Origin of the sequence: Pseudomonas azerbaijanoccidentalis (assembly GCF_019145495.1) — a bacterium.
GTDB classification, from domain to species: domain Bacteria; phylum Pseudomonadota; class Gammaproteobacteria; order Pseudomonadales; family Pseudomonadaceae; genus Aquipseudomonas; species Aquipseudomonas azerbaijanoccidentalis.
On the sequence record NZ_JAHSTU010000006.1, the window covers coordinates 113,347 to 171,017 of the forward strand.

The 57,671-nt window shown below is 59.7% G+C and carries 52 protein-coding genes (2 of these 52 only partly in view); 22 read left to right on the forward strand and 30 right to left on the reverse strand.

Going from position 1 to position 57,671, the window contains the following annotated elements; all coding sequences use genetic code 11:
• The 5 genes from ureA to ureC form a co-directional block, all read left to right on the forward strand.
• Positions 1-141, forward strand: the end of a protein-coding gene (gene ureA, locus KVG88_RS20085; protein WP_034149685.1) for an urease subunit gamma. Its footprint begins 162 nt before the window's first position; only the last 141 of its 303 coding nucleotides appear in the window; the start codon falls outside the window, past its left edge; the stop codon is at positions 139-141.
• Positions 142-150: 9 nt separating this feature from the next.
• Positions 151-684 (forward strand): GNAT family N-acetyltransferase, encoded by a 534-nt coding sequence (locus tag KVG88_RS20090; protein WP_150704136.1) that lies wholly within the window; start codon positions 151-153, stop codon positions 682-684.
• Positions 685-689: 5 nt separating this feature from the next.
• Positions 690-1,223, forward strand: coding sequence for a GNAT family N-acetyltransferase (locus KVG88_RS20095; protein ID WP_150704137.1), 534 nt, complete (start codon positions 690-692; stop codon positions 1,221-1,223).
• The gene (locus tag KVG88_RS20100; protein WP_150704138.1) at positions 1,223-1,531 is read left to right on the forward strand and encodes an urease subunit beta; all 309 of its coding nucleotides are present in this window, start codon (positions 1,223-1,225) and stop codon (positions 1,529-1,531) included. The genes KVG88_RS20095 and KVG88_RS20100 overlap by 1 nt, the downstream gene beginning before the upstream one ends.
• 169 nt (positions 1,532-1,700) lie before the next feature.
• Entirely contained in the window at positions 1,701-3,401 is a 1,701-nt protein-coding gene (gene ureC / locus KVG88_RS20105; RefSeq protein WP_217872559.1) for an urease subunit alpha, read from the forward strand.
• Between the two features lie 112 nt (positions 3,402-3,513).
• Here the strand turns inward: ureC and KVG88_RS20110 are convergent, their stop codons facing one another.
• On the reverse strand, positions 3,514-8,739 hold the full coding sequence (locus KVG88_RS20110) for a dermonecrotic toxin domain-containing protein (protein ID WP_225934083.1): 5,226 nt from the start codon (positions 8,737-8,739) through the stop codon (positions 3,514-3,516).
• 284 nt (positions 8,740-9,023) lie between these two features.
• Between KVG88_RS20110 and KVG88_RS20115 the strand changes: the two genes are divergently transcribed.
• Positions 9,024-10,151, forward strand: a complete 1,128-nt coding sequence (locus KVG88_RS20115; RefSeq protein WP_150704141.1) for a sensor histidine kinase — start codon at positions 9,024-9,026, stop codon at positions 10,149-10,151.
• Positions 10,152-10,351: 200 nt separating this feature from the next.
• Positions 10,352-11,221 carry an RHS repeat-associated core domain-containing protein gene (locus KVG88_RS20120; RefSeq protein ID WP_217872561.1) on the forward strand — a complete coding sequence of 290 codons (870 nt, stop codon included), beginning with the start codon at positions 10,352-10,354 and terminating at the stop codon, positions 11,219-11,221.
• Between the two features lie 45 nt (positions 11,222-11,266).
• Here the strand turns inward: KVG88_RS20120 and KVG88_RS20125 are convergent, their stop codons facing one another.
• Positions 11,267-11,572: a chaperone modulator CbpM gene (locus KVG88_RS20125; RefSeq protein WP_150704142.1), complete on the reverse strand. Its 306-nt coding sequence runs from the start codon at positions 11,570-11,572 to the stop codon at positions 11,267-11,269.
• 23 nt (positions 11,573-11,595) lie between these two features.
• Positions 11,596-12,540, reverse strand: coding sequence for a DnaJ C-terminal domain-containing protein (locus KVG88_RS20130; protein ID WP_150704143.1), 945 nt, complete (start codon positions 12,538-12,540; stop codon positions 11,596-11,598).
• Between the two features lie 295 nt (positions 12,541-12,835).
• Here KVG88_RS20130 and KVG88_RS20135 point away from each other — a divergent pair, with 295 nt between their 5' ends.
• Entirely contained in the window at positions 12,836-14,110 is a 1,275-nt protein-coding gene (locus KVG88_RS20135; RefSeq protein WP_150704144.1) for an Hsp70 family protein, read from the forward strand.
• Between the two features lie 125 nt (positions 14,111-14,235).
• Here the strand turns inward: KVG88_RS20135 and KVG88_RS20140 are convergent, their stop codons facing one another.
• The 3 genes from KVG88_RS20140 to KVG88_RS20150 form a co-directional block, all read right to left on the reverse strand.
• Positions 14,236-15,249: an AI-2E family transporter gene (locus KVG88_RS20140; RefSeq protein WP_150704145.1), complete on the reverse strand. Its 1,014-nt coding sequence runs from the start codon at positions 15,247-15,249 to the stop codon at positions 14,236-14,238.
• Between the two features lie 234 nt (positions 15,250-15,483).
• Positions 15,484-15,792, reverse strand: coding sequence for a PsiF family protein (locus KVG88_RS20145; protein WP_150704146.1), 309 nt, complete (start codon positions 15,790-15,792; stop codon positions 15,484-15,486).
• A gap of 64 nt (positions 15,793-15,856) precedes the next feature.
• The gene (locus KVG88_RS20150; protein ID WP_150704147.1) at positions 15,857-16,651 is read right to left on the reverse strand and encodes an AraC family transcriptional regulator; all 795 of its coding nucleotides are present in this window, start codon (positions 16,649-16,651) and stop codon (positions 15,857-15,859) included.
• Positions 16,652-16,747: 96 nt separating this feature from the next.
• Between KVG88_RS20150 and KVG88_RS20155 the strand changes: the two genes are divergently transcribed.
• On the forward strand, positions 16,748-17,635 hold the full coding sequence (locus KVG88_RS20155; protein ID WP_217872562.1) for a DMT family transporter: 888 nt from the start codon (positions 16,748-16,750) through the stop codon (positions 17,633-17,635).
• Between the two features lie 90 nt (positions 17,636-17,725).
• Here KVG88_RS20155 and KVG88_RS20160 read toward each other — a convergent pair whose 3' ends face one another.
• The 3 genes from KVG88_RS20160 to KVG88_RS20170 all read right to left on the reverse strand — a co-directional run bounded on the left by KVG88_RS20160 (position 17,726) and on the right by KVG88_RS20170 (position 19,668).
• Positions 17,726-18,616 carry an esterase/lipase family protein gene (locus KVG88_RS20160; protein ID WP_217872563.1) on the reverse strand — a complete coding sequence of 297 codons (891 nt, stop codon included), beginning with the start codon at positions 18,614-18,616 and terminating at the stop codon, positions 17,726-17,728.
• A gap of 107 nt (positions 18,617-18,723) precedes the next feature.
• A complete protein-coding gene (locus KVG88_RS20165; RefSeq protein WP_217872564.1) occupies positions 18,724-19,029 on the reverse strand; it encodes a DMT family transporter in 306 nt (101 codons plus the stop codon).
• Positions 19,030-19,668, reverse strand: a complete 639-nt coding sequence (locus KVG88_RS20170) for an FMN-dependent NADH-azoreductase (protein WP_150705408.1) — start codon at positions 19,666-19,668, stop codon at positions 19,030-19,032.
• Positions 19,669-19,778: 110 nt separating this feature from the next.
• Between KVG88_RS20170 and KVG88_RS20175 the strand changes: the two genes are divergently transcribed.
• Positions 19,779-20,735 carry a LysR substrate-binding domain-containing protein gene (locus KVG88_RS20175; protein WP_224792419.1) on the forward strand — a complete coding sequence of 319 codons (957 nt, stop codon included), beginning with the start codon at positions 19,779-19,781 and terminating at the stop codon, positions 20,733-20,735.
• A gap of 27 nt (positions 20,736-20,762) precedes the next feature.
• Here KVG88_RS20175 and KVG88_RS20180 read toward each other — a convergent pair whose 3' ends face one another.
• Positions 20,763-22,838, reverse strand: a complete 2,076-nt coding sequence (locus KVG88_RS20180) for an AsmA family protein (RefSeq protein WP_217872565.1) — start codon at positions 22,836-22,838, stop codon at positions 20,763-20,765.
• A 387-nt stretch (positions 22,839-23,225) separates the two neighbouring features.
• Between KVG88_RS20180 and KVG88_RS20185 the strand changes: the two genes are divergently transcribed.
• The 7 genes from KVG88_RS20185 (at position 23,226) to KVG88_RS20215 (ending at position 28,431) form a co-directional block, all read left to right on the forward strand.
• Positions 23,226-23,681: a hypothetical protein gene (locus KVG88_RS20185; RefSeq protein WP_150705405.1), complete on the forward strand. Its 456-nt coding sequence runs from the start codon at positions 23,226-23,228 to the stop codon at positions 23,679-23,681.
• A gap of 173 nt (positions 23,682-23,854) precedes the next feature.
• A complete protein-coding gene (locus KVG88_RS20190) occupies positions 23,855-24,487 on the forward strand; it encodes a TetR family transcriptional regulator (RefSeq protein ID WP_150705404.1) in 633 nt (210 codons plus the stop codon).
• A 232-nt stretch (positions 24,488-24,719) separates the two neighbouring features.
• On the forward strand, positions 24,720-25,220 hold the full coding sequence (gene ureE / locus KVG88_RS20195; protein ID WP_150735757.1) for an urease accessory protein UreE: 501 nt from the start codon (positions 24,720-24,722) through the stop codon (positions 25,218-25,220).
• A complete protein-coding gene (locus KVG88_RS20200) occupies positions 25,217-25,891 on the forward strand; it encodes an urease accessory protein UreF (RefSeq protein WP_217872566.1) in 675 nt (224 codons plus the stop codon). The genes ureE and KVG88_RS20200 overlap by 4 nt, the downstream gene beginning before the upstream one ends.
• A gap of 23 nt (positions 25,892-25,914) precedes the next feature.
• On the forward strand, positions 25,915-26,529 hold the full coding sequence (gene ureG, locus KVG88_RS20205) for an urease accessory protein UreG (RefSeq protein WP_150705401.1): 615 nt from the start codon (positions 25,915-25,917) through the stop codon (positions 26,527-26,529).
• Between the two features lie 29 nt (positions 26,530-26,558).
• Positions 26,559-27,131, forward strand: a complete 573-nt coding sequence (locus KVG88_RS20210; RefSeq protein ID WP_217872567.1) for a HupE/UreJ family protein — start codon at positions 26,559-26,561, stop codon at positions 27,129-27,131.
• Between the two features lie 166 nt (positions 27,132-27,297).
• Positions 27,298-28,431 (forward strand): AGE family epimerase/isomerase, encoded by a 1,134-nt coding sequence (locus KVG88_RS20215; protein ID WP_217872568.1) that lies wholly within the window; start codon positions 27,298-27,300, stop codon positions 28,429-28,431.
• A gap of 12 nt (positions 28,432-28,443) precedes the next feature.
• Here the strand turns inward: KVG88_RS20215 and KVG88_RS20220 are convergent, their stop codons facing one another.
• The 10 genes from KVG88_RS20220 to amaB form a co-directional block, all read right to left on the reverse strand.
• Positions 28,444-29,349 carry a cation diffusion facilitator family transporter gene (locus KVG88_RS20220; protein WP_150705398.1) on the reverse strand — a complete coding sequence of 302 codons (906 nt, stop codon included), beginning with the start codon at positions 29,347-29,349 and terminating at the stop codon, positions 28,444-28,446.
• A gap of 171 nt (positions 29,350-29,520) precedes the next feature.
• On the reverse strand, positions 29,521-30,282 hold the full coding sequence (locus KVG88_RS20225; protein ID WP_150705397.1) for an SDR family oxidoreductase: 762 nt from the start codon (positions 30,280-30,282) through the stop codon (positions 29,521-29,523).
• Positions 30,283-30,579: 297 nt separating this feature from the next.
• Positions 30,580-30,828 carry a hypothetical protein gene (locus KVG88_RS20230; RefSeq protein ID WP_217872569.1) on the reverse strand — a complete coding sequence of 83 codons (249 nt, stop codon included), beginning with the start codon at positions 30,826-30,828 and terminating at the stop codon, positions 30,580-30,582.
• A 300-nt stretch (positions 30,829-31,128) separates the two neighbouring features.
• Complete coding sequence (locus tag KVG88_RS20235; RefSeq protein WP_150705395.1) at positions 31,129-31,845, reverse strand: ABC transporter ATP-binding protein; 717 nt, start codon at positions 31,843-31,845, stop codon at positions 31,129-31,131.
• Entirely contained in the window at positions 31,842-32,714 is an 873-nt protein-coding gene (locus KVG88_RS20240) for an ABC transporter ATP-binding protein (protein ID WP_150705394.1), read from the reverse strand. The genes KVG88_RS20235 and KVG88_RS20240 overlap by 4 nt, the downstream gene beginning before the upstream one ends.
• Entirely contained in the window at positions 32,711-33,994 is a 1,284-nt protein-coding gene (livM, locus tag KVG88_RS20245; protein WP_150705393.1) for a high-affinity branched-chain amino acid ABC transporter permease LivM, read from the reverse strand. The genes KVG88_RS20240 and livM overlap by 4 nt, the downstream gene beginning before the upstream one ends.
• A gap of 3 nt (positions 33,995-33,997) precedes the next feature.
• Positions 33,998-34,912 (reverse strand): ABC transporter permease subunit, encoded by a 915-nt coding sequence (locus KVG88_RS20250; RefSeq protein ID WP_046819754.1) that lies wholly within the window; start codon positions 34,910-34,912, stop codon positions 33,998-34,000.
• A gap of 241 nt (positions 34,913-35,153) precedes the next feature.
• A complete protein-coding gene (locus tag KVG88_RS20255; RefSeq protein ID WP_150705327.1) occupies positions 35,154-36,287 on the reverse strand; it encodes an ABC transporter substrate-binding protein in 1,134 nt (377 codons plus the stop codon).
• Positions 36,288-36,650: 363 nt separating this feature from the next.
• Complete coding sequence (gene amaA, locus KVG88_RS20260; RefSeq protein WP_217872570.1) at positions 36,651-37,934, reverse strand: L-pipecolate oxidase; 1,284 nt, start codon at positions 37,932-37,934, stop codon at positions 36,651-36,653.
• A gap of 144 nt (positions 37,935-38,078) precedes the next feature.
• Positions 38,079-39,569, reverse strand: coding sequence for an L-piperidine-6-carboxylate dehydrogenase (gene amaB / locus KVG88_RS20265; RefSeq protein WP_150705325.1), 1,491 nt, complete (start codon positions 39,567-39,569; stop codon positions 38,079-38,081).
• Between the two features lie 176 nt (positions 39,570-39,745).
• On the opposite strand from amaB, the gene KVG88_RS20270 reads away from it, so the two are divergent.
• The 3 genes from KVG88_RS20270 (at position 39,746) to nadE (ending at position 42,800) form a co-directional block, all read left to right on the forward strand.
• On the forward strand, positions 39,746-40,654 hold the full coding sequence (locus KVG88_RS20270) for a LysR family transcriptional regulator (RefSeq protein ID WP_150705324.1): 909 nt from the start codon (positions 39,746-39,748) through the stop codon (positions 40,652-40,654).
• A gap of 90 nt (positions 40,655-40,744) precedes the next feature.
• Positions 40,745-41,968, forward strand: a complete 1,224-nt coding sequence (pncB, locus tag KVG88_RS20275; protein ID WP_150705323.1) for a nicotinate phosphoribosyltransferase — start codon at positions 40,745-40,747, stop codon at positions 41,966-41,968.
• A gap of 4 nt (positions 41,969-41,972) precedes the next feature.
• Positions 41,973-42,800 (forward strand): NAD(+) synthase, encoded by an 828-nt coding sequence (gene nadE / locus KVG88_RS20280; protein WP_150705322.1) that lies wholly within the window; start codon positions 41,973-41,975, stop codon positions 42,798-42,800.
• A 154-nt stretch (positions 42,801-42,954) separates the two neighbouring features.
• Here the strand turns inward: nadE and azu are convergent, their stop codons facing one another.
• Positions 42,955-43,401: an azurin gene (gene azu, locus KVG88_RS20285; RefSeq protein ID WP_150705321.1), complete on the reverse strand. Its 447-nt coding sequence runs from the start codon at positions 43,399-43,401 to the stop codon at positions 42,955-42,957.
• 344 nt (positions 43,402-43,745) lie between these two features.
• Here azu and KVG88_RS20290 point away from each other — a divergent pair, with 344 nt between their 5' ends.
• A complete protein-coding gene (locus KVG88_RS20290; RefSeq protein WP_217872571.1) occupies positions 43,746-44,333 on the forward strand; it encodes a cytokinin riboside 5'-monophosphate phosphoribohydrolase in 588 nt (195 codons plus the stop codon).
• Between the two features lie 68 nt (positions 44,334-44,401).
• Complete coding sequence (locus KVG88_RS20295; RefSeq protein WP_053153734.1) at positions 44,402-44,581, forward strand: hypothetical protein; 180 nt, start codon at positions 44,402-44,404, stop codon at positions 44,579-44,581.
• A gap of 180 nt (positions 44,582-44,761) precedes the next feature.
• On the opposite strand, the gene KVG88_RS20300 is transcribed toward KVG88_RS20295, so the two are convergent.
• From KVG88_RS20300 to rpsF, 9 genes are all read right to left on the reverse strand, one after another.
• The gene (locus KVG88_RS20300) at positions 44,762-45,652 is read right to left on the reverse strand and encodes a transglutaminase family protein (protein WP_217872572.1); all 891 of its coding nucleotides are present in this window, start codon (positions 45,650-45,652) and stop codon (positions 44,762-44,764) included.
• The gene (locus KVG88_RS20305; protein ID WP_150705318.1) at positions 45,652-48,138 is read right to left on the reverse strand and encodes a circularly permuted type 2 ATP-grasp protein; all 2,487 of its coding nucleotides are present in this window, start codon (positions 48,136-48,138) and stop codon (positions 45,652-45,654) included. The genes KVG88_RS20300 and KVG88_RS20305 overlap by 1 nt, the downstream gene beginning before the upstream one ends.
• Before the next feature lie 88 nt (positions 48,139-48,226).
• The gene (locus tag KVG88_RS20310) at positions 48,227-51,502 is read right to left on the reverse strand and encodes a transglutaminase family protein (protein ID WP_217872573.1); all 3,276 of its coding nucleotides are present in this window, start codon (positions 51,500-51,502) and stop codon (positions 48,227-48,229) included.
• A 300-nt stretch (positions 51,503-51,802) separates the two neighbouring features.
• Entirely contained in the window at positions 51,803-54,106 is a 2,304-nt protein-coding gene (locus KVG88_RS20315) for a YgiQ family radical SAM protein (protein ID WP_150705316.1), read from the reverse strand.
• Positions 54,107-54,292: 186 nt separating this feature from the next.
• On the reverse strand, positions 54,293-55,690 hold the full coding sequence (dnaB, locus tag KVG88_RS20320) for a replicative DNA helicase (protein ID WP_150705315.1): 1,398 nt from the start codon (positions 55,688-55,690) through the stop codon (positions 54,293-54,295).
• 120 nt (positions 55,691-55,810) lie between these two features.
• Positions 55,811-56,257: a 50S ribosomal protein L9 gene (gene rplI, locus KVG88_RS20325; RefSeq protein WP_034149636.1), complete on the reverse strand. Its 447-nt coding sequence runs from the start codon at positions 56,255-56,257 to the stop codon at positions 55,811-55,813.
• Positions 56,258-56,276: 19 nt separating this feature from the next.
• Positions 56,277-57,170, reverse strand: coding sequence for a YybS family protein (locus tag KVG88_RS20330; RefSeq protein ID WP_217872574.1), 894 nt, complete (start codon positions 57,168-57,170; stop codon positions 56,277-56,279).
• Between the two features lie 36 nt (positions 57,171-57,206).
• Positions 57,207-57,437: a 30S ribosomal protein S18 gene (gene rpsR, locus KVG88_RS20335; protein ID WP_002551829.1), complete on the reverse strand. Its 231-nt coding sequence runs from the start codon at positions 57,435-57,437 to the stop codon at positions 57,207-57,209.
• Between the two features lie 28 nt (positions 57,438-57,465).
• Positions 57,466-57,671: the end of a 30S ribosomal protein S6 gene (gene rpsF / locus KVG88_RS20340; RefSeq protein ID WP_003217491.1), read on the reverse strand. Its footprint extends 217 nt past the window's final position; the window shows 206 of its 423 coding nt (coding positions 218-423); its start codon lies off the right edge, out of view — the gene reads right to left on this strand; its stop codon occupies positions 57,466-57,468.

The window sequence follows — 57,671 nt, forward strand, 5'->3', positions numbered from 1 at the left end:
GAACTGATGCACTTCGGCACCACCCTGCTCAGCCGCGAACAAGTGATGGACGGCATCCCGGAAATGATCCCGGAGATCCAGGTCGAAGCGACGTTCCCCGACGGCACCAAACTGGTCACCGTCCACCAACCGATCGCCTGAGGCCGCGCCATGACTTACCACATCCGCGATGCGGTGCATGCCGACCTGCCGGCGATCCGCGACATCTACAACGACGCCGTGCTCAACACCACGGCGATCTGGAACGAGCAGGCCGTGGACCTCGGCAATCGCCAGGCCTGGTTCAGCGCCCGGCAATCCCAGGCTTATCCGATTCTGGTGATCGTCGACGAAGACAACACCGTGCTGGGTTATGCCTCGTTTGGCGACTGGCGTCCGTTCGACGGTTTCCGTCACACCGTCGAGCATTCGGTCTACGTGCGCAGCGATCAACGCGGCAATGGCCTGGGGCCAAAACTGATGGACGTGTTGATCGAACGCGCCAAAGGCTGCGGGAAACACGTCATGGTAGCCGCCATCGAAAGCGGTAACACCGCTTCCATCCGCCTGCATGAGCGCATCGGTTTCGTGACCACCGGGCAGATGCCACAGGTGGGCACCAAGTTCGGTCGCTGGCTGGACCTGACCTTCATGCAACTGACCCTCAATCCTGGCGCACAACCACCGGCCGCCAATAAGGAGTGACCGCGATGAACCCCGCCCAACTGCGACGCGTCAATGCTGAAAGTTTTGCGCACTATCGTCAGGGTCTGGTTGACCTGCTGCTCGACGCCGTCGGGTATGGTGCCAGTGTCGGCTTCATGGCCGACCTCGATGCCACGCAGGCGCACGCCTATTTCGATGAGGTTCAGGACAATCTGAACAAGGGCAATGTGCTGCTGTGGGTGGTGGTCAAGGACGAACAGGTGCAAGCCAGTGTGCAACTGGGCCTGTGCCGCAAGGCCAACGGATTGAACCGCGCCGAAGTGCAGAAACTGCTGGTGCGCGAACACGCACGCCGTCGCGGTCTGGGCCAACAGTTGATGACAGCACTCGAACAGGCCGCGCTGCAACACAAGCGCGGCATGCTCTTCCTCGACACGGAGGCCGGTTCGCCCGCCGAAGATTTCTACAAAGCCCTGGGCTACACCCGCGCCGGTGAAATCCCCGACTACGCCTGCGACCCGAGCGGCCGCTACAAGCCGACCGCCCTTTATTACAAAGTTCTGCAAGGAGCCCATTGATGATTCCCGGCGAATACCAGATCCAGCCCGGCGACATCGAACTCAACGTCGGCCGCCGCACGATCAGCCTGACGGTGGCCAACAGCGGTGACCGGCCGATCCAGGTGGGCTCGCATTACCACTTTTTCGAAACCAATGACGCCCTGAACTTCGACCGCGCCGCCAGCCGCGGCATGCGGCTGAACATCCCCGCCGGCACCGCCGTACGCTTCGAGCCGGGGCAGAGCCGCGAGGTGGAGTTGGTGGACTTGGCCGGCCATCGCCGGGTGTTCGGATTTGCCGGGCGGATCATGGGTGATCTCGACTGACAACTGCAGCGTTCCCAAAAGATCGCAGCCTCGCTTCGCTCGACAGCTCCTACAGGGACCGGGCGCGCGAATGCTGTGTGAACACCCGTAGGAGCTGCCGAGCGCAGCGAGGCTGCGATAGCGAGTAATGCGAGCGGTCTCCAAATCAATTGAATCTCAAGGCATGCGCATGAAAATCTCAAGACAAGCCTACGCCGACATGTTCGGCCCCACCGTCGGCGACAAGGTGCGCCTGGCCGACACCGAGCTGTGGATCGAAGTGGAAAAGGACTTCACCACCTACGGCGAAGAAGTGAAGTTCGGCGGGGGTAAAGTCATCCGTGACGGCCAGGGCCAGAGCCAGTTACTTGCCGCCGAAGTGGTCGACACGCTGATCACCAACGCGCTGATCATCGACCACTGGGGCATCGTCAAGGCCGACGTTGGACTCAAGGACGGGCGCATCGCCGCCATCGGCAAGGCCGGTAACCCGGACATCCAGCCCAACGTCAACATCGCCATTGGCGCCAGCACCGAAGTCATTGCCGGTGAAGGCATGATCCTCACCGCTGGCGGCATCGATACGCACATCCACTTCATTTGCCCGCAGCAAATCGAAGAGGCGTTGATGAGCGGCGTCACCACCATGATCGGCGGCGGCACCGGACCGGCCACCGGCACCAACGCCACCACCTGCACCTCCGGGCCGTGGCACCTGGCGCGCATGCTCCAGGCCGCCGACGCGTTCCCGATGAACATTGGCCTCACCGGCAAGGGCAACGCCAGCCTGCCAGAGCCATTGATCGAACAGGTCAAGGCCGGCGCCATCGGCCTCAAGCTTCACGAAGACTGGGGCACCACTCCGGCGAGCATCGACAATTGCCTGACCGTCGCCGATCAATACGACGTGCAGGTGGCGATACATACCGACACGCTCAACGAGTCCGGTTTCGTCGAAACCACCCTGGCCGCCTTCAAGGGCCGCACCATCCATACCTATCACACTGAAGGCGCCGGTGGTGGTCACGCGCCAGACATCATCAAGGCCTGCGGCTTTGCCAACGTGCTGCCGAGTTCGACCAACCCGACCCGGCCGTTCACCCGCAACACCATTGATGAACACCTCGACATGCTGATGGTCTGCCATCACCTGGACCCAAGCATTGCAGAAGACGTGGCCTTCGCCGAAAGCCGCATTCGCCGCGAGACGATTGCCGCTGAAGACATCCTCCACGACCTCGGCGCGTTTTCGATGATCAGCTCCGACAGCCAGGCCATGGGCCGCGTCGGCGAGGTGATCACGCGCACTTGGCAGACTGCCGACAAAATGAAAAAACAGCGCGGTCCGTTGCCACTGGACGGTGAAGGCAACGACAACTTCCGCGCCAAACGCTACATCGCCAAGTACACCATCAACCCGGCGATCACCCATGGCATCAGCCATGAAGTGGGCTCGATCGAAGTGGGTAAATGGGCCGATCTGGTGCTGTGGCGTCCGGCATTTTTCGGCGTGAAACCGACGCTGATCCTCAAGGGTGGCGCCATCGCCGCCAGCCTGATGGGCGACGCCAACGCTTCGATTCCAACCCCGCAACCGGTGCACTACCGCCCGATGTTTGCAAGCTTTGGTGGTTCGTTGCACGCCACCAGCATGACCTTTATCAGTCAGGCGGCGCAGGAGGCCGGATTGCCCGAAACCCTGGGTTTGAAGAAGAAAATCGCGGTGGTCAAAGGCTGCCGCGACGTGCAGAAAACCGACCTGATCCACAACGATTACCTGCCGAACATCGACGTCGACCCGCAGACCTATCAGGTCAAGGCCGACGGCGTTTTACTCTGGTGTGAACCGGCGGAAACCCTGCCGATGGCCCAGCGTTATTTCCTGTTCTGAGGTGATTGTTGCGCCACCCACAAAGGCCTCGCACACAGCGTGTGCAGGCCTTTGTGGGTGGTTGATCGGGCGTCAGGGTGATAGGTGTAAAACCCATCCAGGACTAGACAGGTTAGTGACTGGATGAAACCCGCAGTCGATCCAGATTTGCCCGCTTCATCGCTTCCCGGGTCAGGGTTTTCAGTTGCTGTGTGATCTGCCGATCAATTTCAGTCAAGGCTTGAACATACGCCTCGTCCGACATGAGCTTGCCCTCGGCGAAGTCGCTTTCGCTCCTGCCCAGTTCACCACAAAGCGACGCTATTTCTGAGTCCACTTCAGCCTTTTCCTCTGCCGTGAAAGTCGTCCCGTCAGCCCTGCGCTGTAGTGCATCCTGCAATTCAGTGGTGGCGTCGATCCGGCGTTTCAAGCCGCTCAACTGCTCTTGACTCGCGGTTTCCAGCCAGGTTCTCCAGAGTGGCTGGTCAAGAATGCGGTCGGTCAGCAACTCACCTTCCTCTAGCGCCACAATTCGCTCGAACGCAGCATCGATCATCTCTTTACTCACCCCGGCGATCTTGCGGAACTGCATGCCCCGCGCCTGCCATGGCAAATCCAGACGCCGCGCCAGATCAGTCATGTAGGCCAGATGGACTTCCACCTCGTCAATTGAACCGACGACATGACCCTGATCGTCCACTCGGCGGAACTGCTCCCCCTTCGCCAAACGCGCGGCTACGCGCTGACGAGCAATAGCGCCGAGTTCATCAAGCCGGGATTTTCCCAGCGCAAGCTTGAGTAATTGCGCCTCGATCAAGCTTGCATCTGTCAACGCGTAAGCCTCGTGAATCATCACCTGCACGCCCATGGCGTTGAACAGCTGCGTGCCGCCGTCCACGCATTCGGTGGGGGTTGCGGCCTCAGTGAACAGCTTGATCCGCAATTCGCTGTCAATGGCCATGGCCTCGATCATGCGCCACACCTTGGCGGTCAGTTCCGTTTGATAAGTGCCGCCCGCCCTGAAATCGGCAGATTCGGAGAGTTTGCGGATTTCGTCGAAAAAAGGAACCGATTCGAATTCATCCTCTACCTGGTTCCAGGCGATCTGTTTGTCAGCCCATTGCTGCTGCGACAACCCCATTGACCAGTCGGCGCTGTCCAGGGTGCCGCGTGGTGGATAAGGGCGGTCAGGGTCCATACCGACCGACTCAATGTAGAATTTGAGTCTTTCGAGATTGGCAGGCGAGATCCAGCGTGGCTCTCGACTGATTACCGTGCGGGCCAGCAACTCGGCGCGAAACGAACCTGGCGCGACCACCGGAATGCGACTGATCGGGTTGCTGCTCAAATCCAGATAGATATGCCGCGGCCGCGACTGGGAAAACAGCCCGACAGGCCAGGTGTCCAGGCCCGTTTCGTTCAGCAGTAGCACCTGCAAATCCGGCATGCGACTGATATCAGGAATAAGCTTCAATGGGTTGTCACGCAACCCCAGAGAACAGAGACGGGTCAGATTTTTCAGACGGTTGACTGCCAGTAAATCCAGTTCAATGCGGTTTTCGTTGAGGAACAGATCCGTGAGATGACGCATGTTGCCAATGGCTTGAGGAAGGGCCACAAGCGCGTTGCCTTGCAGATTGAGACTGCGCAACTGACGAAACGAGCCAAGCATGGACAGATGCTCCATACGCAACTGGTTATCTCGCAGGCTCATGCCGGTGACATGGTCGAAATTGGCCTCCAGCTTTGGCAGTGTCTCTAGCAGTCGACGCAACTGGGGAATATTGTCCAGAGACAAAAACTGAGGTCGTGTCACACCTGCAGCCGCGACCCCTTCCGGCCCGGAGCGCTGCCAACACTGCCTGAAAGCTTTGCAGAGCATATTGCGTGATTGCCATTCCTCCATACCCGACGCCAAGAAACGCCAGGACGTCGTAGGAGAGTCCCGCCAGTGGTTCAGACTTTTGATCAACTGATTGAATTCGGTCTCCAACGCCGTGAGGCGTGCATCCACTGAGCCATTGTTGAGAGTGAACGCTACCAGCAGACTTTCGACCTCTTGCGCTGTAAAGGCCGGATACAGCGCTCGAGCACGGTGTCTCAGGCCCATTCCCCGTGGTACTTGCTGCGCGTAACCCGGCATGCCGCCGCGCAAGCGCATGGTGGTCGGGTCGTAGGCCGGTTTGGTGTTCGGGTTATCCCGTAAAATCGGTTCAAGCAGGTGGCGGTCCAACGGCTGCGCTTTTACCGCCTGCTCTAGCCGGGATGCCTCGTTGATGCCAAAGCCAAATGTCACTCGTTGCGCGTCTGGCAAGGCGTGCAGCACAGCGGCGTACAAGCTGTCGGCGCCGTGCAGATGTTGATCACGCCCATCCCGGGCCTCGTACTTCCCATCCTCGCCCCAGATCAGCACTTTGCGGACCGGTGCATCTACCGGCCCGACACTGTCGTTCAAGGTGCCTTCGAAAGAGTACTCACGGATTTCCAGGCGCAGATCCGCCGGCCAGCCCGGCAGGTGGGCCAACGTATGCAACTCCAGGCGCGCAGTGTCAGCATTGTGCAGGCCATCGAGAAAAAAACCTTCATAGGCCCGTGCCAGCCGCAATTGTTCTGCGGCCTCCCGAGCTTGCTCTGCCAGTCTCAAAGGCACGCGATTTTTTTCGCTCAAGTGCTGCGTGTCGGAACGATGTGCATCACGCAGCAGGGCTTGCGCCTGACTGGTAGAGATCTCTGCACCGTCGCCTTTTAGCAGGTTCACCGTTGGATCGCTCGAACGCGTACGGCGCGTGTATAACTCATCGAACAGACGTCTTTTTTGCTGACGCGCCCGACCCGCCAGTTTATCGCGCAATACTTCGATGCGCTTTTGCCGGTCACCGGAAAACCATTGCCCGAGCATCTGCCGAATCGAAGGCTCATCAAGAAACCCGAGCACACGCTCGGGCAGCGCACCCGTCAGCAGTTGCTGACGGGTGATCTGCAAAGTGTCCACCGGTAACGCATCGGCATAGCCGTCCTTGATGGATGCCCCTTTCAACTCCGCGCCCTCGAAAACTTCGATGGCTTTGGCGCCGGGCCAACCGGGAAGCTCCGTCATGAACCGCGGAACAAAAGCCGCCCATTCCTCATCGATCCGATTGGCGAGAATATCTGCAGCACAAGCCTCAGCGTCGGCATGGGCCTGGAAGCGCTTGATGGTGTCGGTCAGAAGCGATGACGGGGTGTCGTGCTCGACATGCAGCCTGCGCAACAGGTTTTCGTGCTCACCACTTACGGTCAAAATCTGCTTGAGTGTTTCATCGGAAAATCCATCCACTGACGAGCCCAGTCGCCTGAGCACTGTGCGTTGATCCCATTCAAGTGGACGATCCAGTTCGGTTTTCCAGCTGCCGGCGCCATTGTGTTCCAGCATCGGCTGGTAGGCGTCGGGTCGGGTTGGATGCTGCACGCGATGCACCCCGGTATCCGGGTCCTGCTTGACGCCGTAGCATTTATCATCGAAACGCAGCAGGTCCTGATTCTGATGACGATAAAGTCCCGAATCATCCGCTGCAGCCTCCCCGGGCAAGGTGAGCGGTTGTTCATAGGGCCGCAGATCCGGATTCCACAACCGCTTCTTGCCACCCACCTCCACAGGCTTGAGCCCATCGACGAAGGGCGAGACTTTGATCGGTGCCAGGGTGGTGCCGGGTAACACATGTCCGGCGCCCATGAGGGTCAACTGTGCGAAGTTGATCAGCACGCCCGTGAAGTACGCAGAGGCTTGCTCTTTGTCACCGCGGCTCCAGTCTTCAACCCCTTCGGCCACCTCGGCGAGCATTTGCGCGACCATGATGCCGAGCATGGCCTCGCCCAGCCCCGGCACCAGCATCGCGGCAAAATTGAACACGTTCCAGCCGATCTCCAGATAACTCGTCAGGCGCTTGAAGCGGGCCGTCGCATCTTCATCACCGGTGGGCACGGCGATGAGCCTGGCATCGGCGACTGCCTTGTCGCGGCGCTCACGAAACAAAGTTGTCCACAGGTCGCCTTCGATCAGATTGGTGATGGGCTGCGCGTCAGGATTCTCGACTGCCGTCTCACGCCACCACGGCCCCATGTCGAGCGGTTCGCGCTGATGCCAGGTAAACGTCGTGAGGCGTTCGTTGACCCGGGCGGAAAAAAGACCTTTGTCTTTCTGCGCGACAAAGCGGCTGAAAAACGTCTGGTATTGGGTGTTTCGCAACTGACTGATCAGCGTTTTCATGAACGCCGTCAGCGACGGGTATTCCTTCAACGGATGGTCCGGATCATCCGGCACATAGGCAATCACTGGGCCGGACAAGCGGCTTTGCTGAAAGATGTCTTCCCGGCGCAAAACTTCATCGGTAAAACCCTGCGGACCATTGGCGAAGAACGCCTGCAAGAGTTTAAAGCGATCATATTCCTGTCCCGGCAGTACAGGGATGCGGCGTGACCAATCGATCCAGAACCTCAGCAGGGCCGGCGTCAAACCGTCGATTTCCTGCTTGACCTGAGAAGGCTCTGTGACCGCACTGAACAATACGATGCCCGTCAGCCGAAACCCCATCAGTGACAGGCGATGGCAACGCATTGGCTGGTCGTACAGCGTGACGTTCGCCAAGCCTTCGCGCATTTTTCCGAGCGCGCCGTAGGCATGGTCGCTGATATCACCCTTCAGCCGGGCTATCAGCGCGGCTACCTGAAAGGCGGCCTTCTCGCTCGCCACCGAGTCTTTCAACAAGGTCTGCTGCTTGTCAGGCGCCGTGGGCTGCAAAACGGATGTGATGTGCCGCTGATACTGGTCGCCGAGGTCCAGACGCCGGCATAACGATGCAAACGCCGGCAGAGTGATGCCCGGCTCGCGAGTGAGTCTGCCGCGAGCGTCCTTGCGGTAGACGCCGGAGCTGTTGCGAAACGCACCGTCTTCGGTCTCGGATTCTACGAAGTTATGCAGGGCCGCCTCCAATAACGTGGAATGCCGCACGCGACTGGCCCCGGTATCGATGCCGAAGATGATCTTGCTCGGCACTTCGAGTTGCACGGTAAGTTCGTTCATGTCCTGGACCGTGCCGAACGTTGTCTGCATTGCCGCTCTGAGCAGCGGCTCGGCAAACGCATTGATGTCGTGCTGCAAGTCGCCCAGCGTCTTGTCCAGCACCCCTTGCAAGCGCCATCGCTCGTCAATCAGGCCTTTGAGGTACTGGCGGTCTATCGCCCGGACGCTGCCATACCATTCGGGCAGTTTTGGCCTGAGCACCGCCAGGCTTTGCAGCCTGGCGGGTGAGGCATTTTTCAGCGCCTCCGGTATGCCATTGAGTACGCGTTGATAGTGCACGCCGTTATTTTCAGCGGACATCGCTTGTGAATTGCTTCCATGCAAATCAGCCACTTTTGAATCACCTTGAAGAGAGGAAAAGAACCACCAGCTTATTCACCCGCCTCGGAAACAAAAGAGCAAAAAACTGTTGGACCCAGCCCCGGAAAAGGCCCCGACCGGCCAACAATCCGCAAGTCGAAAATACATAAGTACCGCCATAGACGCCTCGGCTCGTACATCGGTATGAGCGGTCGTGTTTTTTCCGGCAAAGGGGCTACTATTCGATTCGCTGCCCCCCCCTGTTTCATGCTCAGGTAATTGCCATGCGCCTTTCCGAATTCATCGTCAAAAACGTTGGTCGCATCGTTGATGAGTGGGAGCAGTTCGCCAAAACCATTACCCCGGCAGCTGATTCCATGGACAGCCCGGCGTTGCGCGACCATGCGCGGTCGATCCTGTTGGCGGCGGCGCGGGACATGTGCAAGCCCCAGAGCCCCGGAGAACAAGCGGCCAAGGCGCGTGGCGAAGGCCCGGAGAAAACCCCGAGCCTGGACGAAGCCGGCGCCAGCCACGGCGAATTGCGCCACACCGTAGGGTTTGATCTGGTGCAGATGACCAGTGAATTCCGCCATTTGCGCGCATGCGTGATCCGGCTGTGGGTCGACAGCCTCGAATCCCCAGACATGGCTTATTTTCAGGACATGATCCGTTTCAACGAAGCCATCGACGAAGCCCTCGCCGAGTCCACGGCGAGCTATGCCGAACGGGTCAATCACTCGCGCGATATTTTCCTGGCGATCCTCGGCCACGACCTGCGCACACCGCTTCAAGCGGTGGGCATGTCCACGGAAATGCTCTTGCGCAAGGCCACCCTCGACGGTGATGCGTTGAAGTGCGCCATCAACATAAAGCGCGGTACCGGGCATATGGCGATGATGGTCAACGATCTGCTGGAACTGGTGCGCAGTCGCCTGGGAAAGAGCCTGCCGATCGACCCCGTACCCATGGATCTGGCCGAAGCCGCGCAGGAAGCCATTAGCCGGGCCTGTGCCGCCCAACCCGAATGTGATCCAACCCTGGACATTTTGGGCGACACCAAGGGTGAATGGGACCCGCGACGGCTGGATCAGCTGCTGCAAAACCTGATTGGCAACGCGCTGCAACATGGCTCGGACAAGCGTGAAGTCACCTTGACGCTCAGGGGCCAGGCCGACAGCGTTCAACTGACCGTGCACAACGACGGTATCCCGATTCCCGCCGACGCAATTCCAACCATATTCGACCCTTTGGTGCGCAGCGCCAGCGAAGAACTCGGCGAGCCCACCACCAGCCTCGGGTTGGGGTTGTTTATCGTCAAGGAAGTGGTCGATGCGCATCAGGGGACGATTGAGGTCTGCTCGAATGAGACTGACGGCACGGTGTTTACCGTGGTGTTGCCGAGGAAGGTGTGAGGCTGGGACAGCGTTATCGTTCATCGCCAGCAGGGCTGGCTCCCACAAGGGAACACGGTCAACTGCAGGAGTGAGCGTGCTCGCGATAGCGCCAGAACAGGCTGCGTAGATGTCCCTCACTATCAGTTCTGATAGTTCCCAACCCTTGGCCGCCCGAGTAAAACTGGGAGTACGAATTCAGCCATGAAGGCAGGCCTCGCATGACCGACTCCATAAGAAAGGATCGCCCTTTGCGCCAGTCAAAGACTCTACTGCTGGCCACCGACAGCAAGAACTCGGTGCTCGCCGAGGTAACGGACGGCAAGGTCGATTCAATTGCGTATTCAGCCTACGGCGAACAGTCCGGGCGGCAGGCGATTGGCGGGTGTTTGGGGTTTAACGGCCAGCTACGCGAGGCGAGACTCGGTTGGTATCTGTTGGGTAATGGCTACAGGGCTTACAACACTGTGTTGATGCGCTTTCATAGCCCGGACAGTTGGAGCCCGTTTGGGGAGGGTGGGTTGAATGCGTATATGTATTGTGTGGGGGATCCGGTGAATGCTTCGGATCCGACGGGGCATGTGTTCAACCCTGTCGCTGCAACCCTGAGCAGGATCTTTCCATCTTCCTCTGCACGTAACCGGACAATGGCAACACCCGATGCGAATGTCCATCTCTCAGTGCCCCCTGCTGCTCAACAACCATTAAGGCTCCGCACGACGCCCCGCTATGAAGAACCAGCGCCTCGCTATACAAGGTCGTCACTACCTACATATGAGGAAGCAGCTGATCTAAGAGCGCTTGAGCAGCCTGAACCAACTTCGCTGACTCAGCCTGCACAACCCTTGTCGGCGTCTTCGCATGATTCTGGTTCGATCGGAGGAAACAGAATTAGGCCTGCAGAACCAGAAATGCAAAGAATGGAATCATCAAACTCTGACATGCCACCTCTTCCTCCAACGAGAAGGATATCTGACAATGTGGTGCGTCAATACAGCATGAGTCGAAATCCGGATGGCAGTTGGTTCCACAGCAGCGTCGAAATGTTTACTGTAAGAAGCGTTCGCAGAGGGGGGGCTGAGCGCCATTAACTCGTATTGTCATCTGCGTTCACTGGTGGTGAATTGCATTGATAATTATTCCACCACCAACCGCCCCAACCGCTGCTTCAACATCCGGTTCTCCGCCCGCAGTTGTTGCACCTCTTCGAGCAGGTCCAGCGCCAGGGCGACGCCTTCCCATTCCAGCTCCAGGTCGCGCCGCAGCTTGGCGGCGCGTTTGGCCAGGGTCAGTTCGTAATCGGTAAAACGCCAGTCCTTGGGCACGGCGCCCTGAGGTTCGAGGATGCCGTGTTCGACGATTTCTATCACGTAGACGTCCGACAATTCGGTCGCCTCACAGAATTCGGCCAGGTCCAGTTGAACGATCAGGGGGTTGCTCATGACGGGCTACTCCGTGTCTTGGATCAGAAATTTTCTCTCGGGTCGAACGCGGCTTTTTTCGCCAGTTCCTGCCACAAGGCCTTGATGTCATCGTCCGATTTTTTCGGCATGACCGCCTTCAGTTGCACGAACAGGTAACCGCGCTCACCCGCCTTGTTCAGCAAACCGTGGCCCTTGGCGCGCATGCGCTGGCCGTTCTGGCTGCCGGCCGGAACCTTGAGGTTGATCTTGCCGGTCAGGGTCGGTACCGCGACTTCCGTGCCCAGCGCCAGCTCCCACGGTGCCAGTGGCAGCGTGATGATCAGGTTCTCGCCTTCAACATCGAATTTGGGGTGCGGCGCAAAACGGATCGTCAGGTACAGATCACCGTTGGCCCCGCCACCGATACCCGGTGCGCCCTGGCCTTTGAGGCGGATACGCTCGCCATCGGTCACGCCGGCCGGGATTTTCACGTTCAGGCTTTTCGGGGTATTGCTGACATGCTGTCCGGCCGCGTTGTATTGCGGCACCTGAAAGGTGACTTTCTTCGATTCGTTCGAGAGGGTTTCTTCGAGAAAGATCCCAAGTTCCATTTCCACATCTTGCCCTCGACGCCCGGTGCTGCGGCGCGACTCTCCACCCCCAAAACCAGGGCCACGGTTACCGAAGATCGAACTGAAGAAGTCCGAAAAATCGCCGGTGTCCTGACCACTACTGCCGAAACCGCCACGGCTCTGCCAGCCCGGTGGTCCCTGGAACGGTTGTCCATGCTGGCCATAACGGCGCAGGTCGTCGTACTCAGCGCGTTTGTCAGCGCTTTTGAGTGCTTCATAGGCTTCAGAGGCATCCTTGAACTTCGCCTCGGCGTCCTTTTCCTTGCTGACGTCCGGGTGGTATTTGCGCGCCAGCTTGCGATAGGCGGCCTTGATCGCCTTGTCGTCCGCCGTCGGCTCCACACCGAGAATCTTGTAATAGTCTTTGAAGTCCATCGCTCGAATCACCATCCGTTATCGAAATCGCGCCACCTGCCACAGCATGCGCCTGTTTGCAGCGCAGGGCTTGACCGATCTCATGGTTGTGACCGGGCAGCGCATCAGAAGTTTATCGGCAGCAGGCGGGGCGACTTGCGGTCGCGGCGCGGCTGTCCGGTTGATGCAGGGTAGTTTGGGGGTGATGGCACGTCTTTCAAGGCGCAGTGGCAAGATTTAGCGGATAGTCGGCCTTCGATTCTGTGCCGCACTGGCATACACTGCGCGGCCGTTTTTTAACCGGAACTTGAAAGACATGAACAACGCATCTCCAGCCCGTGCCGTTGGTATCGATTTTGGCACGTCCAACTCCACTGTCGGCTGGCTGCGCCCCGGGGTGGAAACGCTGATTGCGCTGGAGGATGACAAGATCACCCTGCCCTCGGTGGTCTTCTTCAACCTCGAAGAACGCCGCCCGGTGTACGGCCGTCTGGCGCTGCACGAGTACCTGGAAGGCTACGAAGGCCGCCTGATGCGCTCGCTCAAAAGCCTGCTGGGTTCCAAGCTGATCAAGCACGACACCAGCGTTCTCGGTACGGCCATGCCGTTCAAGGACCTGCTCGGTTTGTTCATCGGCCAGCTCAAGAGCCGCGCCGAGGCTGCCGCCGGTCGGGAATTCGAGGAAGTGGTGTTGGGCCGTCCAGTGTTTTTTGTCGACGATGATCCGATGGCCGACAAAGAAGCCGAAGACACCCTGGTGGATGTGGCGCGCAAGATCGGCTTCAAGGAAGTCTCGTTCCAGTTCGAACCGATTGCTGCAGCGTTCGACTACGAGTCGACCATCGAGAAAGAAGAGCTGGTGCTGATCGTCGACATCGGCGGCGGTACGTCTGACTTCTCGCTGGTGCGCCTGTCGCCTGAACGGCGCAACCACGACAACCGTCACGAAGACATCCTGGCCACCGGTGGCGTGCACATCGGCGGGACCGACTTCGACAAACAGCTGAGCTTGCAAGGCCTGATGCCGTTGTTCGGCTACGGCAGCCGCATGAAGAGTGGTGCTTACATGCCGACCAGCCACCACATGAACCTGGCGACCTGGCACACCATCAACTCGGTGTACTCGCAAAAGTCGCAACTGGCGCTGGGCAGCATGCGCTACGACATCGAAGACACCGGCGGCATCGATCGCCTGTTCAAGCTGATCGAGCAACGCGCCGGGCACTGGCTGGCCATGGAAGTGGAAGAAACCAAGATCCAGCTGACCCATGCCGACCAGCGCCATGTGCCACTGGACCGCATCGAAGCCGGTTTGAGCGTGGAGCTGAGCCGGGCACTGTTCGAGTCGGCCATCGACAACCTGCTGGAGCGCGTGCGCAACAGCGTCACCCAGTTGCTGGCGGATGCCGATGTGCGGGTTGATCAGGTGGATACGGTGTTCTTCACCGGTGGTTCGAGCGGCATTCCGGCGCTGCGCAACAGCGTCTCGGCGATGTTGCCGAATGCGCGGCATGTGGAAGGGAATATCTTCGGCAGCATCGGTAGCGGTTTGGCGATTGAAGCGGCGAAGCGTTACGGTTCGATGGGCTGATCCGGAACCGAGTCGCCGCCATCGCTAGCAGGCTAGCTCCCACATTGGATCTGTGGTGATCACAAAACCAGTGTGGGAGCTAGACTGCTAGCGATGACGTCAGATCAGGCAACACGTCTGCCTGATCAAACCATCCCCACCTGCTTCAACTCGCTCTTCAGGTACGCGTAGTAAATCGGCCCCGCCACCACCCCTGGCAGGCCGAATGCGGCCTCGAACACCAGCATCGCCAACAGCAACTCCCAAGACTTGGCACTGATCTGCCCGCCGACGATGCGCGCGTTGAGAAAGTATTCGAGCTTGTGGATAACAATCAGGTAACCCAGCGCCGCAATCGCCACCCAGATCGACAACGACAGGCCGACGATGGTGATCAGGGTGTTCGACATCAGGTTGCCGATCACCGGCAACAAGCCGAGCAGGAAGGTCAGCACGATCAGGGTCTTGGTCAGGGGCAGCTTGATGCCGAACATCGGCAACACCACCGCCAGGAAGATCCCGGTAAAGAAGGTGTTGAGCAGGGAAATCTTGATCTGCGCGAACACAATGTTGCGAAACGCCTGGACCAGCAGGTGCAACCGATCGAACAGCGCGGCGGCCAGAGGCTTGCGCTTGGTCAGGTCCGGAATGCGCTGCAAGGCGATGATCGCCCCCAGCACCATGCCGATCAGCAACGTCACGAACATGTGCGCCGCGTCCTTGCCTACCAGTTGCAAGTCGCTGAGGTGTTTGCTCACCCACTCGCCAATCGCCACGCGGAATTCGGCGGCGCTGGCCGGCAAGTAGACGTCGATGAACGGGGGCAACTGCCCGCGCGCACGGTCAACCACGCCCATGAACTTATCGAGGGAAGCGCCAGGGTTCTCGGCTTCGTGCAGCAGGAAGCTGATGGCGCCGGCGAAGATCAGCGTCAGCACACTGACAATCAACGTCCCCAGCAAGGCCACCGCCAGCCAACGCGCACGCCGGCCTTCGATCAGCCGCTGCAATTGCGGGGTGAGCATGTTGACCAGTTCGAACACCAGCAACCCGGCCAGCAGGCTGGGCAGCAAACGTAGCGGAATGACTAGCAGCAGTCCGCCAAAAATAATGACCCAGCTGATGACCAGCAAAACTTGACGCTGAGAAAACGTTGGCATACAGCCTCAAAACGAACGGCGTAAAAGGATTGGCAGTCTGCCAGCGATCCGGTGTCAGCACTAGGGATTGTGTGGGGCGACCTTGGTCGGGGGTTGAGGCTTTTTTGCAGTGCCTCAACCGGCCCCATCGCTAGCAGGCTAGCTCCCACAGTGGATCAGCGTACACCGGACAAATGTGGGAGCTAGCCTGCTAGCGATGAGGCCCTCACAGCCCCCACAATTTCGGCTGAATATTTATTTCTTCTTCAGGCAATCACTCATGAACGCCTTGCGCTCGTCGCCCTTCAGGGCTTTGGTCGCCGCATCGGCGTTGCAGGTTTTCATTTTCTGCTGCTGCGGGGTCAAGGCAGTGCCGGCATCGTTGGCTGCCGGAGTGGCCTTGAGGCAATTGCTCATGAAGGCTTTGCGCTCGTCACCCTTGAGGGTTTTTGCCGTCGCCTCGGCGTTGCAGCTGGTCATCTTGTTCTGTTGGTCCGTGGCGGCGAAGCTTTGGGCACACAGCAGCAAACCGATCATCAACAAAGGGGCACGCAACATCTTCATGGAGTTTTCTCCTTGTTGCCGCACCAAGGGGAACGGCCTTGCTCTGGAGTGTAGACAACACCTGTTACACCTTCCTGCTCTCCAAATGGCTGCGTCGGTATTGCTCCGGCGTGCAGCCGGCCTGGCGCTGGAACATCGCGATAAACGCCGAGCCGGTGCTGTAGCCCATGTCGAAGGCGACTTCCTGAACGCTGCGATCGCTGTCCAGCGCTTCGATGGCCGCCAAAAACCGCAGGCGCTGGCGCCACTCGCCGAAGCTCATCCCCAGCTCGCGCACAAATTGCCGTGCCAGGGTGCGTTCGCTGACATGGATCTGCGCGGCCCAATCCGCCAGCGGCCGATTATCCCCAGGCTCGTTCTGCAGGGCTTCGAGAATGCCCAGCAACCCGGTGCTGCTGGCGTAGGGCAAATAGCACTCGTGCACGGGCGCCTGTTGCAGCTGATCGACCAGCACCTGCGCCAGGCGCTGGTCCGCGTCCCGCTCGGGAATCTTCACGTCGCGGGCGGCAAAGTCCTTGAGGATGGCCTTGAGAATGTCGCTAATGGCGAGGGTGCAGGCTTGCGGCGGCAAATCGGCGCACAGTACCGGCGCCAGGCACACTGCGCGGTAATTGATTGGCTGGTTGCTATAGAAGCTGTGCTCGGTCTCGGGCGGCACCCACACCGCGTATTGCGGCGGTGACATGAAGCGGCTGCCGCCAATCTCCATGTGCAATACGCCGTGGGCCGAATATTCCAGCGTGCCCCACGGATGTCGATGGGCCGAAGCAAAGCGGTGTGCATCGAAATCGGCGTAGCGGAAGTACACCGGGGCAGGCAGTTCGCTGAAATCCAGTAGATCAATGTGCTGGCTGGTCATGCTGTCCGGATTCAAGGGTAGGTTGTCTGGTTTGAAGTATAGGCTTGTATCCAGACAGAGGATAATTGGCCCTCATTAACGTTCTGGTTTTTCCCGATGCAATACGCTTATCCCCTGCTGGCCATTTTTATCTGGGCCGGCAACACCGTGATCACCAAAATGTCGGCCGGGGCGATCTTCCCCGCCGAGATCGGTTTTTACCGCTGGCTGCTGGCCGGCTTGTTGTTCACACCTTTCATGCTTAAACCGGTGCTCGTCCACTGGCCGCTGATTCGTCCGAATCTGGGCAAGATTTTCATCCTTGGTGTGCTCGGCATGGCGGTCTATCAGAGCCTGGCGTATTTCGCCGCGGCCCTGACCTCGGCCACCAACATGGGCATCATCCTGTCGTTGATGCCATTGATGTCGCTGGCCATGGCAATCATCAGCCTCGGCCAGCGCCTGACCGCCGGTGCATTGGCCGGTGCGGTGCTGTCGCTGGCCGGGGTGTTGGTGGTCGTGTCCTCCGGCAGCCTTGGCTTGCTAATGGAACACGGGGTAAACCTGGGCGATGCGATGATGCTGATCGCCACACTGGCCTACGCGGTCTACAGCACCCTGCTGAAGAAATGGCAGCTGAAGTTGCCGCCGCTGGTGTTGCTGTATTTGCAGGTGCTGGTGGCCGTGGTGGTGCTGTTTCCGCTGTTCCTCGCTTCGCCGAAAGTTGGCCCGACGTTGCAGAATATTCCGCTGGTGCTGTACGCCTGCCTGTTGGCCTCGATGGTGGCGCCATTGGCGTGGATGCAGGCCGTGGTGCGTCTGGGGCCGAGCCGGACGGTGATGTTTTTCAATTTGCTGCCGGTGATTACTGCGCTGATTGCGGCGGTGGTGCTGCATGAGCAGCTGGCGTTGTATCACTTGGTGGGTGGGGTGTTGACGCTGGGTGGGGTGATTGTGTCGGAGCGTTGGACGACGGTGTTGGGCAAAAAAACCAGCGTTGCTTAAGTAAAAAGATCGCAGCCTTCGGCAGCTCCTACAGGTGAATGCATTCCAAGTGTAGGAGCTGCCGAAGGTTGCGATCTTTTGCTCCGGCTCTTACAAACCGGCCGCATTCAGCCGCGCCGCATGCTCGACAAACAACCTGATCGGCTCGGCGCCCTTGCCTACCAGCCCCAGCGACTGGTTGACGATGTCGAAATGATCCAGCGGATACTCATCGCCAATCACCGTCCCCAGGTGCGAGCTGTAGCGTCCGACCATGCCGTCACAGTGCCCGGCCTCACGGACGAAGGTTTTGGCGAACAGCCGGCAACTGCGATTGGTGCCGTCAAGCAGGTTGCGCCCGCGATCGGTCTTGCCCGGTTGCAGGGTCCCGGACCAGGAGTAGTAACGCACCCCGTTCACTTCTTCCGGCCCATGCCCGCCCCACGTTTCGGGAAGGCCCTGTGGATAACGTTGGTTGAACAGCGCAACGCCTTCAGTGGTCAGGGAATGGTGCGAGCCATGGATATCCACCGGCAGCTTCGGCCCGCGATAACCGGTGTCGAGCAAACACATCAAGGCGTTGACGATGCGCAGCAAAAAGCTCAGCAAACGCCCCTTGGCGCTGTCATGGGGATAATGCCGGTGCAGGTAGTCCGCCAGCTCCGAGCCATGGTTCGGCCCCGCCACGGAAGTGACCGAGGCGACCAGGTCCGGGCGCTTAGCCGCTGCATAACGGGCCGTCAGCGAGCCCTGGCTGTGGCCAATCAAGTTGACCTTCTCTGCCCCGGTCTCGCGCAGGATCTCTTCGATCCGCGTCAGTAACTGCTCACCGCGCACCTCACTGGAGTTGAGCGGCGAGACCTGCACAGCGAACACAATGGCACCGCCACGACGCAACGCCTCGACAATGCCGTACCAGTACGGATAGAGCACCAAACGGATAAACCCGAGCATTCCCGGGACCAGCACCAACGGATAGCGCGGGGCAGAACCTTGCGACATGGGCGGACATCCTTGTGATCGAGAGGTGACGCAAGGCGGGATGCAAGACCTCCGCCAAGCTAAACCTGCGAAGATGACATCTCGACGACCAGTCTATGACAACCGCCTTACTTCAACCCTACCACCCCCGCCACGATCAGCCCCACCGATATCAACTTGACCGCCGTCAGGCTTTCCCCCAGCAGCGCGAACCCCAGGAACACCGTGCCCAGCGAACCGATGGCGGTCCAGATCGGGTAGGCGATACTCACCGGCAGTTCACGCAGGGCCAGGGTCAGAAAGTAAATCCCGCCAACGGCCGCCATCACTGTGATGAGTGATGGCCAGAGCCGGGTGAAGCCTTCGGCGTACTTCATGCCCATGGCGAAGGTGACTTCGAACCCGGCGGCGACCAGCAAAAACAGCCAAGCCATCTAGAACTCCCTGGCCAGCGCGAGCAAGCGCTGTTCGGCCTCGGCGGCGGAGACGGCGAACGTGCGCGCCTCGGACTCCTCGCCCTCGGCCGCGACCACCGTCACGTCGGTGATGCCCATGAAACCCAGCGCGGTACGCAATAATGGATCGGCATGATTCATCGCCTCCAGTTCACCGCCGGGGCCAAAACCGAAGCCGCCGCGACTGGTGACGATCAATGCCTTTTTACCGTGCACCAGCGGTTCGTACTGGGCCACACCGTTGTCCAGTGTGTGATTGAAGGTCAGGCCGAGCCGCACGATCTGATCGATCCAGGCCTTCAAGCCGCTCGGCACGCTGAAGTTGTGCATCGGTGTGGAGATCACCAGCACATCGTGCCCAAGCAATTCGCCCACCAGTTCATCACTGAAGGCCAGATCCGCCTGCATCGACAATGGCCGGGCCTGTGGTTCGGGATAAAAAGCAGCCGCTACAAATGCTTCGTTGACCGGTGGAATCAACGCCCGCCCCACTTCGCGACGGGTCAACTGCGCGTGCGGATTGCCCGCCTGCAACGCCGAAAGAAATACTTCGGCCAAACGCCGGGAATGGGAACGCTCGCCCCGTGGACTGGCATGAACAGCAAGAATTTTACTCATCTGAATCTCCTCAAGGGCTACACTCAAACTGCTTGTGGCTTGCAGCTTGAAGCTCGTAGCTGCTCCACTTCAAATGAGCAAAAATCAGTCTGGATGAATCTATTTCATCCGTGGAGTTTTCAATGTTTGCCTCGTTGCCGCTAACTGCCTTGCGCGCCTTTGAATCAGCCTCGCGCCTTCTGAGCTTCAAGGCTGCGGCCGAAGAACTGTCGGTGACACCGACTGCGGTGTCTCATCAGATTCGCTCACTGGAAACCTGGCTCGGGGTGCCGCTGTTCGAGCGCTTGCCGCGACGGGTGCGCCTGACGGAATGCGGCGAACGCTTGTTCCACAGCCTGCACGGGGCTTTTCTCGATGTGGCGCAAAGCGTCGACACCCTCAGGCCGCAACGCAGCGGAACCCATCTGACCCTCTCCACCACCGCCGCCTTCGCCGCCCTCTGGCTGGTGCCACGGCTGGGACGCTTCTACGCCCGGCATCCGACCATCAATGTTCGCCTGGACACCCACTGCGAAGTCATCGACCTGCACCAGGACGCCAGCGTCGACCTGGTGGTGCGCTACAGCCTGGATGACTATCCGAACCTATACGGGTTGTGCCTGTTCGATGAGTCCTTTGGCGTCTACGGCTCGCCGGAACAAGTGGCGCAGGCGACCCGGCGCACGCCAACATTGATCAGCGTGCACTGGCACAACTCCAAGCTCTATGCCCACGGCTGGGAAACCTGGTGTGCGCAGTCCGGCGAGACCTGGCTGAGCGGCCAACCCGCCGTGCGCGAATACGACGAAGAGCATTACGCCCTGCAAGCGGCGATTGCCGGGCAAGGCCTGGTGTTGGCGAGCAACATTCTGGTATCGGAAAGTGTGGCCAGCGGGTTGTTGGTGCCCTATCGGGGCGACGTGCAGGTGGATGGCGCCGGTTACAGCGCGCTGTGTGTGCCGGGACGTGAGCGGCATCCGCCGGTGCGGGCGTTTTTTGCATGGCTCAGAGAGGAGGCGTTGGGGTCCGGACTGACGCCAAGATCGCAGCCTGCGGCAGTTCCTACAGAAAACCCCCTTCCCCTGTAGGAACTGCGAAGGCTGCGATCTTTTGATCTACCGGGTTGGCTTGACGGTCACCGGCGCCTTGCCCGACTTCATCTGCTCCAGCAACGGCGCACACTGGTTCGGCTCGCCACCGCTCGGCGCTACCAGCGCCAGCAAACCCGCCGCCGGTGCAGCAATCACGCCCAGCGCAACCATCCCGGCGCCGCGCAACATCAATGGCACTGCCTTCACGCCTGCATCGGGCTTGATGAATTTGCCCCGCACGTACAGTGGCGAACGCAGCGAAATCAAGCGCCAGCCCTTGGATTCCGGGGTGATGGTCAGGTCAAGCTGCTCGGTGGCCATGTTCGCCGTGCCGTCGATATAGATGATCGCGTTCTCGGTATCGAAAACGAACAACCGCGTGGTTGCCAGACCGCTCTTGATGTCGAAGTCGGACGCCGCGCAATTGATCTTCACTTCCTTGTCGCCAAAGATTTTGCCAACCACATAGTTGCCCACGTTCAATCCGGCCAACTCCATCAGCTCTCGACTGATGGCACCGTCGTTGATCAGCATTTTCAGATTGCCGTTGGCGCTGCCCAGCAGTTTGGCCACGGAATTGCCGCGCCCACTAATGTCGGCATCGCCATTGAGCTCACCGAAACTGGTTTTCATCGGTTCGAAGGTCGGGAACAACTGCTTGAGCTTGAAGCCGCGAGCGGTCAGTTTCGCCCGCCCTTCCAGAGGTTCGGTGCGACCGTTGAGGCGAATCTGCGCATCCAGCTTGCCGCCCGCCACGCCGAAGCGCAGAGGCTCGAGACTGAGCACGCCATCGGTCAGCACCAGGTGCGTATAGAGATCGTTGAACGGCAATTTCTCGCTGTGGACGATGCGTTTGCCGGTGAACTCGACGTCAGCGTCCATATCGCGCCAGCGTTCGGTCTTGAATTCTTCGACCGGCAGCACTTTGTCCGGCGGTTGCTTGCTTTCGCCGCCCCGGGCTTTTTGCTTGGCATTGGAGTCGGCGCCGATCAACGGCGCCAGGTCGGCAAACAGCAGTTGATTGGACAGCAGTGAACCGCTGAGTTTGGGGCGTGGCTGACCCGCGACGTAGGTCAAGTTGCCATGGATGTCACTTTCGCCAATCTTGCCGTTGAATTCTTCATAGCGGAACACCGCGCCCCCTGGCTCATGCAGCTTGGCGATCAGGTGCCCGTCGGTGGCATACGGTGGCGTGTCCGGCAGGGTTACGCCGGTCAACGGGTAGAGATTACCCAGGCTGGTGCCGGCCAGTTTAAGCCGCAGGTCCAGCGCACCGAGGTTCATCGGGTCGGTCAGGGTGCCCGCCAGCTCGACACGGGTGTCGCCGATCTTCGCCTGCGCCTGCAGCGGGAAGGGCCGAGTCGCGTCCTGCAACGCCAGCAAGCCGCCGATTTTGCCGTCGCCCGCCAGTTTCTCGCCGTGGTATTGGCCTTTGACCTTCAGGCCAAACGCATAGTCCATGGGGGCGGCGCCTTTCTCAGAGGCGTTTTTCGCAGCTTTGTCACCGACGATGTCACTGAAGGGAATCGGTTTGCCCAGCGGGTCGATCAGCAGGTCGAGTTGTGTCTTCAGGTTTTGATCGTCGAGGGTGACATGGCCCTTGTCGAAGCCGATTGCACCAATGTCCACGACCCATGGCGAAGGCTCGGCGTCGGGGTCTTTGGGGTCGAACTTGAACACCCAGTTGGCACGGCCGTCAGCCAGACGCTGCAGTTGCGCATTGGGTTCCGTGAGGTCAATGCGCGGGATGACGACCCGCTGCGTCAGCAAGGCCAACGGCGAAATGCGCAGTTCAACCCGCTTGAGGCTGGCCATCTGCGGCGTCTTCGACCAGTCGGGGTTGCCGAGGGTCAGGTCTTCGGCCACGACATGCGGCCACGGCACCCAGGCACGCCAGCCGCCCTCGTCGAGCTCGCGCCGCCAGATCACCGCCAGGTTGCCGTTGATGGAGAACGGCCGATGCAGTTCTTCGGAGACTTTGGCGTTGAGCGGTGGCTTGATCCGGTTCCAGTCGAAAAACACGATGATCAGCACCAGCACGGCCAGCAATACAACGAGGCTGACCATGGTCCAGGCGAGAATTCTACGGGTGCGCGTCATTGCACAAAGCTCCTGATACGACTGAGCGCCCGGACTGCGACGCACATGAGAAACGCTGAGCCAAAACCGGCCCGCTATGGAATCTACGACTGAAAAACGGCCGGCAGGTTTAATCGAATCACCGATTTTGCCCCATTCGCCCCCTCCCTTGCCGCTCTCTTTCCCTCCATGGCGTTACCGGCCCCGCACTTTTGCGTGGCGCGAGTGAGTCGAAAATACCCACCTCGGTGCAAAAGCAACGGCCGTAAAGGCCCGGTTTACAAGGCCTGCAGAGAACAATCAATTCCGTTGATTATTAACATTGCGTTTATGAACTTTTATATCGACTTATCGAGAGTAGCATTGCCCTCGTACCCAATTTATCGCCCTCCTACGGAGCACCCCATCATGAAACGCCAATTACTGCTTAGCCTTACCCTCTCAATGCTGGCCAGCACGGCTTTTGCCCTGCCAGCCGCCGAACAAGCCACGCCACAAGCTAAAGACCATCACTCGGTGTTCAGCCAAACCGTCGCTGCCGATGGTTCCGATCGCACCCCGGGCCAAACCCTGGCTGAAGGTGGTAACGATCGCCTGAAAGAAAAAGGTCTGCTCACTGAAGACGGCTACGACAAAACCCCACAAGGTCAAGCTGTTGCCGCTGATGGTTCCGACCGTACTCCGGGCCAAACCCTTGCCGCTGACGGTTCCGATCGCACCCCTGGCCAAACCCTCGCCGCTGATGGTTCGGACCGCACTCCAGGCCAAACCCTTGCCGCTGACGGTTCCGATCGCACCCCTGGCCAAACCTTGGCTGAAGGCGGTGGTGACCGTGTCATCGAACGCAACAGTGCTGTGAGCTAAGCCCATGGCGGCCCTGAAAAAAAGCCCAATCACCGGATTGGGCTTTTGACTTTCTGGATGTTCCGTTTGTAGAAGTCGCGTACCTCCCCGCTCGATCTCCCTATCCTCGTTCGACGCCAGCAAAGCCGATTTGCTAGAGTGCGCCGCTGTCCTCCTTTAGAAAACACCCTGCGATGCTGCCCCGCGCCGAACAGAAACAACAAACCCGCAACGCCCTGATGGACGCTGCCCGTCATTTGATGGAAGGCGGCCGAGGATTCGGCAGCCTGAGCCTGCGCGAAGTGGCGAAAACCGCCGGGATCGTGCCCACCGGTTTCTATCGGCATTTCGCCGATATGGATGAACTGGGCCTGGTGCTGGTCAGCGAAGTGGGCCAGACCTTCCGCGAAACGATTCGCCTGGTGCGGCACAACGAGTTCGTCATGGGCGGAATTATTGATGCGTCGGTGCGGATCTTCCTCGATGTGGTCAGCGCCAACCGTTCGCAATTCCTGTTTCTGGCCCGCGAACAGTACGGTGGCTCGCTGCCGGTGCGCCAGGCGATTGGCCGCCTGCGCGAAAACATCAGCTCGGACCTCGCGGCGGACCTGTCGCTGATGCCGAAACTGCAACACCTGGATATTGCCGGCCTGAGCGTGATGGCCGACCTGATCGTCAAAAGCGTGTTCGCCACGCTGCCCGACATCATCGACCCACCGGCCGAGGCATTGCCTGAGCACCTGACGCCACAGGCAAAAATCACCCAGCAGCTGCGCTTTATCTTTATCGGTCTCAAACATTGGCAAGGCCTGGGCAGCACCGAGTAACGCCGTCAGCTCCAACAGAGAAATGCATTCCCTGTAGGAGCTGCCGAAGGCTGCGATCTTTTTGGTGCGCTACAAATTAGTGCATACCAAAACCGAAGCGCACCAACTTCAAACAAAAATCTCAGCGCATAGCAACTCGCCCTACCCCTCCTTCAGGCATTTTCTACGCATCACGCCGATTGGCAAGGCCCTTGCTCTAGCCACTGCATTGTCCATTGCTGGAAGCTTTCCGATGCTGGTGATTCATCGCAGAATCGACCCTCAGCCCGTTTGGGCCGCCGAGTTGCACCTGACCTTCGAAGCCCGGAGCAAAAGCCGTTTGCGCTGTTTCAGTGCCGAGGGCGAAGACGTCGGGTTGTTTTTGGAGCGCGGCCAGTCGCCACTGTACGACGGCGAATGTTTGCAGGCTGAAGACGGGCGCATCGTGCGCGTCTGTGCTCGCCCCGAACAACTGCTGCACGTCACCTGCGCCAACGCCTTCGAACTGACCCGCGCCGCGTATCACCTGGGTAATCGCCACGTTGCCCTGCAAGTTGGTGACGGCTGGCTGCGCCTGCTCGATGACTACGTGCTCAAGGCCATGCTCGAACAACTGGGTGCCCACGCCGAGAACATCGAAGCGCCCTTCCAGCCGGAACACGGTGCCTACGGTGGCGGCCATCACCATTCGCGTCACGGTGATGAAGACTTCAACTACCCACCCAAACTGCATCAGTTTGGCGTACGCCTATGAACCCCGCATGGGCGTTGCTGCGCCTGGCCAGTCCGCAATTGCCGATTGGCGGCTACAGCTATTCCCAAGGGCTGGAAATGGCGGTGGAAAACGGCCGCGTCCACGATCCCGACAGTGCGCGCCGCTGGATCAGTGACCAATTGCTGCTCAACCTCGCCCGCTTCGAGGCGCCATTGCTGCTCGCCCATTGCGCGGCCGCGACAGAGGAAAACTGGAGCGAGCTGCTGCAACGCTGCGAAGAGCACCGCGCCAGCCGGGAAACCCGTGAACTGCATCAAGAGAGCCGGCAAATGGGGTACTCGTTGCAGCAGCTGCTCAATGGCCTGCCGGAACTCGATACCGACGCTCGCGCCTTTCTTGAGCAACGCCCGGAGCCTCACCTGGCTTTGGGTTGGGCATTGGCGGCCCGCGCCTGGCAGATCAGCCCGCAGGATGCGCTGGCCGCCTGGCTCTGGAGCTGGCTGGAAAACCAATTGGCGGTGCTGATGAAAACCCTGCCGCTGGGCCAGCAAGCCGCCCAACGCCTGACCAGCGAGTTGCTGCCGCTGCTGCAACAAGCCCAGCGGAGCGCCAGCCAGATCAACCCCGAACACTATGGCAGCGCCGCATTTGGCCTGTCCCTGGCGAGTATGGCCCACGAGCGCCAGTACAGCCGTCTGTTCCGTTCCTAGGGCCTTTTACTTTGGAGAGTCACATGAACACACAACCTCTGCGCGTCGGCATCGGCGGCCCCGTCGGCTCCGGCAAGACTGCCCTGACCCTGGCCCTGTGCCTGGCCCTGCGCGAACGCTACAACCTGGCCGTCGTGACTAACGATATCTATACCCGCGAAGACGCCGATTTCCTGGTGCGCAACGAAGCCCTGGCGCCCGAGCGCATCATCGGCGTGGAAACCGGCGGTTGCCCGCACACGGCCATCCGCGAAGACGCTTCGATCAACCTCGAAGCCGTGGATCAACTCAACCGGCGCTTTCCGGGCCTGGACCTGATCCTGGTGGAATCCGGTGGCGACAATCTGTCGGCCACCTTCAGCCCTGAACTGTCCGACCTGACCATCTACGTGATCGACGTTTCCGCGGGCGACAAGTTGCCACGCAAGGGTGGGCCGGGCATCTGCAAATCCGACCTGCTGGTGATCAATAAAATCGACCTGGCCCCCCTGGTGGGCGCCTCGCTGACCCTGATGGACAGCGACACCACCCGCATGCGCAACGGCAAGCCGTTCGTCTTCAGCAACCAGAAAACCGGCCAAGGCCTGGAAGACATCATTGCCTTCATAGAACGCCAAGGCTTGCTGACCGCAGCCTGATCGACATTTATCAACAAGGAAGCTTATCCATGACACTGAAACGCATCCTGGCCACCGTGGCCCTGTTGCTGACCCCTGCCCTCGCTTTCGCCCACCCGGGGCACGGCGACAATGGCTTGATCGCCGGTATCAGCCACCCGATCGGCGGCCTCGATCACTTGCTGGCGATGCTCGCGGTCGGCCTGTGGGCGGCACAACAAAAAGGCGCCGCACGCTGGGCGTTGCCGTGCACCTTCGTCGGGACCCTGTTGATCGGCGGCCTGCTGGGTTTTGAGGGCTTGAACCTGCCGGCGCTGGAAAGCGGGATTGCCGCCTCGGTGTTGGCGCTGGGCCTGGCGGTAGCGCTGGCGGTGCGTCCACCCTTGAGCCTGGCGGTGGGCGCGACCGCGTTGTTCGCCTTGTTCCACGGTGTGGCCCATGGCCTGGAGCTGCCCGACATGTCGAGCCCTTGGGCCTATGCTGTCGGGTTCGTGGCGGCGACGGCAGCATTGCATGGGTTGGGTTATGCGGTGGTGCGCGTGCTGCCGCAGGCGGCGGCGCCGTTCGTGCGGCTGGCGGGCGCGGCTTCGGCGGCGACCGGAGTGTGGTTGTTGGCGGGCTGATTCTCTATTGCCTGAACTGGCCTCATCGATGGCAAGCCAGCTCCCACAAGGATTTGCACTTAACCTGTGGGAGCTGGCTTGCCAGCGATGACGGCCTGACAGACACCACACCTCTCAGGCCTGATAACATGTCGCGCAATCGACCCTGCCGTGACGACGCCAGCCAATGCCACCTGTTTCCCGCTCTGCCTCCCAGCCTGAATTGACCGCCCTGTTCGCCTCGGTGCAACAGCACTTTCTGGGCGTCATCGTGCCACTCTGGCAAGGTCCCGGCTGGAATGCCGAGATGGCGTTGCCCTACGAGGCACTGGACGCCGAGCACAATCCCCTGCCGCCTCAACGCTATCGAGCCATGGCCTGCGCACGGCAGTTGTATTTGTTTGCCAGCCTGATCGGCCAGGTACCGGCCGCCGAAGAACGCGCGGCAGCGCTGTTCCGTTCCTTGCAACGGCACTTTCACGACGCCGAGCACGGCGGCTGGTTCTACAGCGTCGATGCGCAGGGTGCGCCGCTGGATCAGCGCAAAGACCTCTACACCCACGCCTTCATCCTGTTCGCCTGCGCCCATTACTGGGACAAGGTCCGCGAGCCGCTGGTGGAATCGGTGCTCAACGCCGCGCTGGAAGTGGTTGCCCGGCGTTTTGCCACAGGCGACGGCTTGTACGACGCCAGCCTCGACAGGGACTGGTCGTCACTCGGCAGTGGCCCGCTGCAAAACCCGTTGATGCATCTGGCCGAGGCCTTTCTCGCGCTCTTGTCTGTGCGTGAAGACATTGCCGTCGAGCGCGCGCTGGTTGAGTTATGCACAGCCATGCAGAAACGCTTTATCGATCCGCAGCACAGCGTGTTGATGGAGAAGCCGCTGGACTCTGTGGATAACTGGTTTGAGCCGGGGCACCAGTTCGAATGGTATTTCCTGCTGGAATCATCCGAGCTGCTGCGCGGCTCGAAACTGCATGCTTCGCTGGAGCACGCCTTCGCCTTCACCGAGCAACTGGGCGTCGATCAAGAAACCGGCGCGGTGCGGGCCATGCTCGACTTCAAGTCTGACGGCGGCTCGCGCGATGCCACCCAGCGTATCTGGGCGCAGGCCGAGTACTTGCGAGCATTGACGTTGCGACCGGACAGCGAAGCTGAGGTACTGCGCCAATTGCAGGCGTTGCAGCAACGCTCGCTGCATGCCGGCGGCTGGTATGAATGCCGTGATGAGCACGGTGAAGTCAGCCGTCGCGACATGCCGTCGACCACGCCTTATCACTTGGCGACGTGCTATCGCGGGTTGGTCGATTACCTTCGCTGACGCTCCGACCGCTTACTCAATCCACTTGCGGTCGCCGGTAAAGCTGATGGTCAACCATCGCGCTGCGTCCGGCTCGCCAAGCCTGGTGGAAATTTCCTCTCGCAAACTGTCCAGTTGCCCGATGCCATCGAGCCAATAATCTTTCGGCAGCACGATGTGAATCTCGATAAAACAGGCCCGACCGTGTTTCTGCACGTAGGAAATGTAATCGTCGAAACCATGCTCGGCCTTGGCGACTTCCATCACCTGACGCACCTTGTCATCCAATTGATCCGGGGCAATCCCCAACACATCGCGCAGTGCCGGGCCGAGGATTTTGTAGGCCGGGGGAAGCATGCCCAAGGCCAGCATGATCAGGATCATCGGGTCGACGTACACCGCCCATTCTCCGTAACCCTGAGTCTTGAGCAGCAGCGCAATCAGGAAACTCACCAACAGCCCCGCCGACAGCATCGCGTCCACCAACCAACTGATGTTGTCGAACTGAATCAGCGATGAATTGAGCGTGCGATTGCGATGGCGCACGTAGAAGAAATAAATGAACTCAACGACCGTGAAGAACGCCGCGTAAAAAATCACCAGTCCCAGTTCGACCTCACGGCCACCACTGAGGATGCCGAACACACCGTTGAGAAAGGCGTAAATGGCGACCAGGAAAATGAAGCTGCCCTCGATCACCAGCACCATGGGCTCAAGGTGCCAGGAACCGAACTGGAAACGCTGATTGCTTTCCTTGGCGATCATCCGGGAGGTGATCAGCATCAGCACCTTGATGAAGGCGGCGATCAACGAAAAGAAGCCGTCGAACAGAATCGATTGGGCGCCCGAAACAAAACCGGTGATGATCCCGGCAAATGTCACGGCGAGCATCAGGAAGGTCGATTGCTTGAGTAGCGACTGCTCGCCTCGGTTGCTCACTTGATCTCCTCTAATACCTCTAGACCGCCGGGTGTGGCGCACTGTTGGGTGAGGAGTCTAGCTGATGTCCTGCACCGGCTACGCCGACGCCATCGCGAGCAGGCTCGCTCCCACAAGGTTTAACGCAATCCCTGTGGGAGCGAGCTTGCTCGCGATGGCCGTTACACAGTCTTAAGACTTACGCTCAATGGCAAACCCGGCCCAGGTCTGGCTGACCGGCATCAATTCCAGGCTGTTGATGTTGATGTGCGCCGGGGCATTGAGAACCCAGAAAATGGTGTCGGCGATATCTTGCGGCTGGATCGGCTCAGCGCCGGCATACGTCGCGTTGTAACGCTCCTGATCACCGGCAAAACGCACCAGCGAGAACTCGCTCTCGCACAGGCCCGGTTCAATGTTGCTGACCCGCACGCCCGTCCCTTGCAGGTCGCAGCGCAGGTTGAGGGAGAACTGTTTGACGAATGCCTTGGTGGCGCCATACACGTGGCTGCCGGGGTACGGATAGTTACCGGCAATGGAACCCAGGTTGATAATGCCGGCACCACGACCGTGAGCGATCAGGCGTGGCAACAGCAGACGGGTGCTGTACATCAGGCCTTTGACGTTGGTGTCGACCATGGTGTCCCAATCATCCAGATCGCACTTGGGTGCCGGGTCAACGCCCAGTGCCAGGCCAGCGTTGTTGATCAATCCGCGCAGCTTGGCGAACGACGGCGGCAGGTTGGCAATGGCGTCTTCCATCGCCTTGCGATCGCGTACGTCGAGCACCAGTCCGTGCACTTCGGTCTGCTTCGACAGCTCGGCGCACAGCGCGTTGAGGCGTTCTTCACGACGGCCGGTCAGCACCAGTTTCCAGCCAGCCTCGGCAAAACGACGGGCACAGGCTTCACCAAAACCGGAGGTCGCGCCGGTAATAAACAGGGTGTTGGACATCGTGTTCTCCTTGCTTCGGCTGATCACCAGCCATTGGAATAGAAAATCAGCAGGCAGCATGCCCGGCCTTGTTCACAGCGGCAACCATCGTTCAATTTGCTCAAAAAACAATCAACCCTGGCAAGCCCTTGTCCCGCGTGGCCTACAGCCATGTGCGCGCACGTTATCCACAGGCCGGTCCACAGTCTCTGGGGGCAACTGAAAAAGCTGCAAGCCGCTATCCACAAGGCTTTGCGCGAGGTTTTGAAACTTTTTTGCTTGACCCTCTACCGCCTGCTGTGTAGCCCTTGGCGAATTTCATGACCGACAGGTCAAACCAACGATGGCGCCAAGCCAGCAACCACGGCCCTCAGCCAAGTCTTTCCAGAGTTTAATCACAGACTTATCCACAGGCTTGTCCACGCCGATTCCTCGCACTTTCATCACCAACAAAAAGGTTGACAAAGCGGGCCGCCAGCTGCGCAAAAACACTTGATCAAAAAACAACCACACCTCTGCAAGCCACGGTTTCAAAGGCGTCCAGCCAGCTACTCCCACGTTATTCACAGCCGGCTCCACAGCAAACGGGGACAAGTCAAAACTGTGACAAAACAACTATTTGCAGCGGCTTTATGTCGCGGTTTGGGAGCTTGGGGAATTTGTTTTCCACAATTTTACTTTACGTCACAACGCCGCTCTTGTAAGAGCTGCCGAACGCTGCGATCTGTTGATCTTGATCTTGAAAACAAGATTAAAAGATCGCAGCCTCGTTTCACTCGACAGCTCTTACAACAGCCCCCCACCGACCGCGCATAAAAAACGCCCTGACGTTGAGCACGTCAGGGCGTTTTGTTGAACGCTAACGATCTAGTGCCCGCCGAGATAGGCGTTTCGCACATCCTCGTTGACCAACAACTCCTTGCCGGTGCCGGTCATGCGGATCTCGCCGTTGACCATCACGTAAGCACGGTCAGACAGGCGCAGCGCGTGGTTGGCGTTCTGCTCCACGAGGAAGATGGTCATGCCGGTCTTGGCCAGTTCCCGCAGCGTGGCGAAGATCTGTTTGACCACGATCGGTGCCAGACCCAGGCTCGGCTCGTCAAGCAGCAGCAGTTTCGGCCGGCTCATCAGTGCACGGGCAATGGCGAGCATCTGCTGCTCGCCGCCGGACATGGTCATGGCCCGCTGAGAACGCCGCTCTTCAAGCCGCGGGAACAGTTCGAACATGCGTTGCATGTCTTCCTTGGCGTACTTGTCACCGATAGGGATGGTGCCCATCAGCAGGTTTTCCTCGACGGTCATGTCAGGGAACACCCGCCGCCCTTCCGGCGATTGCGCGATGCCGTTGGAGGCGATGTAGTGCGACGACTTGTGGGTAATGTCCACGCCCTGATAGAGGATCTTTCCGTCCGCCGCGCGCGGCTGACCGAAGATCGACATCAGCAGAGTCGACTTGCCGGCACCGTTGGAGCCGATGAGGCTGACGGTTTCCCCCTCATTGATGTGCAGCGAGACTTTCTTCAGGGCCTGGATCGGCCCGTAAAACACGTCCAGTTCCTTGAGTTCGAGGATCGGTTGGGTCATACCACTTCCTCTTCATCGGCGCCCAGGTAGGCGGCAATCACTTTCGGATCGTTACGGATGTCGTCGGGGCCGCCTTCGGCGATGACGATGCCGTGGTCCAGCACCACGATGTGGTCGGAAATACTCATAACCATGCCCATGTCGTGTTCGATCAGCACCACGGTCAGATCGTGCTCGTCGCGCAGCAGCCGGATCATCGCGCTCAGCGCTTCGGTTTCCTGAGGATTGAGGCCGGCAGCCGGTTCGTCGAGGCAGATGATCTGCGGACGCGTGCACATGGCCCGGGCGATTTCCAGACGGCGTTGTTGACCGTAGGACAGCTCACCGGCCAGGCGGTTGGCACAGTCCACCAGGTCCACCACTTCCAGCCAGTAGAACGCGTGGTCCAGCGCATCGCTTTCAGCCTTGCGATAGCCCTTGGTGTTGAGGATGCCGGCCAACAGGCTACGGTTGACCCACATGTGCTGGGCCACCAGCAGGTTTTCCAGTACCGACATTTCCTTGAACAGGCGAATGTTCTGGAACGTCCGCGCCAGCCCGGCACGGTTTACCAGGTGGGTGCCGCCGAACATTTTGTAGTACAGGCGACTGGCGAAGGACTTCGGCGAGACGAAGTCGGTCGGTTTGAACGACTCGCCCAGCAGTTTGATGACGTTGGTCTGTTCACCACGCACGTTCACTTCGATCTTGCCGCCGGAGGCCTTGTAGAAACCGGTCAGGCAGTTGAACACCGTGGTTTTGCCGGCACCGTTGGGGCCGATCAGGGCGAAGATCGAGTTGCGCTTGACCTGCAGGCTGACATCGTTCAACGCCTTGATGCCGCCGAAGTGCATCATCAGCTTTTCGACACTGAGTACGACTTCGCTCATGGCGCTACTCCTTTACGCGGGGTCACACCGGTACGGCTGATCCGAATCAGGCCGCGCGGTCGCCAGATCATCATCAACACCATCAGGATGCCGAACAGCAACACGCGGTACTCAGCGAAGCCACGCAGCAGTTCCGGGGCGACGGTCAATACGAAAGCCGCAATCACCACGCCAATGGTCGAGCCCATGCCGCCGAGTACCACGATGGCGAGAATCAGCGCCGACTCGAAGAAGGTGAACGAGGTCGGGTTGACGAAACCCTGGTAAGTGGCGAAGAACACACCGGCCAGACCCGCCGTCGATGCACCGATGGTGAATGCGGAGAGTTTGACCAGTACGTGGTTCAGGCCCATGGAACGGCAGGCGATTTCGTCTTCACGCAACGCTTCCCACGCACGGCCCACTGGCATGCGCGTCAGGCGGTGCTTGATGTACAGCACGCCCAGTACCACCAGGAACAACACCGCGTAGATGAAGTAATACTTCACGTCAGGGTTGTAGGCGATGCCGAAGAACTCATGGAACGGTACGCCGCCATCCTTCGCCCGTTTGCCGAACTCCAGGCCGAAGAAAGTCGGCAGTGGCGCCGGCATGCCGTTGGGGCCACCGGTCAGGGACAGCCAATTGTTGAGGACCAGGCGAATGATTTCACCGAAGCCCAGGGTCACGATCGCCAGGTAATCACCGTGCAGACGCAATACCGGGAAACCGAGGATACAACCGGCCAGCCCCGCCGTGATCGCCGCCAGTGGCAGCACCGTCCAGAAGCCCAGCCCCAAGTATTGATAACCGAGTGCCAGACCGTAGGCACCGATGGCGTAGAACGCCACGTAGCCCAAGTCGAGCAGGCCGGCCAGACCGACCACGATGTTCAGCCCCAGGCCCAGCAGTACGTAGATCAGCCCGAGGATGACCACGCCCAGCAGGTAGGAGTTGGAGAAAAACGGGAACACCACGGCGAGGACGATCACCAGCGGGATGATCCAGCGCAACCGGGACTTATAGTCAGGCGCCAGAACATGAACCCCGGAACCGGTGGATTCAAAACCTTCGAGGATTCTCAGGCCCTTGGGGGTTTGCAGGAACAGGCTCAGGGCAAAACGACCGGCCATGACGATGGCGACAATCCATGCCACCCGGGTCGTTTCCAGGTTGAAGCCATAGCCATCGAGAACGACGCCGACAATCGGCCCGAACACAATCAGGGCAATGAGGCCGGCAAGAATCGCGTCAACCAGACTTTTTTTGAGATCAATGGTTTTTTTAGTGGTTGAAGACATCGCTTACACCTTCGACACAAGAGGACGGCCGAGCAGGCCTTGGGGCCGAAAGACCAGAACGAGAACCAGCAGCGAGAAGCTGAACACGTCTTTGTAGTCCGAGTTCACCAGGCCGGAAAACAGCGACTCGGAAATCCCGAGGATGATCCCGCCGAGCATGGCGCCAGGCAGCGAGCCAATCCCGCCGAGCACCGCGGCGGTGAACGCCTTGATCCCGATGATGAAACCGGCATAGAAGTCGAATGTGCCGTAGTTCATGGTGATCAGCACGCCGGCCAGGGCCGCCATCGCTGCACCGATGATGAACACGTAGGAAATCACCCGATCGGTGTTGATCCCCAGAATCGAAGCCATCTTGCGGTCTTGCTGGGTGGCACGGCACATGCGGCCGAGCTTGGTGTACTTGATGATGTAGGTCAGCGCGGCCATACCAACGAACGCGGCAACCAGAATGAACACCTTGGTGTAGGTCAACTGCACAAAACCTGTGCCAACCTCAACGCGCCAGGCCCCCGTCAGCAACGTGGGAACGCCTTGTTGCTTCGCGCCCTGGGCGATCTGTGCATAGTTTTGCAGGATCAGCGAAATACCGATGGCGCTGATCAACGGTGCCAGTCGGGTGGAGTTACGCAGGGGTTTGTAGGCGACACGCTCGATGACCCAGCCATACACCGCCGTGACGACGATGGTGAAGATCAGGGTGCCGAGCATCAGCAGCGGGAAGGATTCGATACCGAAGTACGCCAGCAGAGCCAGACTGATTGCCGCGAGGTAAGCGGAAATCATGTAAACCTCGCCGTGGGCGAAGTTGATCATGCCGATGATGCCATAGACCATTGTGTAGCCGATGGCGATCAGGCCATAGACCGACCCGAGGGTCAGGCCGTTGACCAGTTGCTGCAGGAAAATACCATCCATAACGCAATCTCACGCAATGAGAACCTGCACACCGATGGGGGTGCGGTTCTTCTAAGGAAAATACAGATTTACGTCGGAGCAATGTCAATCACGCTCAACCTGGCCCACACCGCCCCCTGAGGGAGCTGACTCGCCAGCGATAGCGGTTGTACATTCGACGAAATTGTCTCCTGCCAGTCCGCCATCGCGGGCAAGCCCGCTCCCACAGGGGATATGTGGGTTCAAGTAATCGGAACAGCCCTTACTTCTGTTTTTCCAGCTGGTGGTATTTGCCGTCCTTGTCCCACTGGTAAACCACGTAGTCGGAGACTTTCAGGTCGCCCTTGCTGTCCCAGGTCTTCTCGCCCATGACGGTCTTGACCGGGTTTTTCTTCAGCCAGGCAGCGGCTTCTTCGCCCTTGTTGGACTTGGCACCGTTGAAGGCTGCAGCCAGGGTTTGCACCGAAGCGTAGGCGTACAGGGTGTAGCCTTCAGGCTCGGTACCGGCCTTGCGGAAGGCGTCTACCACGGTCTTGCTGTCTGGCAGCAGGCGTGGGTCGGCACCGAAGGTCATCAGCACGCCGTCAACGAATTGCGGACCGCCAGCGGTGGTTACCAGTTCGTCGGTCACGATGCCGTCGTCGGACATGAACTTGACGTCTTTCAGACCTTGTTCACGCAGTTGACGGACCAGAGGACCGGCTTCCGGGTGCAGGCCACCGAAGTAGACCACGTCAGCGCCAGCGCCACGGATTTTGGTCACGATGGTGCTGAAGTCTTTCTCGCCACGGGTCAGGCCTTCGTACAGCACTGGCGTTACGCCGCGCTTGACCAGTTGAGCCTTGGTGGCATCAGCCAGGCCTTGGCCGTAGGTGTCCTTGTCGTGCAGCACGACCACTTTCTTGCCCTTGAGCACGTCGACGATGTAGTCGCCGGCCACGATGCCTTGCTGGTCGTCACGCCCGCACATACGGAACATGGCGCTCAGGCCGCGCTCGGTAACCTGTGGGTTGGTGGAACCCGGGGTGATGGCGATGATGCCCGCTTCGTCGTAGATCTCGGAAGCCGGGATGGTCGACGAGGAGCAGAAGTGACCGACCACGCCGGCAACTTTCTGGTTGGTGAGGTCCTTGGCGACCGTCACGGCTTGTTTCGGTTCGCAGGCGTCATCACCCTTGACCAGTACGATTTTTTCCCCGTTTACGCCGCCCGCTGCGTTGACCGCATCGGCTGCTGCCTGTGCACCCTTCATGTACTGCTCGCCAAATGCCGCGTTGGCGCCAGTCATTGGACCCGCTACGCCGATCTTGATGTCAGCCTGAGCAAACGCAGAAACACCCAACGCAGTTGCCACTGCGAGGGCCAGAAAGCCTTTCTTGTAAAACGTCTGGGACATGAGGTGGTGCTCCATGGTTTTTTTTAATTGGCACTGCGACTTCACTGAATGCTCAGAGCAAGGGCCGTGCCATCGGTTTTTTATTCTGAAAAAAGTCGCTGCTTTATTGTTATTTCGACTGTTTCGAGCCCATTTTCATTGGGCGTGCAACCGTCTAAACCGCGGAAGGTGAAACCATTAATTTTTTGAGGCGCAACCCGCCCGCGCCATCATTGCAACCGCGGCACCAAACGGCGTGCAACCAGCCTGTAACAACGTGCGTCACCGAACTGCACACTGCTGGTGCGGTACTGCTACAACCCGCACCATTACAGGCTAGCCGCTGCGCCGAAAAGCGCCGCTTCCAGCAACAAATTTCAACAATCAGATGACAATGCGCAGGCACTGGCCCGCGTGATACAGCGAAAAACCCGCCTCATACAGACAACTGCGCAACCCCACCCCGGCCAATGGCTGCATGGGCGCGAAGGGAATCGGTAGCGCCTGAGGATTTCCGTTACACAGGTAATCGGCGAACGCTTTACCGACCACCGTTCCCGTCGTCACGCCGCGACCGTTGTAACCGGTGACTGCCACCAAACCGGGCGCCGGCTCGAACAAGCGCATCAAATGATCAGGGGTAAATGCGATGCAACCGGTCCATGTGCATTCCCATTCCACGGGCTTGAGATAAGGGAAGTAATGCTGCTGCACCCGGTCGGCCCAGGCTTTGAGGAACCAGGCCGGCTTCTGATTGCCATTACCCAGACTGCCCAGCAACAGGCGACCGTCCTTGTCCCGACGGATGCTGCTGAGCACTTGCCGGGTGTCCCAGGAACCCTGGCCACCGGGCAGGATTTGCTGTGCGGCGTCCTCAGTCAGCGGCACCGATGCGACCTGATAGTAATAACCAGGGAAGAAATTGCGCCGCAACTCCGTCCAGTCGCCTTCGGTATAAGCGTTGGAAGCGATCACTACTTTCTCGGCCATCACCGAACCCTGAGCGGTTTGCACCGACCAGCGATGGCCTTGGCGTTCGAGTCGGGTCACCGGGGAATGATCGAATAATTGACCGCCAAGACCGATGGCCGCTTTGGCCAGCCCCGTGGTGTAGGCCATCGGGTTAAGCGTGCCGGCACGGCGATCGAGCAGCGCGGCGGCTATTTTTTTTGTGCCGGTGGCTTGTTCGCAAGCCTGACCGGTGAGCAGTTCCACCGGCGCTCCACGGCGTTTCCATTGTTCTTCACGGCTGCGCAAATCGGCTTCGCCACGGGCGTTGTGCGCCATGTGCAGCGTGCCTTCGCGACGCAACTGGCAATCGATGTTGTATTTGTCCACAAGGCTGAACACCAGGGAAGGTGCCGCCCCCAGCATGCGGTTGAGCTGGCTGCCGACATCGGTGCCAAACCCGGCTTCGATCTCGTCCGGGGGAATCCACATCCCGGCATTGACCAGCCCGACGTTGCGCCCCGAGCCGCCATGACCGGCGCGATGGGCTTCCAGTACACAGACGGTTTTGCCTTGTTCCAGCAGATGCACCGCCGCCGACAACCCGGTAAAACCGGCGCCGATGACGCAAACATCCACTGTCACTTCACCTTTGAGCGCCGCGTTATCGGGCCTTTGCGGCGTCAGTTTTTCCCACAGACACTCTTCGCGTAACGGCATTGCCAGACTCCAACAGAAACCTAACCAACCTCGTTGTCGCCACCAAAAGATCGCAGCCTGCGGCAGCTCCTACAAAATCGCAGCCAGACACAGCCCCGTAGGAGCTGCCGAAGGCTGCGATCTTTCCAGCGTCACAATCAATATTTAATCGAAGGTAATGCCCTGCGCCAACGGCAACTCCAGCGAATAGTTCACGGTGTTGGTCTGGCGACGCATGTAGCCGCGCCATGCGTCGGAGCCCGACTCACGACCGCCACCGGTTTCTTTCTCGCCACCAAACGCGCCGCCGATTTCCGCACCGCTCGGGCCGATGTTGACGTTGGCGATGCCGCAGTCACTGCCCACTGCCGACATGAACTGCTCGGCTTCACGCACGTCGGTGGTGAAGATGCACGAAGACAGGCCTTGCGGCACGGCGTTGTTCAAACGCAGGGCTTCGTTGAAATCGCTGTAGCCAACCACGTACAGGATCGGCGCGAAGGTTTCGTGGCAAACCACATCGCTCTGCTCCGGCATTTCGACGATGGCCGGCGCTACGTAATAGGCATTCGGGAACTTGTCTTCGAGCTGACGCTTGCCGCCAAACACCCGGCCGCCTTCGCTCAGGGCCTGTTCCAGCGCGTCCTGCATGTTCTCGAAGCTTTGCTTGTCGATCAGCGGGCCGATCAGGTTGCCTTCCAGCGGATGGCCGATGCGCACCTTCGAATAGGCCGCTTTGAGGCGAGTGACGATTTCTTCTTTGACCGACTCATGGGCGATCAGGCGACGCAACGTGGTGCAACGCTGACCGGCGGTGCCGACGGCGCTGAACAGAATGGCGCGAACGGCCATGTCCAGATCGGCGCTTGGGCCGAGGATCATTGCGTTGTTGCCGCCCAGTTCCAGAATGCTGCGGGCGAAGCGTGCGGCGATTTTCGGCGCCACTTCGCGGCCCATGCGGGTGCTGCCGGTGGCGCTGACCAGTGCGACACGCGGGTCATCGACCAGAGCTTCGCCGGCATCGCGACCACCAATAATCACTTGGCTCAGGTGCGGTGGCGCGTCGCTGAAGTTCTTCAGCACGCGATCGAACAGCGCCTGGCAGGCCAGTGCGGTCAGCGGGGTTTTTTCCGACGGTTTCCAGATCACCGGGTTACCGCAGACCAGCGCCAGCGTGGCGTTCCAGGCCCAGACCGCGACCGGGAAGTTGAACGCACTGATCACACCAACGACGCCCAGTGGGTGCCAGGTTTCGCGCATGTGGTGGCCAGGACGCTCGGAGGCGATGGTCAAACCGTACAACTGACGGGAAAGGCCGACCGCGAAGTCGCAGATGTCGATCATTTCCTGAACTTCACCCAGGCCTTCCTGCGTGATCTTGCCGGCCTCCCATGACACCAGCTCGCCCAGATCGGCTTTGTATTCACGCAGGATGTCACCCAGTTGCCGCACCAATTCGCCACGGCGTGGCGCCGGAACCTTGCGCCACAGTTCGAACGCATGATCTGCGCGACTGATGTGCTGCTCGACTTCAGCAGCACCTTCCCAGTTCACGGCGGCGATGCGACTGCCGTCGATTGGCGAATGCACCGGCACTTTGCCGTTCTGGTACAGGGCCGGGTTCACACCAAGACGATCAAGCAATGCGGCAACCATGGGTCACTCCTTCAAGCAAAAAACGGAACGGGTGCAGCCGGAAAATCACGGCTGATCAGACCTGTAGTTTTAGCGCCCCCGAGGTTACTCAACAAACGACCATTAAGAGAGATATCATTCCGTTTATTCATGCTGTGCATTGTTGGCAATAAAGAGACAAGAACAAAGGACCGCCCATGCTGAACAAACGCTATTTGCCATCGATCGCTGCACTGCAGTGTTTCGAAGCCGTGACCCGGCATTTGAGCTTCACGCGGGCCGCCGAAGAACTGAACCTGACCCAGAGCGCCGTCAGCAAGCAGGTGGCGCAACTGGAAGAACTGTTGCAGCACCTGCTGTTTCGTCGGGTGCGCCGCCGCCTGCAAATGACGCCGGCGGGGGATCTGTACCTGGTCGAGGTACGAAAAATCCTCACGCAGGTCGAGATGTCGACCCATTACCTGCGTTCCTACGGCGGCGAGACCGAGGTCTTGCGCGTTTCGACGCCGTCGACCTTTGGCGCACGTTGGCTGGTCCCACGCCTTAAAGGCTGGCGGCTACGTCATCCATCGATCCATCTGGATTTGTGCAACGAACAGGAAGCCGACGATCTGCTGCAAGGTCGCAGCGACCTGGCGTTCTATTTCGGCCAGGGCTCAAGGCCAGGCACCGAATGCCTGAAGCTGTTCAGCGAAGAGCTTGTGCCTGTGTGCGCCCCCGGCAGTCTGCCGGACACACCGTTTACCGACCCGACGCAACTCACGGACCTGGTTCTGCTGCAAAACGCGTCCAGGCCCCAGGCGTGGCATGACTGGTTCGACAGTCAGGGCTATCACACCGAGCACAGCTACCACGGCCCGCGCTTTGAAACCTTTTACATGTGCATCCGCGCAGCCCAGGTCGGCTGTGGCGTGGCGTTGCTGCCGCGGTTTCTGGTGGAGGAGGAACTGGCGGATGGCAAACTGGTCATTCCCTGGCAGCATGCGATGCCCAGCACCGATGCCTATTACCTGGCGTATCCGGAGCATTCGGCGGAAGTACCCAAGGTGCGGGATTTTGTGAAGTGGATGCTGGAGCAGGTTGATAGCCAACCCTCCACAGACTAATCCTGACCTGTAGCAGCTGTGTAGAAATCGCTGGCAATCCCCACTGCTGATATGCCCCACTAGCTCTATTGAATGTGGAGAATCCCCGTTATGAGCGAGAGTGTGTTTGCCGATCGCATCGTGCAGAACCTGCTCGACACCGACTTCTACAAACTGACGATGATGCAGGCGGTGCTGCACAACTACCCGAACGTTGAAGTCGAATGGGAGTTTCGTTGCCGTAACAGTGAGGATTTGCGCCCGTACCTGGCGGAGATCCGCTATCAGATCGAGCGTCTGTCGGAATTGAGTCTGAGCGCCGATCAGTTAGGCTTCCTGGAGCGCATCAGCTTCCTGAAACCCGACTTCCTGCGTTTTCTCGGGCTGTTCCGCTTCAACCTGCGCTACGTCCACACCGGCATCGAAAACGGCGAATTGTTCATCCGGCTGCGTGGCCCGTGGCTGCATGTGATTTTGTTCGAAGTGCCGTTGCTGGCCATCGTCAGTGAAGTGCGCAACCGATATCGTTACCGTGAAATCGTCCTCGAACAAGCGCGCGAGCAGCTTTATCGCAAGTTCGACTGGCTGACAGCCAACGCCAGCAGCGACGAATTATCGGAGTTGCAGGTCGCCGATTTCGGCACCCGTCGGCGCTTTTCATACCGTGTGCAGGAAGAAGTGGTGAACGTGCTCAAGCACGACTTCCCCGGCCGTTTCGTTGGCACCAGCAACGTGCACCTGTCCCGGGAACTGGACATGAAGCCGCTGGGCACCATGGCCCACGAATGGATCATGGCTCACCAGCAACTGGGCCCGCGGCTGATCGACAGTCAGATTGCCGCCCTCGATTGCTGGGTCCGCGAATACCGTGGTTTGCTCGGGATTGCGCTCACCGACTGCATCACCATGGATGCCTTCCTCGGCGATTTCGATCTGTTTTTCGCCAAGCTTTTCGACGGTTTGCGCCATGACTCCGGCGATCCTGTGGTCTGGGCAGAAAAAGCCATTGCCCACTATCACAAGCTCGGCATCGACCCGATGAGCAAGACGCTGACCTTCTCCGACAGCCTGACGCTGCCCAAGTCGCTGGAGATATTCCGGGCGCTGCGTGGTCGGATCAATGTCAGCTTCGGCATCGGCACCAACCTGACCTGTGACATTCCCGGTGTCGAACCGATGAGCATCGTGCTTAAAATGACCGCCTGCAACGGCCAGCCGGTGGCGAAGATCTCCGACGAGCCAGGCAAGACTCACTGCAAAGACCCGAATTTCGTCGCCTATTTGCGACACGTTTTCCAGGTTCCTGCCTCATCCAGTCTATCTAGCAAGGAGTGAATTCATGCAAGCCGTACAGCGTGAGATTGCTGAGCAGCTCAAGGTTCAACCGCCGTTCGCCGACGACGCCGCCCTCGAGGCAGAAGTCGCCCGTCGGATCACCTTCATTCAGGATTGCCTGATCAATTCCGGGCTCAAGACGCTGGTGCTGGGCATCAGCGGTGGCGTCGACTCGCTGACGGCCGGCCTGCTGGCCCAGCGTGCCATGCGTGAATTGCGTCAGCGCACCGGTGACGGCAGCTACAAGTTCATCGCCGTGCGCCTGCCGTACGAAACCCAGTTCGATGAACACGACGCCCAGGCTTCGGTAGATTTCATCAAGCCAGACGAGCGCCACACCGTGAACATCGGCCCGGCGGTCAAATCCCTGGCCAATGAAGTGGCGGCGTTCGAAGGCAAGCATGCGGTCTCGGTGGATTTCGTGCTCGGCAACACCAAGGCACGGATGCGCATGGTCGCCCAGTACACCATCGCCGGCGCAGCCCACGGCCTGGTGATCGGTACCGACCACGCGGCGGAAGCGGTGATGGGTTTCTTCACCAAGTTTGGAGATGGCGCCTGCGACCTGGCACCTTTGAGTGGGCTGGTGAAAAACCAGGTCCGGGCGATTGCCCGCAGCTTCGGCGCCCCGGAATCACTGGTGGAAAAAGTCCCGACCGCCGACCTCGAAGACCTGTCGCCGGGTAAACCGGACGAAGCTTCCCACGGCGTGACCTATGCCGAGATCGATGCGTTCCTGCACGGTCAGCCGGTGCGTGAGGAAGCGTTCAAGATCATTTGCGATACGTACAACAAGACCCATCACAAGCGCGTGATGCCGTTTGCGCCTTGAGCCCCCTGCCTACGTAAATGCTGGTAGGAGCTGTCGAGTGAAACGAGGCTGCGATCTTTTGATTTTAAAGACCAAAAGATCGCAGCCTGCGGCAGCTCCTACAAGCGCAAAAAAAAGCGTCCACACAGGACGCTTTTTTATGACCGCAATTCGATTACTTCAGGGTAACGGTGCCTTTCATCATCGAGATGTGGCCCGGGAACGAGCAGAAGAAACCGTACTTCTCATTGGCATCCAGCTTCGACACGTCGAAGGTCACCGAGTCGGTTTCCTTGGCGCCGATCACTTTGGTGTGCGCGATTACGCGGGTATCGCCTTCTTTCAGGTACTGCTTGTCGATGCCAGCGCTCAAGCCGTCGGTGGCGATCGGCTGCATGTCGGCTTCTTTACTCAACACCCAGTTATGGCCCATGACGTTTTTCGGCAAGCTGCCGGAATGGGTCAGTTCGACGGTGAAAGTCTTGCAGCTCTTGTCGATCTCAATGGCCTTGGTGTTGAAGGACATTTGGTCGGTGGAGTCAACGGTGACTTTGCACTCGGCAGCCATCAATTGGCTGCTGGCCAGCGTCAACAGGGATACCGCAACAAGTTTGGCAAACATGGTGAATCTCCAAGGCAGGGTTAACGAAAAATGCGAATGGACAGAAGACTGCCTGAAAACTTCGCAAGTTCATATGACTTGAATCAAAAATTGTATACAACTTTCGGGCTATGAGACCTATCGAAAGAATCTACCAGCCAGGCGTCTAGTCCGGCCCTATGATCACGCCACCCCCCTTTATCGGAGTGTCTGTCATGTCCGTCAACAGCCTGTTGTGCAGTTTGCTCGCCGCCTATGCCTGTGGCGCCAGCGGCACCTGTGAAACGCCCAAACGGGAAGTTTAGCCCTTGGAGCGCGGAGCGCCTGCCTTTACTCTGTGGCCCTGATCGACCGTGGAGTAAGGCATGTCTTTAGCATCCGTATGTGTATTTTGTGGTGCCAGCACCGGCACCCATCCGGCTTATCGTGAAGCGGCTGTCGCTTTGGGCCAAGCCCTGGCCGAACGCAAGCTGACCCTGGTTTATGGCGGCGGCGCCGTGGGCCTGATGGGCATCGTGGCCGACGCGGCCCTGGCGGCGGGTGGCGAAGTGATCGGCATCATTCCGCAGAGCCTTAAAGACAAGGAAATCGGCCATAGCGGCCTGACTCGCCTGGAAGTGGTCGACGGCATGCATGCGCGCAAGGCGCGGATGGCTGAACTCAGCGACGCGTTCATCGCCCTGCCCGGCGGCCTCGGCACCCTGGAAGAGCTGTTCGAAGTCTGGACCTGGGGCCAACTCGGCTACCACGGCAAACCGCTGGGCCTGCTGGAAGTGAACGGTTTATACAGCAAACTCACCGGTTTTCTTGATCACATCGTCGGCGAGGGCTTCGTTCGCGCGCCGCACCGTGACATGCTGCAGGTGAGCGAATCACCGCAATCGTTGCTCGACGCTCTCGATAGCTGGCAGCCGAGCGTAGCGCCGAAGTGGGTCGAGCAAAAACCCGACTAACGACTCGGCACCGATACAGGGCAGAATACGCGCCGCTCAACCTCACCTTCGACCCCAGAGGATCGCCCATGGCTAAACCCAATTATTCCTTCGCCAAACGTCAGCGTGACTTGGCCAAGGAGCAGAAGAAAGAGGAAAAGCTTCAGCGCAAGAAAGCTACAGCTGAAGAAACGGCACTGAACCCTGAGGGTGAAGTGGCGGCAGAAGATGATGTTGATGCACCGAAAGATCAGGCGCCCGACGCCTGAGAACCTCCGGGCCCGATAACCTGATCAGGCCCTACGGATCTGTGTCCAGGGCCGGCAGCACCACTGCCGGCCCTGTAGGAGCTGCCGAAGGCTGCGATCTTTTGATCGCACTCTTCAATGGCCTGGAAAAGCTCAAGAGCAAAAGATCGCAGCCTTCGGCAACTCCTACAAGGGGCATGCTTATTCCAAAGGCATCACCGTGACGCGGACTTCCGGGTCGTGATTCCCTCCCCCCAGAATTACCCCCCGCAACGGCGACACGTCAGAAAAATCCCGCCCCCAGGCCAGCGTGATGTGCTCCAGCGCCGGCTGCACATTGTTGGTCGGATCGAAATCAACCCAGCCCAGCACCGGACAAAACACTGACACCCAGGCATGGGAGGCATCGGCGCCGATCAGTCGTGGCTGACCGGGTGGCGGCTGGGTCAGCAGGTAACCACTGATGTACCGAGCAGCCAGGCCCCGGGAGCGCACGCAAGCGAGCATCAAATGGGCGAAGTCCTGACAGACCCCACGCCGACGTTCCAGCACTTCCACCAGTGGTGTCGCCACTTGGGTCGCTTCGGCATCGAAAGTGAATTCGCTGAAGATTTTCTCCATCAACGCCTGAACGCCAAGCAGCAGCGGTCGTCCCGCCGGGAAGCAGCTCTCGGAAAAATCGACGAAGTTGCGTTTCAGGTGCACGTAAGGTGATTCGAAGCGGTAACGGCAGGCTTCGAGCAATTCGGGTGACAGCGGCTGGCTGCTGTAGGTCAGCGCGCTGCGCGTGTCTTCCCATGCCGGTGAAAGATTGAAATCCAGCGCAGGCCGGGACAGGACCTCGATGGTGAGGCTGGCATTGACCAGCAGTTCATCATGGGGACGCTCAAACGCCAGCCGGGTCAGCGGATTGCCGAACACATCCAGCTCATCACGACGCGAAGTGGGGTCCGGACTGATCTGCAACTGCTGGGCCGTGCAGCGCTGCCACTCGCAAGGCCTTGGCCACAAATGCGCCAACTGCTGAGCGAGGGACACCGGACTGTCGTAGTGATAATGGGTGTCGTGGAAAATCTGGTATTGGGCGCTCATCACACAGACACCGTGCGCTGGCTGACATCATCGACATGGGCGAAATGACGCAAGGCAAGGCGATCAGAAACCTGCCCACTGGCATCGGCGATCTCTTGCAGCAAATCGGCCAACCCATCGAGAGCCGCGCGAACGCTGCTTTCGCCAAACAGCGGATTCTCCAGGCAGCCCAGATCAAACCGCGCCAGTCGCTCAACCAACAATGGCAGCCCGGCTTCACGCGGGGCACCAAAGTCATCGTTCAGACGCTTGAGGGTGCGGGTCACCAGCTTTAACTGGAACAGCACCGCGTGCGGGTTCTGTTCGTCGAGCAGTAACAGATCGAGCACCGGGATCAATTGCGCCACCGCCAGATATCGCGAGCGATAGGTGATGCTGCTGTTGCCCAACTCCAGCAGCCACTCCAGTCCCGCCTGATCGAAGGCCCCGGCGCCGCGCAAAAATGCCGCGAGGCTGCCGCTGAGAAATTGCAGACGCTCGATACGCCGGCCGATCATCAGGAAGCGCCAGCCTTCATCCCGGGTCATGTCGTCGAGGGCAAAACCGGAGAGCGCCGCCAGGGACATCACCAGCCGGTTGAGAAAATCCAGCAACTCGCCGAAATCCGGCTCATCGGTTTCCAGCTCGATGGCTTCGCGCTGCAACTCCACCAGGGCCTGCCAGTTCTCCCGCGACAGCTTGCCTCGCACCTGTGAGGCCGCCCACTGCAACCGTTGCAGGTTGGAGCGCAGGCTGAAGGGCCAGTCATCACCAAGTATCGCCGCCAGCAAGCGCTCCGGCAGCTCGCCTTCATCGGGCAACAACATCAGCCGTTCGCCAAGCTCGACCGCCGCTTGCAGCGCTTGCGGGTCATCGCCGTCGACATAACGCGCCAGCATGATCCGCAGCAATCGGGCGCTGTCGTCGCAGCGTTCACAGTACCGGCCGAACCAGAACAGGTTTTCCACCACCCGCGATGGCAGGTACGGATCGCGCCGCACCAGATCGTGCACGCCGATGTTGCGCTGGGCTTTCCATTGTTCGCCGCTGGGCGGACGATCGCCCAGTACCCAGGTGTCCTTGCTGGCGCCACCGCGCTGCATCGAGACCACTTCCGCGTCAGCTTCGGCCGCCACGCGGGTCAAACCACCGGGTAGCACCCGATAGCCTTCACGGCTGGCCACGGCGTACACACGCATGCCGATGGCCCGAGGTTGCAATTGCCCGCCCTCGGCTTGCCAGATGGGCGCCTGGGATAATTGCGCCAGTTCTTGCGCGACATAAGCGTAAGGCCGCGCTTGCATGCGCTCAGCGAGTTCCTGGCGCTGTTTTTCACTCAAATCTCGGCCAAACACCGGTGCAAAACTTTGTGACGGAAACGCCGGTTTGATCAGTAATTCCGGGAGTTTCTCCAGGGCTTGAGCCAACACCGGCGCCTCGCCGCACCACCAGGTAGCGATAGACGGCAGGATCAGTTCTTCACCAAACAGGAACTGATTGATCTTCGGCAGGAATCCCAGCAACCCCGGCGACTCCAGCACACCGCTGCCGAGCGCGTTGGCCACCAGCACCCGCCCCTGCCGCACGGCCTCCAGCAGCCCTGGCACGCCAAGGGCCGAATCGGTCCGAAGCTCCAAAGGGTCGCAGAAATCATCGTCGAGCCGGCGCATGACCGCGTGGACCCGGCGCAAACCGCTCAGGGTTTTCAGGTAGACCGTGGCATCGCGCACCGTCAGGTCGCCGCCCTCCACCAGTGGATAACCGAGCTGACGCGCCAGGTACAGATGCTCGAAATAGCTTTCGTTGAAACGTCCCGGTGTCAGCAACACCACCAACGGCGCCTCATCATCACTCGGTGCCTGCCGCGCCAGGGTTTCCTGAAGCGTGCGGAAGAAACCGGCCAGGTGTTGCACTTTCAGGTCGCGGTACAACTCGGGAAAAGCGCGGGACACGATGGTGCGATTTTCCAGGGCATAGCCGGCACCCGACGGTGCTTGAGTGCGGTCCGCCGTCACCCACCAACGCCCATCGGGGGTACGCGCCAGATCCACGGCATATAGATGCAGGAAAGCGCCGTCAGGCGGATTGATGCCCTGACAGGGCCAAAGGAAGTTGTTGTGGCCGAACACCAGTTCGGCCGGCAGCAGCCCTTCAGCGATAAGCCGTTGCGGGCCATAAAGGTCAGCCAGCACTGCATTGAGCAATCGTGCGCGCTGAGCGATGCCGGCAGACAGCTGCGCCCACTCGTCAGCGGCGATGACGTGGGGCAGCAGGTCCAGTTCCCACGGCCGGTCGGCACCCTTCGGGTCGGCGTAGACGTTATAGGTAACACCGTTTTCCTGAATCTGCCGGGTCAGCAGGGCCTGACGCTGCGCCAGTTGCGCCGGCGTGCTGCGCTGCAATTGGTCGAACAATCGACGCCAATGCGTACGCACGGCGCCGCTGTCGTCGAGCAGTTCGTGATAAGTGCCCGCCGTGAGCGGGTAGCGGTCTAGCAGGTCAGGCATGGAAAGCTCGGCAGACAGCAATGAACGGTCAGACTAACGCAGGCTCATGACGCCCGGATATACGAAAAATCCGAGCGTCGCGTACGGTTTAGAAACGTCGTAAATCGAGAGTCATCGGCAGTTCGTCGTTAATTTCCACAATCGGGATAGGAAGTTTCCCAGGCGTGTGTCCGATCCTGAAGAAACGCGCCATGCGCCGACTCTCCGCTTCATTGGCATTCACCGGCAACGTCTCGTAGTTGCGCCCGCCCGGGTGCGCGACGTGGTACTGGCAGCCTCCCAGCGAACGCCCCATCCAGGTGTCGAGCAGGTCGAACACCAGCGGCGCGTGGACCGGGATGGTCGGCTGCAGGCAGTTAGCCGGTTGCCAGGCGCGAAATCTCACGCCAGCGACGAACTCTCCTACACGCCCGGTCGGCTGCAAGGGCACCGGGATGCCGTTACAGGTCAGCAAATAGCGCTGCGGCGGCAAACCGCTGAGCTTGACCTGCAAACGCTCCAGCGACGAATCGACGTAGCGCACCGTGCCACCCGCCGCCCCCTCTTCGCCCAGTACATGCCAGGGTTCCAGCGCCTGACGCAGCTCCAGTGCGATGCCGCTGACGGCGTAATCGCCGACCTTGGGAAAACGAAATTCCATGTGGGCGGCGAACCACTCGGCCCGCAGCGGATAACCGGCAGCGTTGAGATCGACGATGACGTCGGCAAAATCCTGTTCGATAAAGTGCGGCAACAGGAACCGGTCATGCAGCTCCGTGCCCCAGCGCGCCAGTTTTGCCGGCGCATAAGGCTCGCGCCAGAACCTTGCAACCAGTGCCCGCAACAGCAACTGCTGAGCCAGGCTCATGCGTGCATGCGGCGGCATTTCGAAGGCGCGCAATTCCAGCAATCCAAGCCGTCCTGTTGCACCGTCGGGCGAGTACAGCTTGTCGATGCAGAACTCGGCGCGGTGAGTGTTGCCGGTGACATCGATCAGCAGGTTGCGCAACAACCGGTCGACCAGCCAAGGCGGACATTCCTCCCCTGGCTCTGGCATTTGCGCAAAGGCAATTTCCAACTCATACAAAGCGTCATTTCGAGCTTCATCAACACGCGGCGCCTGGGACGTCGGGCCAATGAACAGGCCGGAAAACAGGTAGGACAGCGAGGGATGGTTATGCCAGTAACTGATCAGGCTGCGCAGCAAATCCGGACGCCGCAGAAACGGTGAGTCAGCCGGGGTCGCTCCACCAAGTACGAAATGATTACCGCCGCCCGTTCCGGTGTGCCGGCCATCAATCAGGAATTTCTCGGTGGTCAGTCGGGTCTGGCGCGCTTCTTCGTAAAGAAATTCGGTGCGCTCGACCAATTCGTCCCAGGTCGCGGACGGCTGGACGTTGACCTCGATCACGCCTGGATCGGGGGTGACCCGAAAGTTGCTCAACCGTGGATCGCTCGGCGGTTCATAACCTTCCAGCAGCACCGGGCAACGCAGTTCTTCAGCGGTGGCTTCGATGGCGGCCACCAGCTCCAGATAATCTTCAACCCGTTCCAGTGGCGGCATGAACAGATACAACCGGCCTTCGCGAGCCTCGGCGCAAAAGGCGGTGCGGGTCAGCCAGTCGGCGGACTCGTCAATTTTCGGCGCGCGATCCTCAATCAGCGCCGCTGCGCCCTGAGTCTGCGCTTGTGCAGTGTCGGGCAGCGGTGGAAATTCCTGATTCGGGTCCTGCGGATGAATGAACGGATACTCCGCCGCTTTGACCCAAGGTTGCGAGCCCAGAGGCAAGCGGTAGCCCAAGGGGGAATCCCCCGGCACCAAGCGGCAATGCTCGTCACGCAGATACCAGCGACCGCTTTGCCACTGATCGCCCTTGGCGGTGCGTGCCAGTGGCAGGACCTGGCCAATGACCTTATCCAGCCCCTGGCTGAATACCTTGCGCAGACGTGCACGCTCCAGCGGCTCTTCAAGACGCGAGTCTTCGGCGCTGACGTTCTGCGGCAACGTGCCCTCGCGCCAGAGGTAATAGAAGTTGTCTTCGTAGGCAGCAAACACGAAACGTGTGGGAATCTTCAGGCGCTCGGCGACGCTCGCCAGAAATCGCCCGGCCAGTTCACCCGTCGCACCATAGTTTTCCTGCTCATCGGCAATCAGCGCGCTGTTGTTCCAGATCGGCACGCCATCACGCCGCCAATAGCAATTGAGCGACCAGCGCGGCAGTTGTTCGCCGGGGTACCACTTGCCCTGCCCGAAATGCACCAGGCCCTGCGGCGCGTAGCGTTTTCGCATGCGCTGAAACAGCTCCGCCGACAGTCGACGCTTGTCCGGCCCCAGCGCTGCGGTATTCCACTCGGCGCCGTCCGGGTCGTCGATGGACACGAAGGTCGGCTCACCGCCCATGGTCAGGCGTACATCGCCCTCCAGCAGGTCAGCATCGATTTGCCGACCCAACGCTTGAATCGCCAGCCATTGATCGTCGGTGTAAGGCTGGGTGACCCGTGGCGCCTCCCAGATCCGCTCAACCGACATTTCGTGGCTGAACTCGCACTCGCAGGGTTCCACCAACCCCGTGATCGGTGCCGCAGAGGACGGATCGGGACTACAGGCCAACGGAATATGCCCTTCACCGGCAAACAGCCCGGAGGTGGCATCCAGGCCGATCCAGCCAGCACCGGGCAAATACACCTCGCACCAGGCGTGCAGGTCGGTGAAGTCGACGTCGGTGCCCGAAGGGCCGTCGAGGCTTTTCACGTCGGCGGTCAGCTGGATCAGGTAGCCGGAGACGAACCGCGCAGCCAGCCCGAGGTTGCGCAGCAACTGCACCAGCAGCCATGCAGAGTCGCGGCAGGAACCGGAGGATTGCTCCAGCGTGTACTCAGGCGTTTGCACGCCCGGTTCCATGCGGATCAGGTAGTCGATGTCTTCACTGAGCCGCTGGTTGAGCGCGACGAGGAAATCCACACTGGGCAGAGGCGTGCGATCGATGCTCTCCACATACGCCTTGAATTTCGGCGTCAGCGGCAAGGTTTCCAGGTACGGCGCCAGCTCCTTGCGCTCATCGGCGGCGTAGGTGAAGGGGATTTTTTCCGCGTATGGCTCAAGGAAGAAGTCGAAAGGGTTGAAGACCGCCATTTCGGCCAGCAGATCGACCTCGATCCGCAGCTCATCGGTCTTTTCCGGAAACACCAACCGCGCCAGGTAATTCCCCTGCGGGTCTTGCTGCCAGTTGATGAAATGCTGCTCGGGCGAGACTTTCAGCGCATAAGACAGAATCCGCGTGCGGCTGTGGGCGGCCGGGCGCAGACGAACGATCTGCGGACCGAGTTCGACAGCGCGGTCGTAGCGGTAATGCGTGACGTGGTGCAATGCGACATGAATCGACACGGCGTGCCTCCTGCGAGCCCTAAGCGTATTGGAAAGCGCGCAAGACTTATGCCATCCAGCAGCGCTGGCGCTTTCTCCGGTTACCTGAGGCAGTACAGCACCAAAAACGGGCGATGCGGGAAATTGGTTTGTATCGATTGCACGTAAATGTGGCGAAGACAAAGGATCGCAGCCTTCGGCAGCTCCTACAGTGGAATGGCGTGCACCTGTAGGGGCTGCCGAAGGCTGCGATCTTTTGATTTGGCGTGGAATGCAAAACGCCAACCCGAAGGTTGGCGTTTTGTTCAGCTCAAGCGCGGTTTAGCGCGGCACGACCGGCTTACGGGTCGGCTTCGGCCCCTTGCCTTTGGCCGCGTCCTTGCGCTCCTTGGCCGCCTGCTGGTTGCGGGCGAACGCCGCAGCCTTAGCCTGTTCACGCTTGTCCCACGGGTTGCCGCCATCGCTCGCGCGGGGTGGCAGACCGGTGTGCTGGGTCAGGATCTTGGTGGTCTTTTCCCCTGCAACCTTGTGGCTGCCGGCCGGTGTCGAGTTCTTGCGGCGGGCACTCTGATAGCTGTCGGTGGACGGCTGGTGCAGCGGGATCAACTGGTTCTTGCCCGGCCCGATCAGGTCGGCGCGGCCCATGCGGGTCAGCGCTTCACGCAGCATCGGCCAGCCTTTCGGGTCGTGATAACGCAAGAACGCCTTGTGCAGACGGCGCTGCTCTTCGCTCTTGACGATGGTGACCGCGTCAGACTTGTAGGTGACCTTGCGCAGCGGGTTCTTGCCCGAGTGGTACATCGCGGTGGCGGTGGCCATCGGCGACGGGTAGAACGCCTGCACCTGATCGGCACGGAAACCGTTGCCCTTGAGCCACAACGCCAGGTTCATCATGTCTTCATCGGTGGTGCCTGGGTGGGCGGCGATGAAGTACGGAATCAGGTACTGCTCCTTGCCCGCTTCCTTCGAATACTTCTCGAACATGCGCTTGAACTTGTCATAGCTGCCGATGCCCGGTTTCATCATCTGGTTGAGCGGACCTTCCTCGGTGTGTTCCGGGGCGATCTTCAGGTAGCCACCCACGTGGTGGGTCACCAGCTCTTTAACGTACTCCGGCGACTCGACCGCGAGGTCGTAGCGCAAGCCGGAAGCGATCAGGATCTTCTTCACGCCCGGCAACTCACGGGCGCTGCGGTACAACTGGATCAGCGCCGAGTGGTCGGTGTTCAGGTTCGGGCAGATGCCGGGGAACACGCACGAGGGCTTGCGGCACGCGGATTCGATTTCCGGGCTCTTGCAGGCGATGCGGTACATGTTCGCGGTCGGGCCGCCGAGGTCGGAGATCACGCCGGTAAAGCCCGGGACCTTGTCACGAATCTCTTCGATTTCGCGAATGATCGACTCGTGGGAACGGTTCTGGATGATCCGGCCTTCGTGCTCGGTAATCGAGCAGAACGTGCAGCCACCGAAGCAGCCACGCATGATGTTCACCGAGAAACGGATCATGTCGTAGGCCGGGATCTTCTCCTTGCCGTACGCCGGGTGCGGAATACGCGCGTAAGGCATGCCGAACACGTAGTCCATTTCTTCGGTGGTCATAGGAATCGGCGGCGGGTTGAACCAGACGTCGACTTCGCCATGCTTCTGTACCAGCGCACGGGCGTTGCCCGGGTTGGTTTCCAGGTGCAGCACGCGGTTGGCGTGGGCGTAGAGAACAGCGTCGCCACGGACTTTTTCCACCGAGGGCAGACGAATCACGGTTTTGTCGCGGGTCATCTTCGGGCTGGCCAGGATCTGCACGACCTTGGCTTCCTGCGGATCTTCAACCGGACCTTTTTCCTGCTCGATGGCGCAGGCCTGGGTGTCCTGGGTGTTGACGTACGGGTTGATGATCTTGTCGATCTTGCCCGGACGGTCGATGCGCGTGGAATCGACTTCGTACCAGTCTTTGGGCGTATCGCGACGAATGAACGCGGTGCCGCGCACATCGGTGATGTCTTCGATCTTGTGGCCGTAGGATAGACGCTGGGCGACTTCGACAATCGCACGCTCGGCGTTGCCGTAGAGCAGGATGTCGGCGCAGGCGTCGATCAGGATCGAGTTGCGGACCCGGTCCTGCCAGTAATCGTAATGAGCGATGCGGCGCAGGGAGGCTTCGATGCCGCCGAGCACGATTGGCACGTTTTTGTAGGCTTCCTTGCAGCGCTGGCTGTAGACCAGGCTCGCACGATCCGGACGCTTGCCGGCCAGGCCACCCGGGGTGTAGGCGTCGTCGGAACGGATTTTTTTGTCCGCTGTATAGCGGTTGATCATCGAGTCCATGTTGCCGGCCGCGACACCGAAGAACAGGTTCGGCTCGCCGAGCTTCATGAAGTCGTCTTTGGACTGCCAGTTCGGCTGGGCAATGATCCCGACGCGGAAACCCTGGGACTCCAGCAGCCGGCCGATGATCGCCATGCCGAACGACGGGTGATCGACGTACGCATCACCGGTGACGATGATGATGTCGCAGGAATCCCAGCCAAGCTGATCCATCTCCTCCCTGCTCATGGGCAGGAATGGCGCTGGCCCGAAACATTCGGCCCAGTACTTCGGATAGTCAAATAACGGCTTGGCTGCTTGCATGTCGATAACCGGTGTTGGCTTTCATTGAATTTCGCGGGCGCGGAATATAGCACATTTTTTGACCAATTCCGACGGCTATGGTCGGAAATTGCGGTAACCCTATCGCTGGCAAGCCAGCTCCCACAGGACCAATGCGATCCCTGTGGGAGTTGGCTTGCCAGCGATAGGGCCCATCAGGACGCTAAATTATTCGTCGTCGTCGAAGTTGTAGCTACCCGGTGCCAGGTTTTCGAATCGGGTGTACTTACCGATAAACGCCAAACGAATAAAGCCGATCGGCCCGTTCCGCTGCTTGCCGATGATGATTTCGGCAATGCCCTTGTGCTCGGTTTCCGGGTGATACACCTCGTCGCGGTAAACGAACATGATCACGTCGGCGTCCTGCTCGATCGCTCCGGATTCCCGCAAGTCGGAGTTCACCGGGCGCTTGTTCGGACGTTGTTCCAGGGAACGGTTCAACTGAGACAACGCCACCACCGGGCAATTGAATTCCTTGGCCAGGGCTTTCAGGGACCGGGAGATCTCGGAAATCTCGTTGGTCCGGTTGTCACCGCTGGAACCCGGGATCTGCATCAGTTGCAGGTAGTCGATCATGATCAGGCCGACTTCGCCGTGCTCACGCACCAGACGCCGGGTCCGCGCGCGCATTTCCGACGGGCTGATGCCGGCGGTATCGTCGATGAACAGCTTGCGGTCGTTGAGCAGGTTGACCGCCGAGGTCAGGCGCGGCCAGTCGTCGTCTTCAAGCTGACCGGAACGGACCTTGGTCTGATCGATACGGCCAAGGGACGAGAGCATACGCATGATCAGCGATTCGCCTGGCATCTCGAGCGAGTAAACCAGGACGGCCTTCTCACTGCGCAGCACGGCGTTTTCCACCAGGTTCATCGCAAAGGTAGTTTTACCCATCGATGGACGGCCGGCGACGATGATCAGGTCGGAAGGTTGCAGGCCGCTGGTCTTCTCGTCGAGGTCCGTGTAACCGGTGGACAGGCCGGTAATGGCGTTATCCGTGTTGAACAAGGTGTCGATACGGTCGATGGCCTTGGTCAGCAGGTCGTTGACGCCCACCGGGCCGCCGGTTTTCGGCCGGGCCTCGGCGATCTGGAAGATCTGGCGTTCAGCTTCGTCAAGAATCTCGGCGGCCGTGCGGCCCTCAGGATTGAACGCGCTGTCGGCAATTTCGGTGCTGATGCCAATCAATTGTCGTAACGTCGCCCGCTCACGAACGATCTGCGCATAGGCCTTGATGTTGGCGACCGATGGCGTGTTTTTCGCCAGCTCACCGAGGTAACCGAGGCCGCCGACTTGCGAGGTCTGACCTTCCTTGTCCAGTTGCTCGGACAGGGTCACGACGTCGATCGGCATGTTCTGATCGGCCAGCTTGGCGATCGCTCGGAAAATCAGGCGGTGGTCATGTCGATAAAAATCGCCGTCGGAGACTTGATCGAGCACGCGCTCCCAGGCGTTGTTGTCCAGCATCAGTCCACCGAGCACAGCCTGTTCGGCTTCGATGGAATGCGGCGGCACCTTCAGCGCGGCGGTTTGCAGATCGTATTGCTCAGGAGCGGAAATTTCGTTCATGGCCACTTGGAATCAGATGTAAAAACGGGGATGCCAGAAAGACAAAGGGCACGACCTGTAAACAGGATCGTGCCCGATGTTACCGGCAAGCACCCGAGGGTGCCAGCCGACAAGTGCTGCTTAAGCTGCTACCACGACAACGCGTACGGTGGCTTCAACTTCAGCGTGCAGGTGCACGGCTACGTCGAATTCGCCTACGTTGCGGATGGTGCCGTTCGGCAGACGAACTTCGCTCTTCTGCACTTCAACGCCGGAGGCGGTCAGTGCGTCAGCGATGTCGTGAGTACCGATCGAACCGAACAGCTTGCCTTCGTCGCCAGCGGTGGCAGTGATGGTCACTTCCAGCTCGGCCAGTTGGGCAGCGCGGCTTTCAGCCGACGACTTACGATCTGCTGCTGCTTTTTCCAGCTCAGCACGACGCTCTTCGAACGCAGCCAGGTTGGCTGGGGTCGCAGCGGTAGCTTTGCCGTAAGGCAGCAGGTAGTTACGACCGTAACCAGCCTTAACGTTCACTTTGTCACCCAGGTTGCCCAGGTTGGTGACTTTTTCCAGAAGGATCAGTTGCATGTGAAAATCCTCTTAACTTTTAACCTTCACCGTTCGCGTTATCGGCATCTTTCGGTGCCGAACGACCGCGAAAATCAATCAGGCTGTCGACGATGGCCAAGACCACCAGCAACGGATAGATCAGCTGCATGAACAGCAACAGCGTGACGTACATCCCCACCAGCCAGAATCTGGCCAGTCGCTTTTGCGCCACCAGCCCGTGAATCAGGGCCAGCCCGGCGAACACCAGCGGTACACTGCACAACGGCGTCAACATGGCCATCTGCGAACCGAGATTCGGCCCCAGAAGCATGCACGCCAGCAGTACCATCGCCGGCAACAGCGGGAAGCGGATGGCGCGAAACTCGCGACCAAAACCACCCGGGTTGTACAACAACGCCTGCCAGTAGCGCCCGAGAAGCAGGCTCAGCAAGCTGACGATTTGCAACAAAGCCGCAATCAGGCCGGTCAGGACGGGTGCAATCAGGGACGCGAAACGCGCTTGTTCGTCTACCGACAGCTTCTGGTAGACATCACCGAGTAGCGACGGCATGACTTTTATCAAAGCCTGCGCCAGCATCTCGATCTGGGGACCAAAAGCTGTCCCCAACACCACTGAAAACACCACTCCCATCGCTATGCTGACCAGCAGCACGCGGTTCCAGGACTCGCTTGCGCGCAAAACCAACGCAAGGCTCGCCGACCCCAGCAGCACCAGAAGTGCCCGTGGGTCGTCGGAGTAAAGCCACCAGAGCAATGCCGGCAGCAGTCCCAGAGCAAGAACGCCCAGGGCGTCCTTCAATCCGCGCCGCAGGAGCACAAGGCATCCGGCGGCAGCACCCAACCAATACAACAACGGCAATGCCGCACATCCAGCCACTACCAGAGTGGCCTGCACGCGGCCCCGCATGATGAACTCAGCTAAGGCACGCATACATTCAATCCTTTGCTACGTGTCGACTGCCCGGTCTCAGCGGCCGTGGCTGTCGGTGTAGGCCAGCAGGGCCAGGAAGCGGGCGCGCTTGATAGCGGTGGCCAGCTGACGCTGATAACGAGCTTTGGTACCGGTGATGCGGCTTGGAACAATTTTGCCGGTCTCGGATACGTAGGCTTTCAGAGTGTTGAGATCTTTGTAATCGATCTCTTTCACGTCTTCAGCGGTGAAGCGGCAGAATTTACGACGACGGAAGAAACGTGCCATTTGATAGGCTCCTTAAAAGGTCCGTGGATTACTCGTCAGCGTTATCGCTGTTGTCGCTGTCATCACTATCAGCGCTTTCAGCGCCTTCGTGCTCAGGACGGTCGCGACGCTCACGGCGCTCACTGCGGTTTTCTTCAGCCTTGAGCATCTCGGATTGGCCGGTAACGGCTTCTTCGCGACGGATGACCAGGTTACGGATCACTGCATCGTTGTAGCGGAAGTTGTCTTCCAGCT

Excerpts from the sequence above, each read along its gene's own strand:
- KVG88_RS20180 (WP_217872565.1), bottom strand. The coding sequence starts at position 22,838 with ATGACGCGCACCCGTAGAATTCTCGCCTGGACCATGGTCAGCCTCGTT.
- ureE (WP_150735757.1), top strand. The coding sequence starts at position 24,720 with ATGCTGGTGATTCATCGCAGAATCGACCCTCAGCCCGTTTGGGCCGCC.
- KVG88_RS20185 (WP_150705405.1), top strand. The coding sequence starts at position 23,226 with ATGAAACGCCAATTACTGCTTAGCCTTACCCTCTCAATGCTGGCCAGC.
- nadE (WP_150705322.1), top strand. The coding sequence starts at position 41,973 with ATGCAAGCCGTACAGCGTGAGATTGCTGAGCAGCTCAAGGTTCAACCG.
- azu (WP_150705321.1), bottom strand. The coding sequence starts at position 43,401 with ATGTTTGCCAAACTTGTTGCGGTATCCCTGTTGACGCTGGCCAGCAGC.
- amaB (WP_150705325.1), bottom strand. The coding sequence starts at position 39,569 with ATGGTTGCCGCATTGCTTGATCGTCTTGGTGTGAACCCGGCCCTGTAC.
- KVG88_RS20090 (WP_150704136.1), top strand. The coding sequence starts at position 151 with ATGACTTACCACATCCGCGATGCGGTGCATGCCGACCTGCCGGCGATC.
- KVG88_RS20155 (WP_217872562.1), top strand. The coding sequence starts at position 16,748 with ATGCAATACGCTTATCCCCTGCTGGCCATTTTTATCTGGGCCGGCAAC.
- KVG88_RS20170 (WP_150705408.1), bottom strand. The coding sequence starts at position 19,668 with ATGAGTAAAATTCTTGCTGTTCATGCCAGTCCACGGGGCGAGCGTTCC.
- livM (WP_150705393.1), bottom strand. The coding sequence starts at position 33,994 with ATGTCTTCAACCACTAAAAAAACCATTGATCTCAAAAAAAGTCTGGTT.
- KVG88_RS20225 (WP_150705397.1), bottom strand. The coding sequence starts at position 30,282 with ATGTCCAACACCCTGTTTATTACCGGCGCGACCTCCGGTTTTGGTGAA.
- KVG88_RS20215 (WP_217872568.1), top strand. The coding sequence starts at position 27,298 with ATGCCACCTGTTTCCCGCTCTGCCTCCCAGCCTGAATTGACCGCCCTG.
- KVG88_RS20330 (WP_217872574.1), bottom strand. The coding sequence starts at position 57,170 with ATGCGTGCCTTAGCTGAGTTCATCATGCGGGGCCGCGTGCAGGCCACT.
- KVG88_RS20095 (WP_150704137.1), top strand. The coding sequence starts at position 690 with ATGAACCCCGCCCAACTGCGACGCGTCAATGCTGAAAGTTTTGCGCAC.
- ureC (WP_217872559.1), top strand. The coding sequence starts at position 1,701 with ATGAAAATCTCAAGACAAGCCTACGCCGACATGTTCGGCCCCACCGTC.
- KVG88_RS20295 (WP_053153734.1), top strand. The coding sequence starts at position 44,402 with ATGGCTAAACCCAATTATTCCTTCGCCAAACGTCAGCGTGACTTGGCC.
- KVG88_RS20200 (WP_217872566.1), top strand. The coding sequence starts at position 25,217 with ATGAACCCCGCATGGGCGTTGCTGCGCCTGGCCAGTCCGCAATTGCCG.
- KVG88_RS20190 (WP_150705404.1), top strand. The coding sequence starts at position 23,855 with ATGCTGCCCCGCGCCGAACAGAAACAACAAACCCGCAACGCCCTGATG.
- KVG88_RS20150 (WP_150704147.1), bottom strand. The coding sequence starts at position 16,651 with ATGACCAGCCAGCACATTGATCTACTGGATTTCAGCGAACTGCCTGCC.
- KVG88_RS20305 (WP_150705318.1), bottom strand. The coding sequence starts at position 48,138 with ATGCCTGACCTGCTAGACCGCTACCCGCTCACGGCGGGCACTTATCAC.
- KVG88_RS20125 (WP_150704142.1), bottom strand. The coding sequence starts at position 11,572 with ATGAGCAACCCCCTGATCGTTCAACTGGACCTGGCCGAATTCTGTGAG.
- KVG88_RS20235 (WP_150705395.1), bottom strand. The coding sequence starts at position 31,845 with ATGACCCAACCGATCCTCGAACTCAAGGAACTGGACGTGTTTTACGGG.
- KVG88_RS20160 (WP_217872563.1), bottom strand. The coding sequence starts at position 18,616 with ATGTCGCAAGGTTCTGCCCCGCGCTATCCGTTGGTGCTGGTCCCGGGA.
- KVG88_RS20130 (WP_150704143.1), bottom strand. The coding sequence starts at position 12,540 with ATGGACTTCAAAGACTATTACAAGATTCTCGGTGTGGAGCCGACGGCG.
- KVG88_RS20145 (WP_150704146.1), bottom strand. The coding sequence starts at position 15,792 with ATGAAGATGTTGCGTGCCCCTTTGTTGATGATCGGTTTGCTGCTGTGT.
- KVG88_RS20120 (WP_217872561.1), top strand. The coding sequence starts at position 10,352 with ATGACCGACTCCATAAGAAAGGATCGCCCTTTGCGCCAGTCAAAGACT.
- amaA (WP_217872570.1), bottom strand. The coding sequence starts at position 37,934 with ATGCCGTTACGCGAAGAGTGTCTGTGGGAAAAACTGACGCCGCAAAGG.
- KVG88_RS20115 (WP_150704141.1), top strand. The coding sequence starts at position 9,024 with ATGCGCCTTTCCGAATTCATCGTCAAAAACGTTGGTCGCATCGTTGAT.
- KVG88_RS20240 (WP_150705394.1), bottom strand. The coding sequence starts at position 32,714 with ATGAGCGAAGTCGTACTCAGTGTCGAAAAGCTGATGATGCACTTCGGC.
- KVG88_RS20300 (WP_217872572.1), bottom strand. The coding sequence starts at position 45,652 with ATGAGCGCCCAATACCAGATTTTCCACGACACCCATTATCACTACGAC.
- KVG88_RS20255 (WP_150705327.1), bottom strand. The coding sequence starts at position 36,287 with ATGTCCCAGACGTTTTACAAGAAAGGCTTTCTGGCCCTCGCAGTGGCA.
- KVG88_RS20100 (WP_150704138.1), top strand. The coding sequence starts at position 1,223 with ATGATTCCCGGCGAATACCAGATCCAGCCCGGCGACATCGAACTCAAC.
- KVG88_RS20315 (WP_150705316.1), bottom strand. The coding sequence starts at position 54,106 with ATGCAAGCAGCCAAGCCGTTATTTGACTATCCGAAGTACTGGGCCGAA.
- rplI (WP_034149636.1), bottom strand. The coding sequence starts at position 56,257 with ATGCAACTGATCCTTCTGGAAAAAGTCACCAACCTGGGCAACCTGGGT.
- KVG88_RS20270 (WP_150705324.1), top strand. The coding sequence starts at position 39,746 with ATGCTGAACAAACGCTATTTGCCATCGATCGCTGCACTGCAGTGTTTC.
- KVG88_RS20135 (WP_150704144.1), top strand. The coding sequence starts at position 12,836 with ATGAACAACGCATCTCCAGCCCGTGCCGTTGGTATCGATTTTGGCACG.
- rpsR (WP_002551829.1), bottom strand. The coding sequence starts at position 57,437 with ATGGCACGTTTCTTCCGTCGTCGTAAATTCTGCCGCTTCACCGCTGAA.
- KVG88_RS20290 (WP_217872571.1), top strand. The coding sequence starts at position 43,746 with ATGTCTTTAGCATCCGTATGTGTATTTTGTGGTGCCAGCACCGGCACC.
- KVG88_RS20140 (WP_150704145.1), bottom strand. The coding sequence starts at position 15,249 with ATGCCAACGTTTTCTCAGCGTCAAGTTTTGCTGGTCATCAGCTGGGTC.
- KVG88_RS20110 (WP_225934083.1), bottom strand. The coding sequence starts at position 8,739 with ATGTCCGCTGAAAATAACGGCGTGCACTATCAACGCGTACTCAATGGC.
- dnaB (WP_150705315.1), bottom strand. The coding sequence starts at position 55,690 with ATGAACGAAATTTCCGCTCCTGAGCAATACGATCTGCAAACCGCCGCG.
- KVG88_RS20210 (WP_217872567.1), top strand. The coding sequence starts at position 26,559 with ATGACACTGAAACGCATCCTGGCCACCGTGGCCCTGTTGCTGACCCCT.
- KVG88_RS20165 (WP_217872564.1), bottom strand. The coding sequence starts at position 19,029 with ATGGCTTGGCTGTTTTTGCTGGTCGCCGCCGGGTTCGAAGTCACCTTC.
- KVG88_RS20250 (WP_046819754.1), bottom strand. The coding sequence starts at position 34,912 with ATGGATGGTATTTTCCTGCAGCAACTGGTCAACGGCCTGACCCTCGGG.
- ureG (WP_150705401.1), top strand. The coding sequence starts at position 25,915 with ATGAACACACAACCTCTGCGCGTCGGCATCGGCGGCCCCGTCGGCTCC.
- pncB (WP_150705323.1), top strand. The coding sequence starts at position 40,745 with ATGAGCGAGAGTGTGTTTGCCGATCGCATCGTGCAGAACCTGCTCGAC.